At 67.6% G+C, this 57,671-nt stretch carries 52 protein-coding genes (2 of these 52 running past the window's edge); 45 read left to right on the top strand and 7 right to left on the bottom strand.

Going from position 1 to position 57,671, the window contains the following annotated elements; genetic code table 11:
• The 10 genes from JIM94_RS01180 to eccB all read left to right on the top strand — a co-directional run.
• A protein-coding gene (locus JIM94_RS01180) for a L,D-transpeptidase (RefSeq protein ID WP_200253834.1) crosses the window boundary here: on the top strand, positions 1 to 474 show its 3' portion. It extends 246 nt beyond the left edge of the window; the window shows 474 of its 720 coding nt (coding positions 247–720); its start codon lies beyond the left edge, outside the window; the stop codon is at positions 472 to 474.
• A gap of 214 nt (positions 475 to 688) precedes the next feature.
• Positions 689 to 910 carry a translation initiation factor IF-1 gene (gene infA, locus JIM94_RS01175; RefSeq protein WP_075724780.1) on the top strand — a complete coding sequence of 74 codons (222 nt, stop codon included), beginning with the start codon at positions 689 to 691 and terminating at the stop codon, positions 908 to 910.
• 222 nt (positions 911 to 1,132) lie between these two features.
• Positions 1,133 to 1,501 carry a 30S ribosomal protein S13 gene (gene rpsM, locus JIM94_RS01170; RefSeq protein WP_198734920.1) on the top strand — a complete coding sequence of 123 codons (369 nt, stop codon included), beginning with the start codon at positions 1,133 to 1,135 and terminating at the stop codon, positions 1,499 to 1,501.
• Between the two features lie 3 nt (positions 1,502 to 1,504).
• Complete coding sequence (rpsK, locus tag JIM94_RS01165) at positions 1,505 to 1,909, top strand: 30S ribosomal protein S11 (RefSeq protein WP_200253832.1); 405 nt, start codon at positions 1,505 to 1,507, stop codon at positions 1,907 to 1,909.
• Positions 1,910 to 1,932: 23 nt separating this feature from the next.
• Positions 1,933 to 2,538 carry a 30S ribosomal protein S4 gene (gene rpsD, locus JIM94_RS01160; RefSeq protein ID WP_198734918.1) on the top strand — a complete coding sequence of 202 codons (606 nt, stop codon included), beginning with the start codon at positions 1,933 to 1,935 and terminating at the stop codon, positions 2,536 to 2,538.
• A 155-nt stretch (positions 2,539 to 2,693) separates the two neighbouring features.
• Positions 2,694 to 3,710, top strand: coding sequence for a DNA-directed RNA polymerase subunit alpha (locus tag JIM94_RS01155; protein ID WP_200253830.1), 1,017 nt, complete (start codon positions 2,694 to 2,696; stop codon positions 3,708 to 3,710).
• A 95-nt stretch (positions 3,711 to 3,805) separates the two neighbouring features.
• Positions 3,806 to 4,357, top strand: a complete 552-nt coding sequence (gene rplQ, locus JIM94_RS01150; protein WP_200253828.1) for a 50S ribosomal protein L17 — start codon at positions 3,806 to 3,808, stop codon at positions 4,355 to 4,357.
• A 165-nt stretch (positions 4,358 to 4,522) separates the two neighbouring features.
• Positions 4,523 to 5,527, top strand: coding sequence for a tRNA pseudouridine(38-40) synthase TruA (gene truA, locus JIM94_RS01145; RefSeq protein WP_200253826.1), 1,005 nt, complete (start codon positions 4,523 to 4,525; stop codon positions 5,525 to 5,527).
• Positions 5,528 to 5,643: 116 nt separating this feature from the next.
• Positions 5,644 to 8,205 carry a DUF6541 family protein gene (locus JIM94_RS01140; protein ID WP_200253824.1) on the top strand — a complete coding sequence of 854 codons (2,562 nt, stop codon included), beginning with the start codon at positions 5,644 to 5,646 and terminating at the stop codon, positions 8,203 to 8,205.
• Between the two features lie 227 nt (positions 8,206 to 8,432).
• Complete coding sequence (gene eccB / locus JIM94_RS01135; RefSeq protein ID WP_200253822.1) at positions 8,433 to 9,701, top strand: type VII secretion protein EccB; 1,269 nt, start codon at positions 8,433 to 8,435, stop codon at positions 9,699 to 9,701.
• On the opposite strand, the gene JIM94_RS01130 is transcribed toward eccB, so the two are convergent.
• On the bottom strand, positions 9,695 to 10,927 hold the full coding sequence (locus JIM94_RS01130) for a S8 family serine peptidase (RefSeq protein WP_200253820.1): 1,233 nt from the start codon (positions 10,925 to 10,927) through the stop codon (positions 9,695 to 9,697). The two genes, eccB and JIM94_RS01130, sit on opposite strands and share 7 nt — an antisense overlap.
• Entirely contained in the window at positions 10,924 to 12,321 is a 1,398-nt protein-coding gene (gene eccD / locus JIM94_RS01125; protein WP_200253818.1) for a type VII secretion integral membrane protein EccD, read from the bottom strand. The genes JIM94_RS01130 and eccD overlap by 4 nt, the downstream gene beginning before the upstream one ends.
• A 355-nt stretch (positions 12,322 to 12,676) precedes the next feature.
• Between eccD and eccCa the strand changes: the two genes are divergently transcribed.
• The 10 genes from eccCa (at position 12,677) to JIM94_RS01075 (ending at position 23,546) form a co-directional block, all read left to right on the top strand.
• A complete protein-coding gene (gene eccCa, locus JIM94_RS01120) occupies positions 12,677 to 16,366 on the top strand; it encodes a type VII secretion protein EccCa (protein ID WP_248085853.1) in 3,690 nt (1,229 codons plus the stop codon).
• Positions 16,366 to 17,391 carry a type VII secretion-associated protein gene (locus tag JIM94_RS01115; protein WP_200253816.1) on the top strand — a complete coding sequence of 342 codons (1,026 nt, stop codon included), beginning with the start codon at positions 16,366 to 16,368 and terminating at the stop codon, positions 17,389 to 17,391. Before eccCa ends, JIM94_RS01115 begins: the two co-directional genes overlap by 1 nt.
• Before the next feature lie 208 nt (positions 17,392 to 17,599).
• Positions 17,600 to 17,917 (top strand): WXG100 family type VII secretion target, encoded by a 318-nt coding sequence (locus tag JIM94_RS01110; protein WP_200253814.1) that lies wholly within the window; start codon positions 17,600 to 17,602, stop codon positions 17,915 to 17,917.
• 44 nt (positions 17,918 to 17,961) lie between these two features.
• Entirely contained in the window at positions 17,962 to 18,252 is a 291-nt protein-coding gene (locus JIM94_RS01105) for a WXG100 family type VII secretion target (protein WP_200253812.1), read from the top strand.
• Positions 18,253 to 18,972: 720 nt separating this feature from the next.
• A complete protein-coding gene (gene rplM, locus JIM94_RS01100; protein ID WP_200253810.1) occupies positions 18,973 to 19,416 on the top strand; it encodes a 50S ribosomal protein L13 in 444 nt (147 codons plus the stop codon).
• The gene (gene rpsI / locus JIM94_RS01095) at positions 19,413 to 19,958 is read left to right on the top strand and encodes a 30S ribosomal protein S9 (protein WP_200253808.1); all 546 of its coding nucleotides are present in this window, start codon (positions 19,413 to 19,415) and stop codon (positions 19,956 to 19,958) included. The genes rplM and rpsI overlap by 4 nt, the downstream gene beginning before the upstream one ends.
• Positions 19,959 to 20,133: 175 nt before the next feature.
• Entirely contained in the window at positions 20,134 to 21,477 is a 1,344-nt protein-coding gene (glmM, locus tag JIM94_RS01090) for a phosphoglucosamine mutase (protein WP_200253806.1), read from the top strand.
• 271 nt (positions 21,478 to 21,748) lie between these two features.
• Complete coding sequence (locus JIM94_RS01085; protein ID WP_200253804.1) at positions 21,749 to 22,093, top strand: hypothetical protein; 345 nt, start codon at positions 21,749 to 21,751, stop codon at positions 22,091 to 22,093.
• Positions 22,090 to 23,259, top strand: a complete 1,170-nt coding sequence (locus JIM94_RS01080; protein WP_200253801.1) for a hypothetical protein — start codon at positions 22,090 to 22,092, stop codon at positions 23,257 to 23,259. Before JIM94_RS01085 ends, JIM94_RS01080 begins: the two co-directional genes overlap by 4 nt.
• On the top strand, positions 23,256 to 23,546 hold the full coding sequence (locus JIM94_RS01075; RefSeq protein WP_200253799.1) for a hypothetical protein: 291 nt from the start codon (positions 23,256 to 23,258) through the stop codon (positions 23,544 to 23,546). Before JIM94_RS01080 ends, JIM94_RS01075 begins: the two co-directional genes overlap by 4 nt.
• A gap of 16 nt (positions 23,547 to 23,562) precedes the next feature.
• Here JIM94_RS01075 and JIM94_RS01070 read toward each other — a convergent pair whose 3' ends face one another.
• Positions 23,563 to 24,399 carry a dienelactone hydrolase family protein gene (locus JIM94_RS01070; protein ID WP_200253797.1) on the bottom strand — a complete coding sequence of 279 codons (837 nt, stop codon included), beginning with the start codon at positions 24,397 to 24,399 and terminating at the stop codon, positions 23,563 to 23,565.
• Between the two features lie 186 nt (positions 24,400 to 24,585).
• Between JIM94_RS01070 and glmS the strand changes: the two genes are divergently transcribed.
• The 6 genes from glmS to JIM94_RS01040 all read left to right on the top strand — a co-directional run bounded on the left by glmS (position 24,586) and on the right by JIM94_RS01040 (position 32,044).
• Positions 24,586 to 26,451 carry a glutamine--fructose-6-phosphate transaminase (isomerizing) gene (glmS, locus tag JIM94_RS01065; RefSeq protein ID WP_200253795.1) on the top strand — a complete coding sequence of 622 codons (1,866 nt, stop codon included), beginning with the start codon at positions 24,586 to 24,588 and terminating at the stop codon, positions 26,449 to 26,451.
• A 140-nt stretch (positions 26,452 to 26,591) separates the two neighbouring features.
• Positions 26,592 to 27,815, top strand: coding sequence for an MFS transporter (locus JIM94_RS01060; protein WP_200253793.1), 1,224 nt, complete (start codon positions 26,592 to 26,594; stop codon positions 27,813 to 27,815).
• A 49-nt stretch (positions 27,816 to 27,864) separates the two neighbouring features.
• Complete coding sequence (locus tag JIM94_RS01055; protein ID WP_200253791.1) at positions 27,865 to 29,340, top strand: bifunctional ADP-dependent NAD(P)H-hydrate dehydratase/NAD(P)H-hydrate epimerase; 1,476 nt, start codon at positions 27,865 to 27,867, stop codon at positions 29,338 to 29,340.
• An 86-nt stretch (positions 29,341 to 29,426) separates the two neighbouring features.
• Positions 29,427 to 30,539 carry an alanine racemase gene (gene alr / locus JIM94_RS01050; protein ID WP_200253789.1) on the top strand — a complete coding sequence of 371 codons (1,113 nt, stop codon included), beginning with the start codon at positions 29,427 to 29,429 and terminating at the stop codon, positions 30,537 to 30,539.
• A 37-nt stretch (positions 30,540 to 30,576) separates the two neighbouring features.
• The gene (tsaE, locus tag JIM94_RS01045) at positions 30,577 to 31,071 is read left to right on the top strand and encodes a tRNA (adenosine(37)-N6)-threonylcarbamoyltransferase complex ATPase subunit type 1 TsaE (protein WP_200253787.1); all 495 of its coding nucleotides are present in this window, start codon (positions 30,577 to 30,579) and stop codon (positions 31,069 to 31,071) included.
• Between the two features lie 112 nt (positions 31,072 to 31,183).
• Entirely contained in the window at positions 31,184 to 32,044 is an 861-nt protein-coding gene (locus JIM94_RS01040) for a hypothetical protein (RefSeq protein ID WP_200253785.1), read from the top strand.
• A gap of 38 nt (positions 32,045 to 32,082) precedes the next feature.
• Here the strand turns inward: JIM94_RS01040 and JIM94_RS01035 are convergent, their stop codons facing one another.
• Positions 32,083 to 33,021, bottom strand: a complete 939-nt coding sequence (locus JIM94_RS01035; protein ID WP_200253783.1) for a restriction endonuclease — start codon at positions 33,019 to 33,021, stop codon at positions 32,083 to 32,085.
• A 106-nt stretch (positions 33,022 to 33,127) separates the two neighbouring features.
• Between JIM94_RS01035 and tsaB the strand changes: the two genes are divergently transcribed.
• The 15 genes from tsaB to JIM94_RS00960 all read left to right on the top strand — a co-directional run bounded on the left by tsaB (position 33,128) and on the right by JIM94_RS00960 (position 48,343).
• Positions 33,128 to 33,862: a tRNA (adenosine(37)-N6)-threonylcarbamoyltransferase complex dimerization subunit type 1 TsaB gene (gene tsaB, locus JIM94_RS01030; protein ID WP_200253781.1), complete on the top strand. Its 735-nt coding sequence runs from the start codon at positions 33,128 to 33,130 to the stop codon at positions 33,860 to 33,862.
• Entirely contained in the window at positions 33,862 to 34,401 is a 540-nt protein-coding gene (locus tag JIM94_RS01025) for a GNAT family N-acetyltransferase (RefSeq protein ID WP_200253779.1), read from the top strand. Before tsaB ends, JIM94_RS01025 begins: the two co-directional genes overlap by 1 nt.
• Positions 34,402 to 34,478: 77 nt before the next feature.
• Positions 34,479 to 35,513 (top strand): tRNA (adenosine(37)-N6)-threonylcarbamoyltransferase complex transferase subunit TsaD, encoded by a 1,035-nt coding sequence (gene tsaD / locus JIM94_RS01020; protein WP_200253982.1) that lies wholly within the window; start codon positions 34,479 to 34,481, stop codon positions 35,511 to 35,513.
• Between the two features lie 139 nt (positions 35,514 to 35,652).
• On the top strand, positions 35,653 to 36,096 hold the full coding sequence (locus JIM94_RS01015) for an SH3 domain-containing protein (protein ID WP_200253777.1): 444 nt from the start codon (positions 35,653 to 35,655) through the stop codon (positions 36,094 to 36,096).
• A gap of 82 nt (positions 36,097 to 36,178) precedes the next feature.
• Positions 36,179 to 37,714 carry a PKD domain-containing protein gene (locus JIM94_RS01010; RefSeq protein ID WP_200253775.1) on the top strand — a complete coding sequence of 512 codons (1,536 nt, stop codon included), beginning with the start codon at positions 36,179 to 36,181 and terminating at the stop codon, positions 37,712 to 37,714.
• 205 nt (positions 37,715 to 37,919) lie between these two features.
• On the top strand, positions 37,920 to 38,219 hold the full coding sequence (gene groES, locus JIM94_RS01005; protein WP_200253980.1) for a co-chaperone GroES: 300 nt from the start codon (positions 37,920 to 37,922) through the stop codon (positions 38,217 to 38,219).
• Positions 38,220 to 38,231: 12 nt separating this feature from the next.
• The gene (gene groL / locus JIM94_RS01000) at positions 38,232 to 39,848 is read left to right on the top strand and encodes a chaperonin GroEL (RefSeq protein WP_200253772.1); all 1,617 of its coding nucleotides are present in this window, start codon (positions 38,232 to 38,234) and stop codon (positions 39,846 to 39,848) included.
• A 153-nt stretch (positions 39,849 to 40,001) separates the two neighbouring features.
• Positions 40,002 to 41,831 (top strand): HSP90 family protein, encoded by a 1,830-nt coding sequence (locus JIM94_RS00995; protein WP_200253770.1) that lies wholly within the window; start codon positions 40,002 to 40,004, stop codon positions 41,829 to 41,831.
• A 29-nt stretch (positions 41,832 to 41,860) separates the two neighbouring features.
• Positions 41,861 to 44,548, top strand: a complete 2,688-nt coding sequence (locus tag JIM94_RS00990; RefSeq protein WP_200253768.1) for a hypothetical protein — start codon at positions 41,861 to 41,863, stop codon at positions 44,546 to 44,548.
• A gap of 120 nt (positions 44,549 to 44,668) precedes the next feature.
• On the top strand, positions 44,669 to 45,109 hold the full coding sequence (locus JIM94_RS00985; protein WP_200253765.1) for a YbjN domain-containing protein: 441 nt from the start codon (positions 44,669 to 44,671) through the stop codon (positions 45,107 to 45,109).
• Entirely contained in the window at positions 45,109 to 45,579 is a 471-nt protein-coding gene (locus JIM94_RS00980) for a YbjN domain-containing protein (RefSeq protein ID WP_200253763.1), read from the top strand. Before JIM94_RS00985 ends, JIM94_RS00980 begins: the two co-directional genes overlap by 1 nt.
• 71 nt (positions 45,580 to 45,650) lie before the next feature.
• Positions 45,651 to 46,076 (top strand): type III secretion system chaperone family protein, encoded by a 426-nt coding sequence (locus JIM94_RS00975; RefSeq protein ID WP_200253761.1) that lies wholly within the window; start codon positions 45,651 to 45,653, stop codon positions 46,074 to 46,076.
• Positions 46,076 to 46,534 carry a hypothetical protein gene (locus JIM94_RS00970; protein ID WP_200253759.1) on the top strand — a complete coding sequence of 153 codons (459 nt, stop codon included), beginning with the start codon at positions 46,076 to 46,078 and terminating at the stop codon, positions 46,532 to 46,534. Before JIM94_RS00975 ends, JIM94_RS00970 begins: the two co-directional genes overlap by 1 nt.
• A 265-nt stretch (positions 46,535 to 46,799) precedes the next feature.
• Positions 46,800 to 47,396 carry a sigma-70 family RNA polymerase sigma factor gene (locus tag JIM94_RS00965; RefSeq protein ID WP_200253757.1) on the top strand — a complete coding sequence of 199 codons (597 nt, stop codon included), beginning with the start codon at positions 46,800 to 46,802 and terminating at the stop codon, positions 47,394 to 47,396.
• On the top strand, positions 47,393 to 48,343 hold the full coding sequence (locus tag JIM94_RS00960) for a hypothetical protein (protein WP_200253755.1): 951 nt from the start codon (positions 47,393 to 47,395) through the stop codon (positions 48,341 to 48,343). The genes JIM94_RS00965 and JIM94_RS00960 overlap by 4 nt, the downstream gene beginning before the upstream one ends.
• A 103-nt stretch (positions 48,344 to 48,446) precedes the next feature.
• Here JIM94_RS00960 and JIM94_RS00955 read toward each other — a convergent pair whose 3' ends face one another.
• Positions 48,447 to 48,818, bottom strand: a complete 372-nt coding sequence (locus JIM94_RS00955; protein ID WP_200253753.1) for a DUF5319 domain-containing protein — start codon at positions 48,816 to 48,818, stop codon at positions 48,447 to 48,449.
• 243 nt (positions 48,819 to 49,061) lie between these two features.
• On the opposite strand from JIM94_RS00955, the gene guaB reads away from it, so the two are divergent.
• The 3 genes from guaB to guaA all read left to right on the top strand — a co-directional run bounded on the left by guaB (position 49,062) and on the right by guaA (position 53,514).
• Complete coding sequence (gene guaB, locus JIM94_RS00950) at positions 49,062 to 50,588, top strand: IMP dehydrogenase (RefSeq protein WP_200253751.1); 1,527 nt, start codon at positions 49,062 to 49,064, stop codon at positions 50,586 to 50,588.
• 51 nt (positions 50,589 to 50,639) lie between these two features.
• The gene (locus JIM94_RS00945; RefSeq protein ID WP_200253749.1) at positions 50,640 to 51,851 is read left to right on the top strand and encodes a GuaB3 family IMP dehydrogenase-related protein; all 1,212 of its coding nucleotides are present in this window, start codon (positions 50,640 to 50,642) and stop codon (positions 51,849 to 51,851) included.
• A gap of 76 nt (positions 51,852 to 51,927) precedes the next feature.
• Positions 51,928 to 53,514, top strand: a complete 1,587-nt coding sequence (gene guaA, locus JIM94_RS00940) for a glutamine-hydrolyzing GMP synthase (RefSeq protein ID WP_200253747.1) — start codon at positions 51,928 to 51,930, stop codon at positions 53,512 to 53,514.
• An 85-nt stretch (positions 53,515 to 53,599) separates the two neighbouring features.
• Here guaA and JIM94_RS00935 read toward each other — a convergent pair whose 3' ends face one another.
• A complete protein-coding gene (locus JIM94_RS00935) occupies positions 53,600 to 54,049 on the bottom strand; it encodes an excalibur calcium-binding domain-containing protein (protein ID WP_200253745.1) in 450 nt (149 codons plus the stop codon).
• 321 nt (positions 54,050 to 54,370) lie between these two features.
• Between JIM94_RS00935 and JIM94_RS00930 the strand changes: the two genes are divergently transcribed.
• Entirely contained in the window at positions 54,371 to 56,614 is a 2,244-nt protein-coding gene (locus tag JIM94_RS00930; protein WP_200253743.1) for a hypothetical protein, read from the top strand.
• A gap of 9 nt (positions 56,615 to 56,623) precedes the next feature.
• Here the strand turns inward: JIM94_RS00930 and JIM94_RS00925 are convergent, their stop codons facing one another.
• On the bottom strand, positions 56,624 to 57,671 hold the 3' portion of the coding sequence (locus JIM94_RS00925) for a PspC domain-containing protein (protein WP_200253741.1). 284 nt of this gene lie beyond the right edge of the window; the window shows 1,048 of its 1,332 coding nt (coding positions 285–1,332); its start codon lies off the right edge, out of view — the gene reads right to left on this strand; it ends in the stop codon at positions 56,624 to 56,626.

The following is a 57,671-nucleotide window of genomic DNA, read 5'->3' as shown; positions in this document are numbered from 1 at the left end:
GCCGCCACCGACGGTGCCGTGGACCTGTTCTTCCCCGGTCTCATCGCGCAGCGCAGCGCTGAGGAAGCCGCCCGGATGGCCCCGCCGCCGGCACCGGAGCCTGCGCCGGCGCCCGAGTTCGACCGTGGATCCTGCCCCGCGGCCGCCCGTGCCTGCATCGACCTGACGAACCAGCGGACCTGGCTCCAGGACAACGGCAGAGTGACGTATGGTGCGGTTCCGATGTCCTCCGGTGCCGTCGGCTGGGAGACCCCGAAGGGTGTTCACTACGTCAACCGCAAGGTGAAGGATGAGATCTCCCGGGAGTTCAACAACGCCCCGATGCCGTATTCCGTGTACTTCACCCACACGGGCATCGCCTTCCACCAGGGGGACGTGAACCTCTGGTCCCACGGGTGCATCCACCTGAACCACGCCGACGCCGTCACGTTCTTCGATTCCCTCCGCGTCGGTGACATGGTCTACGTCTACTGACCGTCGAGTTCCGCCGGTCGCCGGGCCCGCCCTTTCACGCAGTGCGTGGGGCGGGCCTTTTCGTCACCGGAATTGCGCTCCAGTCCTGCTCCGCGTATTGTCAGACGTTGGTGTGCACCATCATGCGCACCGCTTGTCGGAAGAGGCAATGCAGTCAACTATCTACCGGATGACACCGCACCTTTCAGGGCGGTACCGGAGAAACGTGGAGGATATGGCTAAGAAGGAAGGCGCCATCGAGGTTGAGGGCCGCGTCGTCGAGCCCCTGCCGAACGCGATGTTCCGTGTCGAACTCGACAACGGGCACAAGGTTCTTGCACACATCAGCGGCAAGATGCGCCAGCACTACATCCGTATTCTGCCGGAGGATCGCGTCGTCGTGGCTCTGAGCCCCTACGACCTGACCCGCGGCCGCATCGTCTACCGCTACAAGTAAAGACCATCAGCCTCCACACTCACCGCACGTGTCCCGCGCTGCGCCGGTTCCCCGGAACCGACGTCAAACCGCTCCGTGGCACGTGCATCATGCACCTTCGGCATCGGTGGCCGAAGCCCCGTGTATCCCTGATCCACTTTCCGGCATCCGCCCGGACGAAGCATCAGCAGACGGGGACGGGTGTGGGGAAAACCACCGGACCAACCGGAAGGAAACTGCCATATGGCACGCCTTGCTGGAGTTGACCTCCCGCGCAACAAGCGCATGGAGGTCGCTCTGACCTACATTTACGGCATCGGGCCCGCCCGAGCCAAGAAGCTGCTGGAAGAGACCGGCGTCTCTCCGGACCTGCGCACCGACAACCTCACCGATGAGCAGATCGCCGCTCTCCGTGACGTGATCGAAGCGACCTGGAAGGTCGAGGGTGACCTCCGCCGTCAGGTTCAGGCGGACATCCGCCGCAAGATCGAGATCGGTTGCTACCAGGGTCTCCGTCACCGTCGCGGACTTCCCGTCCGTGGCCAGCGCACCAAGACCAACGCGCGTACGCGTAAGGGTCCGAAGAAGACGATCGCCGGAAAGAAGAAGTAACTCATGCCTCCTAAAGCACGCTCTGGCGCGCGCCGCTCTGGCCGCCGCGTCGTAAAGAAGAACGTGGCGCACGGCGCCGCACACATCAAGTCCACCTTCAACAACACCATCGTGTCCATCACGGACCCCAATGGTGCCGTCATCTCGTGGGCCTCCTCCGGCCACGTGGGCTTCAAGGGATCGCGTAAGTCGACTCCCTTCGCCGCCCAGATGGCTGCCGAAAGCGCCGCCCGCAAGGCGATGGAACACGGCATGAAGAAGGTCGACGTCTACGTCAAGGGCCCGGGCTCGGGCCGCGAAACCGCTATCCGTTCCCTCTCGGCCGCCGGCCTTGAGGTTGGCCAGATCACCGACGTGACGCCGCAGCCCCACAACGGCTGCCGTCCGCCGAAGCGTCGCCGCGTCTAGCAGGGAAAGGAAACAGACACACTATGGCTCGTTATACCGGCCCAGTCACCCGTAAATCCCGCCGTCTCCGCGTCGACCTCGTCGGCGGGGACATGGCGTTCGAGCGCCGCCCGTACCCCCCGGGACAGGCGGGACGCGCACGCATCAAGGAGTCGGAGTACCTGCTCCAGCTCCAGGAGAAGCAGAAGGCCCGCTTCACCTACGGCGTCATGGAGAAGCAGTTCCGCCGCTACTACGCCGAGGCGAACCGTCGCCCCGGCAAGACCGGCGACAACCTGGTCATCCTGCTCGAGTCCCGCCTGGACAACGTGGTCTACCGCGCTGGCCTCGCGCGTACCCGTCGTCAGGCACGCCAGCTGGTCTCCCACGGTCACTTCACCGTGAACAACAAGAAGGTCAACGTTCCGTCCTTCCAGGTCTCGCAGTACGACATCATCGATGTCCGTCCGAAGTCCCGGAAGATGGAGTGGTTCGAGGACGCACAGGATCGCCTCGTCGATTCCGTCGTTCCGGCCTGGCTCCAGGTTGTTCCCGACACCCTGCGCATCCTCGTGCACCAGCTGCCCGAGCGTGCCCAGATCGATGTGCCGCTTCAGGAGCAGCTCATCGTCGAGTTCTACTCGAAGTAAGCCGGTTCATCCCGCGCAACCCGTTCCACCGACCGTCCTCCGACGGTGCGGGGACAACGGGGTCGCGGGAACCGTCTCGTGGATTCGTCCACACCGTCATATCGTCTGCCTACTGACGTCAAATAGCGGGCGTCACAGAAGGAGATCTTCAAGCAATGCTCATCTCAAAGCGTCCGGAGCTCAACGAGGAGTACATCGACTCCTCCCGTTCCCGCTTCACCATTGAACCGCTGGAACCGGGCTTCGGTTACACCCTCGGAAACTCTCTGCGCAGGACCCTGCTGTCGTCCATCCCGGGCGCCGCGGTCACCAGCGTGAAGATCGAGGGCGTTCTCCACGAGTTCACCACGATCTCTGGTGTCAAGGAGGATGTCAGCGACATCATCCTCAACATCAAGGGACTCGTGCTGTCCTCCGACTCGGTCGACCCCGTCGTCATGTACCTCCGCAAGGAAGGTCCCGGCGAGGTCACCGCAGCCGACATCGAGCCGCCGGCGGGCGTGGAGGTCCACAACCCGGAGCTCCACATCGCCACCCTGAATGAGCAGGGCAAGATCGACATCGAACTGGTCGTGGAGCGTGGGCGCGGTTACGTTCCCGCAACCCTGACCGGTGACACCGGAGAGATCGGCCGCATCCCCGTGGACCAGATCTACTCACCGGTGCTCAAGGTCAGCTACAAGGTCGAGGCCACCCGTGTCGCCCAGCGCACGGACTTCGACAAGCTGGTCATCGATGTCGAGACGAAGAACTCCATCACCGCCCGTGACGCTCTCGCGTCGGCAGGCAAGACCCTGGTTGAGCTGTTCGGTCTCGCCCGCGAGCTGAACACCAACGCTGAGGGCATCGATCTCGGCCCCTCCACCCAGGAGACCGAGACGAACGCCAACTACAGCATGGCCATCGAGGACCTGAACTTCTCCGTTCGTTCCTACAACTGCCTGAAGCGTCAGGAGATCCACACCGTCGGTGAACTCGCTGAGTGCACCGAGTCCGATCTCCTCGACATCCGTAACTTCGGTCAGAAGTCGATCAACGAAGTGAAGATCAAGCTGGCCAACCTGGGCCTGACACTGAAGGACGCCCCCGAGGACTTCGATCCCTCCACCATCGAGGGATACGACGCCGAGACCGGTGACTTCATCGACGTCGACGGCGACGATTCCGAGTAAAACCCGGGTAGCACGCCCAGGCGGCCCCGTCGGTCGGATAGACCGGCGGACCACGGCCGCCGCGCTCACACACACGTACACGAGGAGTACCCCCAATGCCCAAGCCCAAGAAGGGCGCCCGTTTCGGCGGTTCGGCGCAGCACCAGAAGAAGATCCTGGCGAATCTCGCTGCCCAGCTGTTCGAGCACGGCGCTATCAAGACCACCGATGCCAAGGCGAAGCTGCTTCGTCCCTACGCAGAGAAGATCATCACCAAGGCCAAGAGCGGCACCGTCGCCGACCGCCGCAACGTCCTGAAGCTCGTCAACCAGAAGGACGTCGTCGCGTACCTGTTCAATGAACTGGCACCGAAGTTCGAGAACCGCGATGGTGGCTACACCCGCATCATCAAGCTCGAGAACCGTAAGGGCGACAACGCCCCGATGAGCCAGATCTCGCTCGTCCTCGAGGAGACCGTCTCCGCGGAGGCCACCCGTGCCGCCCGCGCAGCAGCCTCCAAGAAGGCCGAGGAAGAGGTCGTCGAGGTCGAGGCCGACGAGTCCACCGACGCCCAGGCCGCCGAAGAGGCCGCCGAGGCCGAGCAGGACGAGGCCACCACCCCGGCCGAGGCTGAAGCCGAGCCCGAGAAGGCCGAGGAAGAGAAGTAGTTCCCTTCCCCGGCCGGCCCCAACCCGGGCCGGCCACAACCGAGAACCCACGATCACGGTCCCCGTCAGGGGAACGGTGTCGTGGGTTCCGGCGTTTCACGGGGTGTCCGCGGCCAGTCTCCCGGTATCCGCCCGCGGCGACCCGTGGCGGTAGACTCATCCGCTGTGACCGATCCGACCTCACCCCCCGACCCGACCGAACCGATCCGGCTCCGTCTCGATCTCGCCTATGACGGAACGGACTTCCACGGCTGGGCGCGGCAGAAACCCGCCGGTGGCGTGGAACTGCGGACGGTGCAGGGATCCCTCGAGGACGCGTTGTCCAAGATCCTCCGGTTTCCGGCGAAACTGACCGTGGCCGGGAGAACCGATGCGGGAGTCCACGCCACGGGCCAGGTCGCACACCTGGATGTACCCGCAGCAGCTCTCGGCACCCGCTCCATCGGGGACGATCCCTCGACGCTGGTACGGAGACTCGCGAAACTGCTCCCCCCGGATGTCCGGATACATCGCTGCACCCGCGCCCCGGAGGGATTCGACGCCCGTTTCTCGGCACTCCGCAGGCACTACGTCTACCGGGTGACGACGCACGCCAGGGGAGCGCTCCCGCTCCGTGCGCGGGACACCGCACACTGGCCGCGGAACGTGGACGTCGCGGCGATGCAGGACGCCGCCGAGGTACTCACGGGCCTCAACGACTTCGCGGCGTTCTGCCGTGCCAGAGCCGGGGCGACGACCGTCCGTGATCTTCAGGCGTTCACCTGGCGTGACATCTCCACGCCGGCGGAACCCCAGCTGTACCTCGCGGAGGTCACGGCGGACGCCTTCTGCTGGTCTATGGTCCGGTCGCTGGTCGGTGCCTGCCTGGCGGTCGGCGAGGGACGACGACCCGCGGGATTCACCGGCGGGCTCCTCGCGGAACGAAGTCGATCCCCGCTGGTGCCGGTGGCCCCGGCGAACGGTCTGACCCTCGTGGCCGTCGACTACCCCGACGACGGGGAACTCGCCGAGAGGGCCGAACAGACGCGGGGCGTCCGCGTCCTGGAAGGGGAGGAACACCGTGCGCGCGGGAAGGGATGTCCCGAGGGAAACCCCCACTTCGAGGGGCCGGGTCCCGACGCACAGCACACCGGCGCGCGTCCTGCGGGCGAGGCGGCCGGAGACAGCTAGACTCTGGTGGTTGAACGTCGTTCGGCGGGCGGGCCTGCGCCGCCCGGACCCGGCGGCACGGCAGTCACCCTGAGAGGTGGACACAGAGAGACCGGAAAGGAGAGGTGGGGCACCCCATGGACATGTACCAGGCAGTACTGGTCGCAGTTCTGGTGTTCACCGTGCCGGGCTTCCTCACCTGCCGTGTCTCCGGTGTCCGTGCGCCCTGGGCGGCTGCGGCGTCGATTCCGGCCAGCTTCGGCATCTACGGACTCGCGGCCTGGTTCTACGGGCTGACACCCTACGCCTATGATGCGCGCAGTGTCAGCGTCTTCACCGTGTTCATCATCATGCTCGCGGGATGCTGGAGGCTCGGTGCCCTCGCCGTCACTCGACGGAGGAGGGACCGTGCACGGAGAAGAGCGGCTACGGAGGACCCGGACGGTGCCGATGGATCCGTGACGGTGGAGTCTCCTCCGGAGGAACCGACCGTCGTGGAGGCCGACCGGAACCCGGCGACCGAATCCTCATCTCCCGCCACACCGCCAGCCGCTGCAACCGGTGCCGGGGATTCCGTGGGAGCACCGGTGGCGCCGGCGGACACCCCTGAATCCCGGGAGACCACGGGGGAGGGCGGTACCATACGCCGTACGCCACAGGAGATCCCGGCGGAACCCAGTGTCCGGAGTATGGAGGACACCCGGGAACGGTCCCGGAAACGGGAGGAACGCTGGCTCGCCGGTTCGTTGTTCGACCCTGTGTGGGTCCTCCCCGGCACCGGGGTACTGGTCTCCTTCGTCCTTCTCGTCTCGCGGAGTCTCGGACTGCTCCGGGAGGCGCGTTACGGACTCGAGAACATCTTCCAGGGATGGGACGTGCACTGGCACGCGAGTGTCGTCCGTTTCATCCAGGAGACCGGTGTCGCGTCCCCCACGAGAATGGGGGAACTCCAGAACACCGAATCGCGGGAGCTGCTGTTCTATCCGACGGCGTGGCACGCGGGTGCCGCGCTCGTGCGGGAGCTGACCGGCATGTCCGGGATCGCGGCGATAAACCTGACGTCCGTCGTCCTGCCGGCACTGCTGCTCCCGCTCGCCGCCGCCGTACTCGCCTGGCGTCTCCTGGGGAACCGTGGCCTGACCGCGCAGATCGCCGCCGGTTTCGCCGCGATCATCGTGGCCCCCATGCCCGTCCTCTACTGGGTGGGGTACTACGTCGGGGCGTGGCCCTATCTCGCGGCGGTCGGGATGGCCTTCATCGTCCTCGGACTGTTCATGTCCGTCCCGGCTGCGCCGGTCCGTGCGTTCGCCGCCGCCCTGGTGTTCGTCGGCATGGTGGAGACCCACCCGTCCGCCGCCACGATCGTCATCCTCGTTCTCGGGCTGTGGTGGCTGCTCGACCTGTTGTGGCGGCCGGCGCACCGACCCACGACCCGGCTGGAGCACATCTCGTTCCGGGTCCGGGATCTCGCCGTCCTGGCGGCGACGGGTATCGCGGGGACGTTGATCCTCCTGCCCCAGATCCTCACCGGACTGGGCCAGAGTGAGGAGGTCAAGTCCTTCGTCGCCTACGAGGACCTCACCCGGAGTGAGTCCTGGTGGGTCGCGATCCAGATGCAGACCCGGCACGCGGGTGATTTCGGCGTCAACGAGCCACTGCTCTGGGCGGCCGCGGTCGGTGGGGTGATTCTGATCGGGTGGCGGCGGAACATCTGGGCCCCGTTGTTCTGGTTCGTCAGTGTGGTGGTCACGGTCAACTCCCTGTTCCCCTTCGAGGACACGTGGTGGACCGGTGCGGCGACGCAGATCGGTTCACTGCACTACAACACCCCGCACCGTCTGGTGATGCCCGTGGCGATGTTCACCGCCGCCGCTGCCGCGGTGGCGCTCGCCACCGTCGGGAGGCTGGTCCTGCTCGGCCCGGTTCGGCGCCTCGCGCCAGTATCGGCACCCCTGTGCGTCGTGGTTGCGCTCCTCGGCGGGTTCCTCCTGGTGCAGGAAGCCGAGGACGAGATGCGGGTCGTCCCGGAGTTCGCGATCGGTGCGGCACGGGACGGACGTATGGTCGATTCGACGGACCTGAAGGCGTACCGGTGGTTGGCGGAACAACCGCTGGCGTACGAGGGAACGATCATGAGCAATCCCGCCGACGGTTCGGGTTGGATGTACCCGTACAACGGTCTTCCGAACGTCTTCAGGCACTATCTGTGGCCGACGGTGTCCCCGAACAGTGCGACGAACCGGATGTTCTGGAATCCGAATGAGCTCGGAACCGGAAATCTGGGTCACCCCGACATGGAGAACGAGGTCGACCGGGCGGCACAGATCCTCAACGTCCACTACATCTACGTGTCTCCGCCGAACTTCTGGGCGTTCCAGGAACCGATCCCGGAGATGGAGGTCGAACTCTGGAACACACCGGGGGTCACGCCCGTGTACAAGGATCGCCAGGTCTCGATCTACGCGGTCAACGAGTGGTTCACCGATTCGGAGCTGGACCGTATGCGTGCCCCGGGGAACTCACCCGAGCCACTGCCCCCACTGCCGACCCGCGCTGAGGCCGGTGTTTCGCCGGCCGGTTCCGGTGACGGACTGCGCCCGTACCACCACCGGCCGAGCAGAGCCCTCCGGGGTCCGGTCGAACACTTCGAGTCTGAACTGGAGAAGGAGATGCGGGAGTCGGCCGCCGCGGCCGGGTGACCCGGGGTGTCGGCGGAAAAGTGGGCGTACCGGGATTGCTTCAACTCCGATAGTATGGTGTCCGGAAGGTCGGATACGGGCGCTTTCCCGATTCTGCGGTGATCCGGGGACGGGAAGCGGGGGATCTTCCGGTTCAGCCGGTGACCGCGCGATCAAGGGCGTACGGGCACGGGCCCCGTTCTCCGACGTGTCCCCGTCCGTGATGTCCCCGCCCTTGGAGTCCCCTGATGAACCGGTTCCCGCTTCCGACCACCCGTGCACAGGTCAGCGGCCACAAGTTTCTCGTCCGACGGCTCGAACACGGTCTCGTCACCGGTGACACCCGTCTGATACATGACCCGCTCGGACGTCGCCGCAGGGGGATTCTCTTCGGCGTCGCGGGATGTGTGCTCGCGGGCCTCGCCGCCGGTGCGATGGCGGTTTTCGTCCCCGAACCCGACCCGGGTGATGCCGCGGTCGTCAGGGCTGAATCGGGTGCGCTGTACTCCCGGGTGGACGGGAAGCTCCACCCCGTCGGCAACCTCACCTCCGCCCGCTTGATCGCGGGATCGGCCGTGGAACCCGTCGCGGCGGCTGATTCCGTGCTCTCCGGAATGGAACGTGGTGTACCGGTGGGGATACCCGGAGCTCCGGGGCCCGTCGCGGACGAGGTTCCCGATGGTCTGGTCTGGGGTGTGTGCCAGTCGGCCACGGACATCACGGTCACCGTCGGGCCACCGCCCGCGGAGCCCTCGCCCGGTTCCGGGGTGCTGGCGCGGGTCAACGGGGTCGAACACGTGATCACCGCGGAGGGGAGGACAACCCTTCCCGATCCGTCGACGAGATTCGGCAGGGTGCTGCGGCGACGTCTCGGCATCAGTCCGCACACCCCGACCTGGGACCCCCCACCTGAGATCCTCAACGCGATCCGGGAACTGCCCCGTTACGTACGGCCGCCGAACTCCGGGGTGCTGCTCGGAAACGGCCGGGAATCCTGGCTGCTGCGCCCGGACGGGATACTGCCGGTGACTCCCCTGCAACGGGGGATACTCCTCGACCTCGGGGCCTCGGAGCGTGCGGTTCCGCAGGACGGCCCGGCGGCACGCCCCGATGCGTCCCCGGAGGACATCAGGCTCCCCCGGACGGATCTGGATTGGCTCGATCCCCGGGCGGTCACGGTCTGTGCGGTCGGTGACGTCGGCCGTCTGGGGGTCGTCGACACCTCTACGGAGGAAGCCGGTGCCACCGGAATCTACGTGACGGGCGCGGGGGTGGCGCTGTCCGGTGACTCCGTCGCCACCCGCTATGCGTCGGTTCTCGTCAACGGCATCGGTGTGGACACCGGCCACGGACACTACCTGGTGTCTGACAGTGGCCTCAGGCACCCCGTCGGTGGTGTGGAGGAGCTCGGGGTCATCGGTGTCAGGGAGCCCTCACCCGCCCCCTGGCCGATCATCAGGCTGTTACCCGCCGGCGAGGCACTGACCCGGGACAGGGCGCTCGAACCACGCTACTGATCCACACGTCCGCGAACCCGGCGGCGTCGGGCCCCCGCGTACCTGACGATCAGCGCGACACCGACAACGACCAGCAGAATGGTGACGGTGGACAGTGACCTTTCCCGGATACCGGTGGGGGGCTCGATCGGTGTGGCGACACTGACGGGGTGCGGGATACCCCGGTAGTCCGCGGGGACATGGGTGATCACGGTCGCGGGATCCACCGTGCCGGTCGCAGGATCGACTGCCGCCGCGATCCGGGCACGGATACCTGCGGCTGAATCGGTGGGGTGCAGTTCGATCAGCAGGGCTGCGGTTCCACTGACCACCGGTGCCGCGAAACTCGTCCCCTCGAAGACACCTGTGCCGGACCGCTCCGCGACCCCCACGACGAATCCCGGGCCCCGGGGAGACAGTGCGACGGGAACCCGGCCCGGCGCGGACAGCAGCGGCCCGGGACCGGCGACGGAATAGTCGGCGACGGTGTGCGGTGTGTCGATGGCGGACACCGAAATGACCGTCGGCCTGTGGGCCGGAAGAACGACGCTGCCGGGAGGGCACCGGTCACCCGCATTACCCGCTGCTGCGACGACCACGACCCCGAGTTCCTCGGCCCGCGCGAGGGCGTAATCGAAGGCGTCCGTGTCCACCTTCCCGACGGCCTCAGGGGAAAGACAACTGGTCAGGGACACGTTGATGACACGGGCCCCCTGGTCGAGCGCCAGGTTGACGGCGTCGGTGAGGGAGGCGAGGCTGCCACCCGCCCCGACCGTCTCCGTTGCCCTGCGGGTGCTGGTCTGCCGGATGCTGACGAGGTCGACCCCCGGAGCCACCCCGACGATCCCGTCGTCGGGGGAGGGCCGCGCGGCGAGTATTCCCGCGACGATCGTGCCGTGAGCGTCGCAGTCGTCGAGTGCACCATCGGGCGGTGGAGGGGCATCCGGTCGGTGCTCCCGGAGGACGACGAGATCACCACCGGGGATCACCCGGGGAAGACGTGGGTGCGGTGCTACGCCGGTGTCGATGACCGCGACACGGACACCGGCACCGGTGGCGAACTGGTGCGCCCTCTCCAGGGAATCCGGTGTGTCGTCCGCGCCCGGGACATCCCCCGGTGCCGCGGGGACGGTGGCCGCGCAGCCGGGATCGGGAGGAACCGGAACCGGCGGAGGATCGGCGCCCGCGATGAACTGCGCGGCGTGGAGGAACGCGACGGTTCCGAGGAACACGGTGAGACGCCTCATCCGAGCTCCCTGATCAGCGCGAAGACACCGAGGAGATGCGCGGCGAGGGGGAGTGCCGCCGCCACGGCCAGTGTCTCGAACCGCTCCATCCAGTTGACCGCCACCGGTCGGAATCCGGCGACGGCCGGCCCCCACCACGGCCCGGTGAGGATGACGACGGCCGTCAGGGAACTGACAACCGCCAGTCCCGGTGATTCAGCGTCGATTCCGGCCAGAACCACCCCTCCCGCGGCACACAGTGACCACATCCACAGCGCCCACACAGCCAGCGGGCTACGGTGCCGGAGTGCGTGGAGAACGGTCGCGACGGACGTCGCCAGACACAGAGCGGCCGGGAAACCACCTCCCGACCATCCGACGACGAGGGCGCAGAAACCACCGGCGAGAGCGGTTCCCGCGAGTGACCCGGCGAGCACCGCGCGGGCGCAGGTCGTGCGGTCACCGACCTCCGGGTCGGGGTCCTCCGGCAGCCCGATGTCCTCACCCGCGGGAGGGAGACGTGGAACGGTGAGACCGGCGACCCTGATGGACAGGGAGGGGAGAACCGTCACGGCGATCAACGCGAATCCGATCGTGGCCGCAGCCGCCCCCGCATAGTCCCCGGCGATGGGCAACGTGCAGGCCCCGGCGACGGTGAGGAGGAGACACGCCGTCACGGCTGCGGGGAGCTCCCGCGTCACCGGGCAGCAGAACCGGCAGACGGCCAGAGCGACGAGCCCGGTGAGACACCCACCGATCACGGCGGCGCCCGTGTCCGGGCCCGGCCCGATCCCGGGAACCGGGGCACCGCCCAGTACGCCGGTCGTCACCGCCACGACCGAGGAGATGACGACCCCCGTGACCAGTACCGGGATCGCAGTGTTCCCGCCGTGGCCGTCGGAACCGGATCCGATGCGGGCGGCCACCACGAGACAGAGCAGACCCAGCAGCCCCATGCGGAGCGCCGGGGACAGGAGATCACCTCCGGGTGGAACGCCGACGGCCGCCACCAGGGCGCACGCGACCAGACCCGCCACGGCGGCGGCCGTCCCCAGGCCTGCCGGCGGACGGTGCGGATCTCCGTCGGAGAGGATCTCCGCCGCGTCCCGGAGCACCGGAGCTTCGGGGACCGTTCCCGGGGAGAGCACGAGAACCCCTCCCTGGCGGAGAGCCGTGTGGGTCAGCGGTACCGCGGTCTCCACCGGGACGCCCACAGCGGTGGATGCGACCCAGGGGCCCGGATGGCCGGGGAGTCCGGCGAGATCCAGGATCTCCGGGAGTATCTCGGCGAGGCTGGCCCGGACGGGAAGGACGAGTTCTATCTCCGGGGGTGGGAGACCCGGGGCATCCGGGTGGAGGGCGACGGCGTCCGGAGTGATCCGGACAGTGATTCGGAGAGCGTGGTCAACGGCCACTGGTTCCCCCTTGCGAGGTGGTTGCGGATGGCATGGTGGCCCACCTCCCGGTGTGTCCCGGACAGTGCCGTGACCTTGTCGGGAGGTGAGGTAGAACCTGTGCAACCAAACTAAGGATGTCCTATAATTTCCACCAAGTCCAGCCGGATTTGGGGATCCGGGCATGTTCTATCCGTCGGACACCGTTCCGATGCCGTCTGTCACGTCACCTGGCGCACCATTCGTGTCCGCTGTGATCCGTCGTGCCGGTCGTGGCGCGTGATGCGTCCACCACCCACGGCCGTGTCGGGGTGACGGGTGGAAACCGGTCCCGGTGCCTCGGCGGAGCTGACCCCGGAAAGTCCGAGGAACTGCCGTGCCGCCTCCCCGCAACGACGGAATCGTCCTGCCCCTGAAGCCCGCCGAGCGTGAACCCGCGCCACCACTGCCCGTGGGTGAACTGAACGTCGATCCGGTTCCCCCGGCGGCGAGACCCCGACCCGTTCCACTGCTCCGTCTCCTCATGCCGCTGGTCATGGTGCTGGTGCTCGTCGCGATGGTCGGACTCATGATGATGGGAGGGCGTGGCCTGAACCCGGGGCTGCTTCTCTTCCCGTTGATGATGATGGTGAGCATGTTCGCGATGGTGAATCCGTCCGGCTCAGATGATCCCGACGAACAACGGAGGGTGTATCTCCGTCACCTGTCCGCCGTCACGGAACAGGCCCGGCTGAACGCGACCGGACAGCGGGCCACGGAATTCCACCGGCACCCGGACCCGGGGCAGCTCCACGGTCGTGCCGGATCACCGAGGATGTGGGAACGCGGGGCGACGGACCCCGATGCGTTCGAGATCCGGATCGGGCTGGGCCCGGTACGGTTGTGCACCCCGGTCGTGGTGGCCGACACCGGATCCCCGGAGGACCTTGATCCGGTGTGCATGGTGGCACTGCGACAGATGATGCACACCATCGGTGTCGTGCGCGATGTACCGTTCGCCGTGCATCTGGGGGCGTTTCCCGTGATCGGTGTCCACGGCCCCGGGGCGGAGGGGCTGGTGCGGGCGGTGATCGCCCAGCTCGTGTTCCACCACGGACCTGAAGCTGTGGGGATCAGTTCCACCCTGCCCGGGCACGGGTGGCTGAAATGGCTGCCACATTCCCGGCACCCCCGGGGCGCGGCGTTCCGCGTACTGGTCACGGGACCCGGACACAGGGACGGCGTCACCGTCGGCGGGGAGGTCACCACCATCATCGACATCGACTCCCACCCGGGAACGGAGCTGGGGGAGATCGCCCGCACCGAGGGGCTGCTCCTGTACGTCGACGATTCCGTCTGCGTCGATTCGGGTGCGGGAAGAGAACGCCTCGGGGCCGCGGACACCCTCACCGGGGAGGAACTCACCGCGCTCGCGCGGTCCATCACCGGGTACCGGCGCCCGCAGACCGACACCGTGCAGGAGACGGGGGCGGACCTGCTCTCGATGCTCGGCATCGACGGCGTGTCCGCACTCACCGGGGACAGGCTCTGGAAGAAACCCGGGGGAGATCGTCTGGCGGTCCCCATCGGTGCCGATGACGCGGGGAAACAGGTGGTGCTGGACATCCGTGAGTCGGCCTACGGGGGAGTGGGGCCGCACGGCCTGTGCATCGGTGCGACGGGGTCCGGAAAATCAGAGCTGCTGCGCACGCTCGTCGTCGCTCTTGCGGCGACCCACAGCCCCGATGAGCTCAACCTGGTGCTCGTGGACTTCAAGGGTGGGGCGACGTTCCTCGGTCTGGAGGAACTCCCCCACACGTCGGCGGTCATCACCAACCTGTCCGACGAGGCGCATCTCGTTGAACGTATGCACGACGCGATCTCAGGTGAGATGAACCGGAGGCAGGAGGTCCTTCGCCGTGCCGGTGGTTTCGCCAACGTCACCGATCACAACGTCGCCGCCCGGAGCCGTGATGACCTGGATCCCCTCCCTGCTCTGCTCATCGTCATCGACGAGTTCTCCGAACTGCTCGGACAACACCCGGATTTCGCGGATCTGTTCACGGCGGTGGGGCGTCTCGGTCGGTCACTGCACGTCCATCTCCTCCTCGCCAGTCAACGCCTCGAGGAGGGGCGGCTCCGGGGTCTCGAGTCCCACCTGTCGTACCGGATCGGGTTGAAGACGTTCTCCGCCGCGGAATCGCGCCAGGTTCTGGGTGTGCCCGATGCGCATTTCCTGCCGTCCCGTCCCGGTACGGGGTACCTCAGGACGGGAGCGGAGCAGCTGACACGTTTCCGGGCCGCCTACGTGTCGGCGCCACTCTCGGTGGAGCCGCTCACCGGGCGGTCCTCCGTCGAACGGAGTGTCCCGGTGGTACGGCACTTCGATACGTGGGCGGACGTGGACGGGGATGGGGTCCGGACGCCCACCGTGTCCACCGGCGTGGGGGAGACCGGTCCGACGCTTCTCGACGCCGTGGTGTCCGCCGCCGTCACCGCCGCCGGGAGTCGGGGACTGAAGGCGCACCGTATCTGGCTGCCGCCGTTGCCGATGTCTCTGGGGCTGGGTGAAGTGCACCGCGGCGAGGTCGGGGGGATCATCCGGAGGGCGGGAGGGAAGGGATTCCTGACGTGTGCGGTCGGTGTTGTCGACCGTCCGTTCCTGCAACGTCAGGACCCTCTCACCGTCGACTTCACCGGGGCCGGGGGACACATGGCTATCTGCGGCGGCCCGCAGACGGGTAAATCGACGGCGCTGCGCAGCATCATGCTCGCACTCTCCGTGAGTCACGATTCCTCGGACGTCCGTTTCTACGTTCTCGACTACGGTGGCCGCAGTCTCGGTGATCTGGGGGCGCTGCCGCACGTCGCGGGTTGCGCCGGGCGGGGTGAGCCGGAGAAGACCCGCAGGATCGTCGATGAGGTGATCGGGTTGATCGATGAACCGGGGGCCAGGCACACATTCCTCGTGGTGGACGGATGGCAGTCCGTCATCGAGACATCCGAGGACCTGCGGGACTGCTTCACCCGGATCGCCGCGGAGGGGCCGGGGAGCCGGGTGCACCTCATCGTCGCCACGCAGCGGTGGACCTCCATCCGGCCGGCGATCCGTGATCTGATCGGACACCGGACGGAGCTGAAACTCACCGAGCCCCTGGATTCCCTGATCAACAGGCGTGCCCAGGAGAACCTTCCGGCTCTCCCCGGACGGGGCATCACCGCAGAAGGTGAGCCGATGCTCGTCGCCAATTCCGGGGCACAGGACCTCGCGCACGTCCTCCGTCTGACCCGGGACGCCGGGTTCACCCCGGTACCGCGTCTGCGGGAGCTGCCCCGGGACATCGTGCTCTCCGACCTCAGCTCCGGGGACCACTCCGCCGAGGTCCCCACCGGAATACTCTTCGGGGTGGGTGGACCCCGTCTGGAACCTGTCCCGTGGGATCCGGTCGGGGACGGGCACCTGCTGTGCCTCGGTTCCCGGGGGTCGGGAAAGTCGACACTGGTGGCGACGGTCGCCGCGGGGATCGCGGAACTCGGTCCCGACTCGGCACGGATGGTCGTGCTAGATCCCCGACGTGCGCACCTGGGGACGCTCGATGAATCCATGGTGGCGGTGTACGCCGCAACGGGGGAGTCCATCGCCTCCGCCGTTGCCGACACCTTCACCACCCTCACCGGGCGACTACCCGGTACCGATGTCACCCCGCGCCAGCTCCGGGAGAGGTCGTGGTGGACCGGCCCGGACATTTTCCTGGTCATCGACGACCATGATCTCCTGCCCGACGGTGTGCTGACGACGCTGCGCCCGCTGATCCCGCACTCCCGTGACATCGGACTCCATGTCGTGCTGACCCGGAAAGCGGGTGGTGCCTCCAGGGCGATGTATGACCCGTTCATCTCGGAATTGCGTGACCAGTCCCCCGCCGTACTCCTCCTCGACGCCGACCGCGACGAGGGTTCCCTCTTCGGGATCCGTCCGGTTCCGCAACCCCCGGGCCGGGGTACCTGGATGACGCACGGCAGCGTCCACGGCATCTGCCAGATAGCCCGACCCGGGGCCACACCCGACCGAAAGGCGACACACTGATGCGCATCACCATTCTGGCGGCGGCCACCGTTTTCGAACTGACCACCCCGAGCGGGGAACAGCGGACGGTCTTCCGTGATGATCTGATCCCCGATGACAGTCCCCTGTGGCTCGACGCCGTCGTCGAACAGGCGAGGGAGCTCGTCGGCGGGAGTTGGGAGGGACACCCGGTGACCGTCCTGGCGTCCGACACCGATTCCGCGGATCTGCTCACCGACATACTGCTGACCGACGGTGCGGAGGTTCACTGCGATCCACTCCGGGGTGTGGTGGGCGATGACACGACGGGGTCGGTGGACGGGGTGCGGGGCAGTGGGGAGTTCGCGATCCGTAGGCCACGGTCGGGTCGGCGCCACCGCGCCCGCGCCTCCTTCCGCCCCACGCTCTTCCACGTGGCGATCGTGGGGGTTGTCCTCGGGGTCGTGGGGTTCTCGTGGTGGAGCCTCGGGCCTGCGACCGGTCCCGGGGGAGAGGCGGGGAGCGTCGTCGGTTCCGGTACCGTCCGTTCGTCGCCGCCGCCCACGTCGCCGGCGCCGGTCACCGGGCCGGACCCCGGGACGGCGGTATCACCCGTGCAACGACCGGGGACCGTCGTCCTCGATTCCGGGAACATCAGTGTCGCGACTCCGGCCGGATACATCCTCACCCCCGGGGAGCGGGGTGGCGTCACCGCCACCGGCCCGGACCCCGACCTCCGCATACACCTGGCTGCGGACCCCGCTTTCGGGGCTCCCGCCGCCGCGGTTCTCGAGGAGGTGTCGATGCGGGTCGAGACGGATCCGGAACTGCACCGGACGGACCGGGCGGGGATGCGGCCGGACGCGGACGCAGTGGTCACCTATAGGGAGGATCCGGGAGACGGATCGTTCGTGGACTGGACGACCTGGGTCGAGGGCGATCACCAGATGAGCGTGGGCTGCCACACCCGCATCACTCCGACCGTCGCACAGCGGGCGGTCTGCCGTATGGCGGTGAACAGTGTTGCCCCGCGGAAAGAGGGGATTTCCGAAAAGTTCCCGGAATGACGGAACCGTCCGTCACCCCGATCGGTCTCACCTTAGTGAAAGAGCAGAACGATCCCGCGTGACCGGAACACCGGACGGCGGAACGCTTTTTCCCCGGAGTCCGGAATCCGGGAGGCATGCGGCAGACGTCCAGGACGTGTCCGGTTCTCCGTGAAAAGAGAGCATGCCCCACCCCTCGGGAACAGTCAGACAACCAGAAAGGCCAGAAGTGAGTCAGATATTCCGTACCGAAGCAGCCGTCATGAAGCAAGCGGCCTCCAACGTCGATGCCACGAACGACGACATCCGCAATGAACTCGGCCGGCTCCGGTCAGTGGTCGAGCAGGTCCGTGGATCGTGGGACGGTGCCGCGCAGGTGTCCTTCGATGAGCTCATGGGGCGGTGGAACACCGCCGCCGTCAAACTCCAGGAATCCCTGGGCAGCATCTCGGAGAATCTCCGGAGCAACGCCGGGGCCTTCGAGAACGTCGAGGCGCAGAACGCCGAGGCCCTCCGCAGGACCGGTGCGGCCGGTCTCCAGCTCTAGTACGTCGTCGACCCCCGTAACCACCACACAAAAAGGAAAACAGCATGGACTCCACCATTCGTTACCAGTTCGGCGAGATCGCCTCCGTCGTCGGAGACATTCGTGCGACCTCAGGCCGTATCAGCCAGCAGCTGGAGGAAATCAAGCGTCAGATCCGGCCCATGGTCGAAACCTGGGAAGGTGACTCGGCCGCCGAGTACCGGGCCGCCCAGCAGAAATGGGACAACGCGGCCAATGAACTCAACGTCATCCTCGACACCATCGCCCGCACCGTCGGCGAAGGCAACGACCGGATGAGTGACATCAACCGGCGTGCGGCCGCGAGCTGGAGCTGACGGCGATGTCACCTGAACGGATCCACACCCGCGTGGGAGGTGGTGCTTCACAGACCGTGTCACTGTCCCCGGAACACTGACCTCCGGATCCGGGGGACACCTGTGCAACCACACACCAACCACCGGATCCCCGACACCCTCTACCCCCGTGCGCACGCGCCCACCACAGCCGGTGCCGGTCCCCACCCCTTGATCTGCGACACCGTCTCCGCTGTCGCAGAGGGGACGGCGTCGGCCGACGTTCCGGTGGGTGTCCCCCGCACGGTGGACACATCCGTCCCCGTCTCCCGGCCGATGACCGGTTTGAACCGTTCCACCCCTCCGTCATTCAGCGTCCCCCAGCGCATTGACGGAAGAAACCGTGGAACGTTCGTCCGGTCCGGGGCCGGGACGGCGGGGACGGGCGTGCCCCGTGCCGTGTGTCCGCGGCTTTCCGGGTGCCATGATGTCGACGGCCCACTTCCCGCGTTCGCGTGTGGGCCGTGGCGTGGGGCACCGGATTGGTTTTTTCACCTCCGTCACCTAAGCTGAGATGTCTGTGTGTGGAGTCTCCCGATGACGCCCTGTCACCCATTCGAATCGGTCATGCCGGTCGGATGACGTGAGGGTTGCCGGGAGACAGCGGATCAGTGCGGGTCTCCACCGGCCGCCGTACCTGATCATCCGCACGTTGATTCGTGGCCGGCAGTTTTCGACACAACGCTCTTCAGAGGAGTCATTTTGTCTACTTACCACCCGAGAAGCGGTGACATCACCCGTAAGTGGTATGTCATCGACGCCACCGACGTGGTGCTCGGCCGTCTGGCCACGCACGTCGCCGACCTGCTGCGCGGCAAGGGCAAGCCGCTCTACGCGCCGAACGTCGACTGCGGTGACTACGTCATCGTCATCAACGCCGACAAGGTCCACATCTCGTCCAACAAGCGGGACCGTGAGTTCCGCTACCGCCACTCCGGTTACCCGGGTGGTCTGAAGACCATGACCCTGGGTCGCTCCATGGAGCTGCACCCCGAGCGTGTCGTCTTCGAGGCGATCGAGGGCATGATGCCGCACACCAAGCTCACCCGTGCGTCGGTCAAGAAGCTGCGCGTTTTCGCCGGCTCCGAGCACCCGTACGCTGCCCAGAAGCCCGAGACCTACGAGATCAAGCAGGTGGCCCAGTGACCGAGAACAACACCAACGAGCCCCAGGCCGCCGAGGCCTCCGACATCGCCGCCGCCCAGGCCGCGACCGAGGAGTTCACCACCACCATCGGTGACGCGATCGCACCTGAGGCGACCGACTCCGAGCTGGACGCTCCGGTTGCCCCCGCTGAGCTGGATCACCCGATCCAGACCGTCGGTCGTCGTAAGCGCGCCATCGTGCGTGTCCGCATGACCGCCGGTTCCGGCGAGTTCTTCTGCAACGGTCGTTCCCTCGAGGACTACTTCCCGAACAAGCTGCACCAGCAGCTGATCAAGGCCCCGCTGGTCCTGATCGACCGTGAAGGCCAGTTCGACATCCACGCCAATCTCGGCGGTGGCGGCCCCACCGGCCAGGCCGGTGCTTTCCGCCTGGCCATCGCCCGTGCCCTCATCAGCTACAACCCGGCCGACCGGGATGCGCTGAAGAAGGCAGGCTTCCTCACCCGTGACGCCCGTGCCGTCGAGCGCAAGAAGGCCGGTCTGCACAAGGCCCGTCGCGCTCCGCAGTACTCGAAGCGCTGATCCTTTTCCAGGATCCCCGTCCCGTCCTCGCGCGGGACGGTACGAGCCGTCGTTCCCACTTTCCCGTGGGGGCGGCGGCTCCCGCCGTTTCCGGGGAGGGGCACATGCGGCGGGCACCGCACCGTGGATCACCCCACCGCACTCACCGGGTACACCCGACCGGCATAATGGACACATGACTCGACTCTTCGGAACTGACGGCGTACGTGGACTGGCGAACAAGGCGTTGACCGCGCCCCTGGCTCTCCGCCTGGGAGTCGCTGCCGCCCATGTTCTCACCAAGGAAAACCGCACCTCCAAACGCCGCCCGATGGCAATCATCGGACGAGATCCCCGGGTCTCGGGTGAAATGCTCGCCGCCGCCCTCGCCGCCGGTATGGCCAGCCAGGGCGTCGATGTTCTTCGGGTCGGCGTCCTACCCACGCCGGCGGTGGCGTTCCTCACCGACGACTACGGTGCCGACATGGGCGTCATGATCTCGGCCTCCCACAACCCGATGCCGGACAACGGCATCAAATTCTTCGCCTCCGGTGGGCACAAGCTCGCCGACGAGGTGGAGGACGAGATCGAGGCGGCGATGGCGCGTCTCCCGGAGGGGGGACCGACCGGGCACGGTATCGGGAGGGTCCTGGAGGAGGCCCACGACGCGCAGGAACGCTACCTCCAGCACCTGTCACAGGCCGTGGCGAAGGATCTCTCCGGTATCAGGGTCGTCGTCGACTGCGCCAACGGCGCGGCCCATGAGGTGACGCCGCTCGCGTACGGCGCCGCCGGCGCCGAGGTCATCGCCATCCACGACAAACCCAATTCCTACAACATCAACGACGGCTGCGGATCCACCCACATCGACCAGGTGCAGCAGGCCGTCATCGAGCACGGCGCGGACATCGGGCTCGCCCACGACGGTGACGCCGACCGGTGTCTCGCGGTCGACGCGGAGGGCACCGTCGTCGACGGTGACCAGATCATGGCGATCCTCGCGATCGCCATGAAGGAGAACGGTGAACTGCGCAAGAACACGCTCGTCGCCACGGTGATGAGCAATCTCGGACTCAAACTCGCCATGGAGGAGGCGGGTATCGCGCTGCGCACCACGAAGGTGGGGGACCGTTACGTCCTCGCTGACCTCAACGCCGGGGGTTTCTCCCTCGGGGGTGAACAGTCCGGGCACATCGTGCTCCCGGACCACGGAACCACCGGAGACGGTACCCTCACCGGCCTGGCGCTCATGGCCAGGATGGCTGAGACGGGCAAGACACTGAAGGAACTCGCCGCGGCGATGACCGTGCTGCCCCAGGTCCTCATCAACGTCCCGGTGTCGGACAAGACGGCGATCTCATCCAGCGCCCGGGTCGCGGAGGCGACGGCGACGGCGGAGGCGGAACTCGGTGAGACCGGCCGGGTGCTCCTGCGCCCCTCCGGAACCGAGGAGCTGTACCGTGTCATGGTCGAGGCGGCGGACGCGGAAACCGCCCGGCGGGTGGCGGGTCGCCTGGCGGCGGTCGTCGCGGAGGTCTGATCCGGAGATCCCGCCGCCGCCGTTCCACCCCTGCGACCACCCCCGCGGCATCCTGCCGCCCCGGTGTCGACGCAGGTAGAGGAACTTCCTCAGTCGGGTGTCCGTTCTGCGGTGCGCAGGTGCTGAAAAAGGGTGGAACCTTTTCACCGGCCGTGACGGTCTAAAGACCAAGAATGATGGGATCCAGCTGCATTCCCGCGCCGTTCCGATCCGGTGAGGATCACGGACGAGGGGCGCGCGGGTACCCGGCACAGATGAATGAGGTTCAGACGTGGACAACGGTCACACACCCGGCTCTCCGGCGGCGGATGATTCGGCATCCGTCCTCCGTCTCGATCCCGGTGTCGTCGAGGCCCTGAAGAGGCTCCTGGACGACGTCGAGCAGCGGCAGGCACGGCACGCGGCCATGGTCCCGGAACCTGTCGGCGAGCACCTCGGTACCGGGTTCCGCGACTTCGCGGTGGAACTGGACCGGCAGTTTCTCGACCTGCACGCAGCCACCGCGCACCGGCTGGAGGCAATCCGGGCCACGGTGTCCGCAGCCCTGGTCCAGGTCGATGAGTTCGTCTCCGGTGACCGCACGTTCGGTGATGAACTGAGGGGAATCCTCCGGTGAAGGACACGACCGAGACACGCACGGGTGACGCGGACGCCGGTGTCCGCATGCTGTACAACGCGGTCGAGGACTACCGGGCCGTCGTCACGGAGCTGGAGAAGGCCGCCCGTGCGGCATGGGCGGGCCCGCAGGTGACACCGGAGGAGCTCGCCGACACCGTGGGGACCGTGACGGGATTCAACCCGGGCGCCGTCCTCGACAGGGCGGTCGCGGTCCCCGGTCCGGCTGACCAGCAGGACGTGGGGGAGAACCTCAGGGACGTCGTCGGTCGACTGGGGGAGGACGGGCCCGCACAACTCATCGCGGAGCAGCTCACCGGCGTCGTGGAGGACTACCTGACCTACTGCGCCGAACAGGGGAAGGCGGTCGAGGGGGCCGCGCGTGCGATGTCCGCGAACGCGACCCTGTGCAGGATGTCCGGGGAAGCAGCCGGGGTGACCGTCCGGGCGACGTTGTCCGTGATCAGGGCACAGACGCTCATGATCTACCGTGCACACACCGACGGTGACTGGGACACATTCCGGGATCTCGTCGGGACGGCGGCCACACTCGTCGATGAATGCGCCCACGAGATCTGGGGACTGTGCGTGGACCGTGACGAGACGATGTGTGAGGGGCTCAATCACCTCATGGCGATACAGTCGGCCATCGCGGGCGTCACCCCGCCACAGCTCTCCCCGGCGGCGGAGATCCTGTTCAACCCCGCGCTCTCCCATCCGCCCCCGCAGATCGAACCGGACCCGGAGGTGACGACTCCGGGAGCCGGTGGCGAAGCACCGGTGGCGGCGGGCGTCGACGCGCTCTCGTGCACCGGAATCCTCGGTGCTCTCGGTGTCGGGGTCGCCCTTCTCGGCGCCGACATGATCGCCGATCTCGCGGACGGCTCTCCGGAACCTCTCACCGACACCACCGGAGACACCGTCCCGCAGGAGACACCGCCACCGGCCCCCGACATCACTGACGGAACCGGGAGCGGACACACTGAGCCGGTCGAATCACCGGAGACCGCACCCGAAGGCCCCGCACCGGCCCCCGTGCCCGAACCCGACCGGGTGGAGCCTCGACCGGCCCCGGAAACCGGGCCCCCACCGGAACCCGGCCCCGCCGCCCCGGTACAGGACACCGGTGACCCCGTCGGCACGACACGGAAGGCGGGCCGCTGGTGACCGACGAATTCGACCGGTTCATCGCGGGCTTCGAGCAACGTTCGATGCGACGTCTCGCGGACTTCGAGAAAGCCCTCGAACGTGCGCACAGGTCGGCGAGTGAAGCCGCGGGAAAAGCGGGGAATCAGACACGTGGGTGGCGATCAGCCGCAGTGCACCCCGACACGAGCCGGGACGAAGGGAAGGCCGTCCCCCCAGGCGCCCAGATCAGACGGGATGTGGCTGTTCCCGCTGAACGTCGTCCCCGGACATCCGCCCGGGGCGTCCTGCGCCAGGGATGGAACTGAACCGCTCCGGCCGTCGTCAGGACACGAGTGAATCGGCCTCGTCGGCGAGTTCCTCCCCGGTGTAGGCGGTCACGCCCTTACCCGGGTCCGCCTCCGGATCGGAAAAGGCCGCGAAGTCCTTTTCCCCGCCCAGGCGGTGGAGCAGGAATCCGGTGAGCAGAGCCCGGGCCGCCTCCTGCGCGGAGAACTTCGGCAGACCCACGCCGATGGCGAGATTCGTGCCGATCCGCTCCGGAAAACTGAACTGGGTGCCCTTGTCCACGACGCGGTACACCACGTCATCACACCCCCAGTTCGCCGCGACCTTCGCCGGGCTACCGGCGTCGATGAGGAAGGGACGCCCGGAACCGACGACGAGCCCGGGAACGGTCATCTCCTTCGCCGCCTCAGCACATGAAGGACTCGTCACAGCCGGGTAGAGCGCACCCACGGCGCGGACGGCGGAACGATCGACGGCGGCGAGGATCGCGCAACCCGCCCCCATCCCGTGCCCGGCGACACCGAGCCTGCCGGGCGACACCGTCACCTTCCCGGCGCCAAGCTTCACACCCGCGAGAATCTGAAGACAGGTCTCCATGTCCGCGACGAACCCCCGGTGGTCCGGGAGGACCCCCTTCTCCGTCCCCGGTGCAGCCACAGCGATACCCCAACTCGCGAGGTGCCTGAGGGTGCGGTGGTACCTGTCCACCCCCGTCATCCAGTCATGCCCGAACACGATCCCGGGGATGCCGTCACCCTCCGCAGGGGTGTACAGCTTGCCGGGGATCCCGGCGACATCGAGGTCGCCGACCATCACCCGGTGTGGGCCGCGCCGGGACAGCTTGGACATTTGCTTCTTCAGTTTCTGAGCCACGCCCCCAGGATAGTTCACGGTCGTGCATCACCACACTCACCACGGACACGGAAAGATCCCGGACGGACACCGTCGGACCCCTGCGGCCCGGTCCCCGGGGAACGACGTCCGCCGTCCCCGACGGGTCTGCGTCCCGTTGAGCGTGGGTGAGCGGGCGGATCCCCGGCTTCCACTACTGTGGTCGGTATGTGTGGAATCGTTGGATATGTAGGTAAACAGCAGGGCCTCGACATCGCCCTGGAAGCGCTGCGTCGGATGGAGTACCGCGGATACGATTCCTCGGGCATCGCGATCGTCGGTGACGACGGTGGAATCCAGTCCGTCAAGCGGGCCGGACAGCTCGCGAACCTGGTGGACAAGATCTCCGAGACCGGGCGCGACCACCTGGTCGGGCACACCGCCATCGGGCACACCAGATGGGCCACCCACGGCCGTCCCACCGACGAGAACGCACACCCGCACGTCTCCTTCGACGGGAAGGTCGCGATCGTCCACAACGGCATCATCGAGAACTTCGCGCCGCTCCGCGAGCAGCTCGAACGCGACGGCGTCGAGATGAAGTCGGTCACCGACTCCGAGGTCGCCGCGCACCTGCTCGCCCGCGCCTACAACGACGGTGAGACCGCCGGTGATTTCCGCGCGAGCGCCCTGTCCGTGCTCAACCGCCTCGAGGGCGCGTTCACGCTGCTGTTCACCCACGCCGATCACCCCGGCGAGATCATCGCCGCACGCCGCTCCACGCCACTGATCGTCGGCGTCGGCGAGGGCGAGACCTTCCTCGGCTCAGACGTCGCCGCCTTCATCGAATTCACCCGCGAGGCGGTGGAACTCGGCCAGGACACCGTCGTCGTCATCAACGCCGACGGTTACGAACTGCTCAACTTCGACGGCACCCCCGCAGAGGGCCGCCCGTTCACCATCGACTGGGATCTCGCCGCAGCGGAGAAGGGCGGCTACGACTCCTTCATGATCAAGGAGATCCACGAGCAGCCCGCCGCCGTACGCGACACCCTCGCCGGACACTTCGTCGACGGGCGTATCCGCCTCGACGAGGACGGACTCACCGACGACGACCTCCGCAACCTGGACAAGGTGTACGTCGTCGCCTGCGGTTCGGCCTACCACTCCGGTCTGCTCGCCAAGTACGCCATCGAGCACTGGGTCCGCATCCCCGTCGAGATCGAGGTCGCCAGCGAGTTCCGCTACCGCGACCCGATCCTGGACAAGCGGACGCTCGTCATCGCCGTCTCCCAGTCCGGGGAGACCGCCGACACCCTCGAGGCGGTGCGCCACGCCAAGGCGCAGGGCGCGAAGGTCCTCGCCGTCTGCAACACCAACGGTGCGCAGATCCCCCGCGAATCCGACGCCGTGCTCTACACCCACGCCGGCCCCGAGATCGGTGTCGCCTCCACCAAGGCGTTCCTCGCGCAGGTCGCCGCGAACTACATCGTGGGCCTCGCGCTCGCGCAGGCGCGCGGCACGAAGTACCCCGACGAGATCGCCGACATCTGGGAGGACCTCGAGGCCATCCCCGCGAAGATCGAGAAGCTGCTCGACTGCGCCGATGACGTCGCCCAGATCGCCGACACCCTCGGCGCGATCCGCACCATGCTGTTCCTCGGCCGCGGCGTCGGATTCCCCATCGCCCTCGAGGGGGCGCTGAAGCTCAAGGAGCTGGCGTACATCCACGCGGAAGGGTTCCCCGCCGGTGAACTCAAGCACGGCCCGATCGCGCTCATCGAGGAGGACCTGCCAGTGGTCGTCGTCGTGCCCAGCCCGAACGGAGTGAAGGTCCTGCACTCCAAGATCGTGTCCAACATCCAGGAGATCCGCGCCCGCGGAGCGAAGACCATCGTCATCGCCGAAGAGGGGGACACCTCCGTCGAACCGTTCGCGAACTGGCTGATCCGCATCCCCGAGTCCTCGTCGATCATGCAGCCGCTCCTCGCGACCGTGCCACTCCAGTTCCTCGCAGCCGACATCGCCCGCCACTGCGGCAACGATGACATCGACAAGCCCCGGAACCTCGCCAAGTCCGTGACGGTGGAGTAGTCTCCCCCTTCGTCACCGGTTGACGCCACGGTCCCACACACCGGCGTCACGACGCGCCCCGCGCCCACCTCGTGGTCGCGGGGCGCACTCGCGCGCGGCACCGCAACCGAGGAAAACACCGAGGAAAGGAATCGACAACGTTGTCCGACACCGCCGACCGCACCCCCTGGGCGGGCATCGTCATGCTGGGCCTGGGAATCTTCGTCATGACCACGATGGAGGAACTGCCCATCGGTGTCCTGACCCTCGTCGCCGACGACCTCGACACCTCCCACGGCACGATCGGCCTCGGCGTCACCATCCCCGGAATCCTCGCGGGCGTCGTCGCGATCTTCGCCCCGAAGCTCGTCGGACGCACCGACAGGAGGTTCATCCTCGCCGGTGCCCTGGCCGCGAACGCCGTCTCGGGCGTGCTCTCGGCACTCTCACCCACCGCCGGATTCTTCCTGGCCTCCCGCATCCTCGTCGGAGTCGCGCTCGGCATGTTCTGGGCGCTCCTCGGAGCGACGGTCGTCCGCGTCGCGGCGGAGGAGGACGCCCCGAAGGCCCTCACGGTCGCTTTCTCCGGAGCGGCGGCCGCCATCGTCCTCGGGGTGCCGCTGGCGACCTGGCTGGGGGAGCGGACCTCCTGGGAGGAGGCGTTTATCGTCGTGGCGGGAGCCGCCCTCCTCGTGGCGGTCGGCCTGATCCTGCTCGTCCCCGCGGCCACGACCACCACGGCGGTCAGCCTGGGCGACATCGCGGCGACCGCCCGCCTGCGTGGGGTCCAGTTCGGTGTGGCCTACACGCTCATCCTCGTCACCGCGCACTTCACCGCCTACACCTACGCCTCACCGCTCCTGCAGGACCTCGGCGGGGTACCCGTCACCGGGATCAGCACCCAACTATTCATCTTCGGTATCGCCGGGCTCACCGGCAACTTCCTCGCGGGTCCGCTGATGAAACGTTCCCTCGACGCCACCGTCGTGATCATCCCCGCCGGAGTCGTCGCCGCACTACTCGCGTTCGCCCTGTTCGTCGGTTCGCCGCTGTCCGCCGGCCTGGTCATGCTCGCCTGGGGGCTGTTCGGTGGCGCGATCTCCGTGGTCTCCCAGGCGTGGGTGCTCCGCGCCGCCGGAGACAACGCCGAGGCCGGATCCGGCCTCAACTCCGGGGCCTTCAACATCGGCATCGCATCGGGGGCGTTCATCGGTGGACAGGCGGGCGAACACCCCCTGCCCTTGTTTACCGGCGGCACCTCCGGCGGGAGTGAGACGATCCTGTTCGTCGCCGGAGCCGGTGTCGCCGCAGCCTGCGCACTCGCCGTCACCGGGGCGCGCGTCACACGGAAGCGGCGACGGGCTCGGGTGCGCCAGGTGGGGTAGACAGTCCTACCATGGTTTTCATCGCCGCCACCTTCCAGGAGATGAAACCATGATCCCCGTCCACACCCCGGACACCGTCCGCGCCGCCGAGAAACCTCTCCTGACGAAACTCGGTGGGGGTCTCATGCGCCGTGCCGCGCACGCTCTGGCGGTGGACTGCGACCGAATCCTGCGCGGACGTCGGAACCCGGGCCCCGCAGGCGCGAAGGTTCTGGTCCTCGCCGGCTCCGGGGGAAACGGCGGCGACGCGCTGTTCGCCGCAGCCGAGCTCGCCCGTCGCGGTGCGGGTGTCACCGTGTGGCCCGTCGGCTCGACACTGCACGGGGAGGCGTCCGCATTTCTCGGACCCCGCGCCCGCTGGCGTGAACCCGGGGAACAACCTGTCGGAGACGTCCGGGATGCCGACCTCATCATTGACGGCATCGTCGGAATCGGGGCATCCGGTGGTCTGCGGGGCCACGGTGCGGACGCGGCCCGGATGATCCGCGGCTGCGACACCGGAGACACGGGCACCTGTCCGGCCGTCGTCGCCGTCGACATCCCCAGCGGTGTCGACCCGATGACCGGGCACGCCCACGACGACCATCTCCCCGCCACCCACACCGTCACCTTCGGTGCGCTGAAACCCGTGCACGTGTTCGGCGCGGAACACTGCGGAACCGTCACGTGCCACGGCCTCGGGATCGACCGGGAACTGGAGAACCACATCCCGTACGCCCGACTCGTCGAACGTGGGGACCTGGCCGCCTGGCCGAGGCCCGGTCGCACCTCGGACAAGTACACCGGGGGAGTGGTGGGCATCCACGCGGGATCCGGTAGATATCCAGGGGCGGCGGTGCTAGCCACCGCCGGGGCCCTGCGCGCCACCTCCCCGATGGTCCGCTTCGCCGGGAGCTGCCACGGCGCGGTGACCACCGCCCACCCCGAGGTCATCGGTACCGCCACGACCGGTGAGGCGGGTCGGGTCCAGGCGTGGGCCGTCGGTCCCGGAACCGGGACAGGGGATGACGAGGCCGGTATCCTCGCGGATCTCCTCGCCACCGACCTGCCGGTGCTTCTCGACGCCGACGCGCTCACCCTCGTCTCCTCCCGCACGGACCTCGCCGACGCCGTCACCGACCGCGGACACCGGGGCGCATTCACCGTGCTCACCCCGCACGACCGCGAGTTCGGGCGCCTCGCCGGTACCACCCCGGGACCCGACCGGATCGCCGCCACCCGAGCGCTGGCGGAGAAACTGAACTGCTGCGTCCTGCTCAAGGGGCGGGTCACCGTCATCGCCACCACCGACGAGTGTCTCCTCGTCGACGCCGGCTGCTCCTGGGCCGCCACGCCCGGCTCCGGGGACGTCCTCACCGGGATCACCGGTGCCGCCATCGCCCACCGCCCCGATCCCGGGATGGTGGCGCTCGCGGCGAAGATACACGCGGAGGCGGCCCTGGCCTGCGGTGGACCCGTCCCATCAGGTGACATCGCCGAGGCCGTCCGGGGTGTCGTCCGCAAGGCCGTGAACCCCGACCGGTGACAGGCGACGGTGGGGACGGGCGGGCGTCGACGAGCGGGGAGACGCCAACGGGAACCCCGACCGCCCGCGTGGCACAATGGACCACCATGGAACTGCTCACCGCACGCATCGATCTGGCCGCCATCGCGCACAACACCCGGCTGATCAAGCGACGTGCCGGTGACTCGCAGCTGATGGCCGTCGTCAAGGCGGACGGCTACAACCACGGCGCCCCGCGTGTCGCCGCGGTCATGGCCGACAACGGCGCCGACCAGTTCGGGGTCGCGACCCTCGCGGAGGCCCACGCACTACGGGCCGGCGGGATCACCGCCCCGGTGCTGTCCTGGATATGGACACCCGGGCAGGACATCGCCGCCGCGATCCGCGACAACATCGACCTCGGGGTGAGCTCCCCGGAACACGCGCACGCCGTCATCGACGCCGCCAGATCCCTCGGGACCACCGCGCGGGTCACCGTCAAAGCCGACACCGGACTCCACCGCTCCGGGGTGCCCGCCTGCGACTGGGGTGCGGTGTTCGGCATGCTGGCCGACGCCTCCGACGCCGTCGAGGTCACCGGGGTGTTCTCCCACCTGGCGTGCGCCGACGAACCCGCCAACCCGGAGAACTCCGCCCAGGCCACCAGACTCCACGACGCCATCCGGGCCGCGAGGGACGCCGGGCTCAACCCGACCGTCAACCACCTGTCGAACTCACCCGCCGTGCTCACCGGAGGTGACCTCGGATTCGACATGGTCCGGCCCGGGCTCGCCCTCTACGGACTCGACCCCGTCGCCGGCGGGGACGGTGATCTCCGGCCCGCTATGACACTCGCCGCGACCGTCACCGTCGTCAAACCCGTCGCCGCAGGCGAAGGCGTCTCCTACGGGCACACCTGGCGCGCCGGGCACGAGGGCACGCTCGCCGTCGTGTCCATGGGCTACGCCGACGGTCTGGCCCGTGCGCTCGCCGGGAAGATCGAGGTCACCATCGACGGCCACCGCTACCCGCAGGTCGGCGTCGTGTGCATGGACCAGATAGTCATCGATCTCGGTTCGAATCCGTGTGGGGTGAACCCGGGTGATGAGGCGTTGATCTTCGGGCCCGGTACCTCGGGCGAGATGACGACCTACGAGGTCGCCGACGCGCTGGAGACCATCCCCTACGAGATCATCTGCCGCCCGCACGGGCGCGTGGTCCGTGGGTACGTGGGGCAGTGACCGTGTCCGTCAGGCAGCACACAGTGGGAGAACACCGATGAAGTCCACGTTCCCGACCTCCGGAACCACGCGGCTGGAGACCGCCGCCGACACCCGCGCTTTCGCGGCGGAACTCGGCGCAGCACTCGAAGCGGGGGACGTGGTGATTCTCGACGGTCCGCTCGGCGCGGGCAAGACCACCTTCACCCAGGGCCTGGCGGAGGGGATGAGGGTGAAGGGCCGGGTCACGTCCCCGACGTTCGTCATCGCCCGCGTGCACCGCTCCCTCACCGGAGGTCCCGACCTCATCCACGTCGACGCCTACCGGTTGTTCGGGGAGGACCCCGACGCCGAGGTCGATGCCCTCGGGGCTCTCGACTCCCTCGATCTGGACACCGAACTCGACGACGCCGTCATCGTCGCCGAATGGGGCGGGGGACTGGTGGAACAACTCGCCGACACCTGGCTCGAGGTCACCTTCGACCGGGAGACCGCGGTGCGGGAGGACCCGGAGTCGGAGGCGCGGATCCTCAGTTGGCGGTTGCGGAAATAGGCCTTGCCCCGTGAACGTGACGGGGGAGCACGCCTGAAGGCGGGCGTAGATTCGTGGGAGAATGACGCGAACCCCCTGTCCGGGCGCCCGGATGACACACTGAGGAGCAACCGTGAGTGTTGTGCACGATCTGCCGACCCCTTCATTCCAGATTCCTGTCATCGGGGGAGTGGCCGCATTCGATCCGGTGACCCTGTGTACCGCCGCCCGTGGACTCTCTGAAATAGGTCTGCACGTCCACCTTCCGGCGGAACTGAGCCGTGGAATTCCCGCTGATCTCGCGGCGCTCGCGGTGATCACCTTCAGCCCTCCGGAGGGTTTCCCGGTGTCGGTGACCGCGACCATCGACACGGGGAGACTGACATGGGATCTGTCTGAACCCGCTGACCCCTGGGATTTCACCGACTACCGGGATGCGGAGCGCTACGGCGTGGACATCGGGGACCACAGCGTCGTCGAGGTCGACGGGACCCCGGTGGTCAGCGTGTCCATGCGGCTGCCCTCGGGTGCCCCGGTGAACGTCTGGTTCGCGGAATGCCCCGGTGAAGCGGAGAACATCGACGCCTTCGGTCTGCTGCATCATGTCGATCACCTGATGTCCGAGTTTTCCTGCGGCAGAGGGAAGATGTTCGACCGGGTCGTCGTTCCGGCGCTGGACTTCACCTACGCGACGGAAGCCGGTGGTGCCCGTGTCGAGGAATGGGAAGAAACGACCGTGTTGCAGCGCTTCGCGGCCGCACTGAACGAGGACGGGGCACGCGTCATAGCGGAGACAACAATATGCACCGGAGCTCCCCCGAACATTGATGAGCTCCCGTCCGAGTACGTCTTCGGAGCGGAGGGGCCGATCCTCACGTGGTTCACGCAACCGGGCAATCCCGTGCCCTTCTCCATCATCTGGAGCAGTTCAGACGGCTGGTCGGACCCCGGTGAGGAGATCGACCTCGACAGCGTGGAACTCGCGGGGTCCTGAGTATTCCGTGCGGAGGCAGGCCAGGTATCGGCGCATACTCAGACGAGTCCTTCATCGAAGAAGTCCGCATCGACCTCGTACAGCGTCAACTGCTTCGCCCTCTGCACGGCCACCCCGTAGTGAAGCATCAGTGATGTCAAGCGAAAACCGTCGATGAGAATGATCTTCCCGTGGAAATTGTCGTCTGCCAACCGCTGCGCACCTGATGTGAACCGTGACGTGGTGATGAACACGCCACGTTCCGTACCTTTCTCCGCGAGCGCCCCGTAGAATTGCTGTATGGCTGGGCGTTGGATGACGTTGTCATCGGCATATCGTTTCGCCTGGATGTAGACACTGCTCAAACCGAGCGCATCCTGGCGGATGATTCCGTCAATTCCCCCGTCACCGGAGCGTCCGACATGCTGTTTTTCTCCGTGCGCTCCGCCGTACCCCATGGCCCACAACAGGTCGACGACCGCTCTCTCGAAGAACTCGGGTGATGATTCCTGCAGGGCTCTGCGAAGATCGGTCTCAACCTTCGCGTTGAACTCTTCGACACCTGCCTCGATCGTCTCCACGAGATTGTCACTCTCGGGTGCTTCTTGACCCTTGATTTTGGATCTGTAGCTGCGCTTTCGCTCAGCGACCTCCTCCTGGTAAGCCGCCCACTTTGGCCACTCGAACATATCTGATTCGGAGTATGCGGCCAGGTTTCGTTTGTCGACCGTCCGTCCATCATCTGAGATCGTGTAGTGCCCCCTCTTGGGACGAACGATGAGGCCGCCCTGCGTCAGAGCCGACAGTGCCCAGTTGATCCGGTTCATATACCTGTGTTGTCCAGAGTTGAGGCGTTCCGCACGGATCGATTCGCTGAGCTGCATGCGGTCAGCCACCTCATCGTGAATCTGTTTCGTTGAACGCTCAATTCCGTCGTTGAGAACCCTGAGAACCACTGGGCGAAACTGGTCGATGGTGGGGGTGTCATCGGTACTCATGTTGTGGTCCTTCTCTTCACGGCATAATCCGGTGCTGCTGATGCTGAGGTTAACCGTCCTCCCCGGCACCTCCGGCCGGCACCGGGCATCCACTACAGTGTCCCCCGTGCACATCCTCGTCATCGACACGTCCACGCCGACCATCGTCACCGGTATCGTCGCCGCCTCCGGTGGGTCGGTCGACGAAACCAACACCCCGACCGTCCGCTCCGTCGTCGAGCGCATCCTCCCGGACTGCCGCCAGCACGGTGAGCGTCTGACGCCGTCGATCCTGGAGTGTCTCGATGAGGCCGGTGTGAAGACCGCGGATCTCGACGCGGTGGTCGTCGGGTGCGGGCCGGGGCCGTTCACCGGCCTGCGGGTGGGGATGGCGACCGCGATCGCCTTCGGGGAGGCGCTCGGTATCCCGGTGCACGGTGTGTGCTCGCTGGATTCCATCGCGATCCAGCTTGCGGAACAGGAGCCCGCGCAGTCCCGGCTTCTCGTCGCCACCGATGCGCGCCGGCGGGAGGTCTACTGGGCCAGCTACGAGTGCACCGACACCGGTGCGGGACCGGTCCGGGTAGGGGGGCCGGCGGTGAACAAGCCAGCCGACGTCGCTGAACTCGTCGGCGTCGTCGGTTCGCTCAGCGTCCCGGCCAGTCTGGCGGAGAAGCTCCGCGTCGACACACTCGCCGAGGTGCCTGCGTTCGACCTCTCGCCGTCGCCGGTGTCGCTCGTCCGTGCGGCCGATCTGGCCCGGGAACCGGAGCCCATCGTCCCGCTCTACCTGCGACGCCCGGACGCGGTGCCGCCGAAACCGAAACCGATCAGTCCGGCCGTGCCGGACGTGGAACTGTGATGGGTTCCGTCGTCATCCGGCGCCTCGCGCCTATCGACGCGCAGCGGTGTGCCGATCTTGAGCGGATCCTCTTCCCCGGGGATGATCCGTGGAGTGCCGCGGCGTTCCGGTCGGAGACGGCCAACCCTTTCTGTCTCTGCCTCGCGGCGGTGGAGACCGGTGGCGCGGATCAGTCCGCTGGTGCGGGTGCCACGGTCGAGGGGGCGGACGGCCTCGTGGGGTACGCGATCCTCGCCATGGCCGGGCCCCCTGATGACCCCGAGTTCGAGGTGCACACCATCGGTGTGGACCCCGCACACCAGCGTCGCGGTATCGGCCGTCAGCTGCTGGAGGCCATGCTCGCCGCCGCCGATGAACGCTCCGGCCCGGTGTTCCTGGAGGTGCGGTGCGACAATGAACCGGCCATCACCCTGTACGAGCGGTACGGTTTCGTCCGCCTGGGCGTGCGCCGCAACTACTATCAGCCGTCGGGTGCGGACGCGTACACCATGCGTCGCGATCCCGCATCAGCGCGGACGGACACCGAGGACAACCTGTGAGGACACGACCTGTGAACACGTCGACCATCCCGGAACCGGCACAGAACGGTGACGACACGATCCGCCGCACCATCGTCATGGGCGTCGAGAGTTCCTGCGACGAGACGGGCGTCGGCATCGTGCGCGTCACCCACGGTCCCGGGGTGACACCCGAACTGGAGATCCTCGCGGACGTCGTCGCCTCGTCGATGGATCAGCACGCCCGTTTCGGCGGCGTCGTGCCCGAGATCGCGTCGCGTGCGCACCTGGAGTCGATCGGCCCGGTCACCCGGGAGGCACTCCGGCAGGCGGGCGTCGACCGCCCGGATGCCGTGGCGTGCACCATCGGTCCCGGCCTCGCCGGTGCGCTGCTCGTGGGCGCGAGCGCGGCGAAGGCCTTCGCGGCGGCGTGGGGGGTGCCGTTCTACGCGGTGAACCACCTCGGCGGGCATGTCGCGGTGGCGACGCTCGACGGCCGGGACCTGCCGCACTCGGTGGCGCTGCTGGTCTCCGGCGGTCACACGCAGCTGCTCGAGGTCGACGGCGTCGGGCTGCCGACGCGGGAGCTGGGGTCCACCCTGGACGACGCCGCGGGCGAGGCCTACGACAAGGTCGCGCGTCTGCTCCGGCTCGGATATCCGGGCGGCCCGGTCATCGACCGCCTGGCGGGGCGGGGGAACCCGAGGGCGGTGGACTTCCCGCGCGGCATGATGCGCCGCGATGATTCCCGCCACGACTTCTCCTTCTCCGGGTTGAAGACGGCGGTGGCCCGCCACGTCGAGGCCGCCGAGCGCGAGGGGCGGGTCATCGACGTGCCGGACGTGTGCGCGTCCTTCCAGGAGGCCGTGGTCGACGTCCTCACCCGGAAGGCGGTCCGCGCGTGCGGGGACGTCGGGGCGAAGGTGCTGCTCCTCGGTGGGGGAGTGGCCGCGAACTCCCGGCTGCGGGAACTGGCGGAGGAACGCTGCCGTGCCGCCGGTGTCGAGCTGCGGGTCCCGGAACTCAGACTCTGCACGGACAACGGCGTGATGATCGCCGCACTCGCCGCCCACCGGATCGCGGCAGGTGCCGGGCCGAGTGACCTGGCGGCCGGGACGGACCCCGGGCTCGACGTCGAGATCCCCCAGGTGTAACCCCGGGAAACAGTCGGGTACGGGTCGGTGAATTGTCGGGGAAGAAGCCCTGACATCGGTGTCCGGGTGGTGTGGGGCGGGATACCGTTGCCTCGTTGAACTTTGCCCGTCCCGACGAAATCCCTGGAGTATCCCCCGCATGAGCATCGGTTACCTGGTCTACCCCGATCTGACCAGCCGCACCCTCACCTTCGAGATCGACGAGGCGGCCCGCTTCCTCGGCGACCTGGAGAACGACCGCGTCTACGTCGCCTTCCAGGACGACGGTGAGACCCTGGCGGCGCTGTACTCGGCGGGTGCGAAGGCGAGTGGCGCAGAGCCGAACCCGGTGGCGTCGATGGCCCGGAACAAGGCCGCGACGGGCAACGCGCACTTCCTCACCGACCCGACGTCGGCGATCTGTGGACCGGTGATCTTCATCGGTGCGGACGGCGCGGACGTCACGGAGAAGGACATCGCCAAGGTCGACCGCGGTATTCAGGCGGTGCGCAACTACCGGGACGATGAGCCCGACGAGTACGCCCTGTGGCGGGGGTCGGTCCTCGCTATCGCCCGCCGGGAGAACGACGCCGACGTTTCCTAGTTTTCAGCATGGGTGCTGTGCGCCCGGTGCCCTGACGGTTAGGATTGCGCGGACAACCAACAGACAGTCGTCAGGAGTTCCAGTGGTCCGCAGCAGAATCATCCGTACCGTATTCGTGCTCGGGCTGGCCGGGGTGCTGGCCGGCTCCGCGGGTGTCGTCGCGGCACAGGGCGCGATCCGTTCCGCGACGGAGCCCGTGGTTCCGTACTGTCCGGAAGCGATGGTGCTGACGGCGAGGGGCTCCGGGTCGGAGTTCAGTGGGCCCCGGAACTACCCCGGGGCCGCCGGCCCGTCGACGGGATGGGAGGGGGAGGGGATCGCCCGGTTGCTTGAGCGGGCAGATCTCCACGGATTCACCGTTCGTGCGCTGGATCCGGAGGAGTATCCGGCCGTCGAGGCGTGGCGTCTCGACGAGATCATGGGATCCATTGAGCGGGGACGACGGTCCGCCGTGCGCCGGGTGGCCGACATGCAGGCGGCCGGGTGCCAGCCGGTGGTGATCCCCGTCGGCTATTCACAGGGGGCGATGGCGCTCAACGGGGCCGAGTGGGCACTCGCAGCCGGTGCTTACCTGCCGGGTGTGTTGTACCTGGGTAATCCGCTGAGGGACGGGAGCGTCCCGCGTAACACGGGGAGTGCGCCCCCGGTACCCGGTCGGGCCTTTCTGCCGGAGTGGCCCTGGGGAGTCGCACCGGCGTTGAATGCTCCGGGACAGACGGGCATCGACTACTGCTACCGGAACGACGTGTTCTGTGACCCGGGTGGAACCTCGGTGGACATCCACACCAGCTACTTCACCGGTATTCCCGGTGAGCGGAACCGGGACCGGGAGGTGGCTGAGGCGTTGTCCGGCTGGACGTCAGCGGCGAGGGGCCGGATTGACCGGGGCGGGCGGGTGCCGGTGACACGCCCGGTCGATGAGATCCTGGTGCTCGACACCACGGACCCCGGGGTGACCGGGGCGCTGGCACGGGACGCCTCCCGGATCATGGGTGCCGTCACCGGCGTCAACCCCGTCTCACGGGTCGGTGTGGCGGTGCTGCGTGAGGGGGAGGCCCGGTGGCTGCTCCCGCCGACGGGTGATCCGGCAGCTCTCGCGGCGGCGCTGGTGGACCCCGGGGGAATGTCCGTGGGTGATGTCCTCCCCGCTCCGGAGTCCGGTGAGCGGTCCGTGTTCAACAGGATCACGGTGACGGACACGGAGGTGGGTACGGATCAGGGCTCCGCCGGTCATGCCGGGGGACGGGATGTCGTCGCCGCCGTTCTCTCCGCGATCGACGCTCAGCTGCTCGCACCGAATGCCGTCCTCGACGTTCCGGCCGTCTGGTTCACGGATCAGCCCGCCGGGGCGACGGGCATGCTGTCCCGGGTGTTCGTCGATGGTCCGGTCCGGCAGCGGCTGGATTTCGGCGACGGTACCGTCGTTGATCCCGCGGTGGACGGGTACGTGGAGCACGTGTGGCGGAGGCCCGGTACCTACCGGGTGACACTGACGGTGACCGATTCCCTCGGTCGGACCGGTGTGGACCGGAGACGGGTGCGGGTCTACTCCGGGGATGTCGCGGCGGAGCTGGACGGGGCCCTGCGGGGCCTGTCCGCGTGGTCGGGGAGTGCGTGACCGGGACTGTGGTGGAGGGTCGGTCCGGGAAGGCCCGGGACCGGCCTCGGGGTGGCACACCGCGCGGTTGAGTGCTGGCACTCGCGAGGGTAGAGTGCCAGTAGGTTGTTTGACACACAGTTGTTCACCCGCGACGACGGCTGTGCTGGGCAAGCTCAACCGGCACAATCACATTCAACTTCCCGAGCACATGGAGGAATTCATCGTGGCGAACGTCAACATCAAGCCGCTGGAGGACAAGATCCTCGTCCAGATCAACGAGGCTGAGACCACCACCGCTTCCGGCCTGGTCATCCCGGACTCCGCCAAGGAGAAGCCGCAGGAGGCGACCGTCGTGGCCGTCGGTCCGGGCCGCTTCGACGAGAAGGGTGACCGTATCCCGCTGGACGTCAACGAGGGTGACACCGTCATCTTCTCCAAGTACGGCGGCACCGAGATCAAGTACGCGGGCGAGGAGTACCTCATTCTCTCCGCCCGTGACATTCTCGCCGTCGTGACCAAGTAAGAGGGTTTTTCCATGGCTAAACTGATCGCATTCAACGAGGAGGCCCGCAAGGGTATCCAGGCCGGTGTGGACACCCTGGCCGACGCGGTCAAGGTCACCCTCGGCCCGCGCGGCCGTAACGTCGTGCTGGACAAGCCCTTCGGTGGCCCGACCGTGACCAATGACGGTGTGACCATCGCCCGTGAGATCGACGTCGAGGAGCCCTTCGAGAATCTCGGCGTCCAGCTGGTGAAGTCCGTCGCCGTGAAGACGAACGACATCGCCGGTGACGGCACCACCACCGCCACGCTGCTCGCCCAGGCACTCATCAACGAGGGCCTGCGCAACGTCGCGGCCGGCGCGAACCCGATCGAGCTGAACCGCGGTATCGCCGCCGGTGCCGAGCGCACCGTCGAACTGCTGCTGGAACGCGCCAACGAGGTCGCCTCCGCATCGGACATCGCCAACGTCGCGACCGTGAGCTCGCGTGACCCGGAGGTCGGCGAGATGGTCGCCGGCGCGATGGAGAAGGTCGGCAAGGACGGTGTCGTCACCGTCGAGGAGTCCCAGTCGATGGACACCACCCTCGACATCACCGAGGGCATCTCCTTCGAGAAGGGGTTCCTGTCCCCGTACTTCATCACCGACATCGACGCGCAGCAGGCGATCCTCGATGACGCACTGATCCTCCTGGTGCGCAACAAGATCTCCTCCCTGCCGGACTTCCTCCCCCTGCTGGAGAAGATCGTCGACTCCGGCAAGCAGGTCCTCATCGTCGCCGAGGACATCGAGGGCGAGCCGCTGCAGATGCTGGTGGTCAACTCGATCCGCAAGACGCTGAAGATCGTCGCCGTGAAGTCCCCGTACTTCGGTGACCGTCGCAAGGCGTTCATGGATGATCTCGCCGTCGTCACCGACGCCACGATCGTCGACCCGGAGGTCGGCATCAACCTCTCCGAGATCGACCTCGACGCACTCGGCTCCGCACGTCGCATCACCGTCACGAAGGACTCCACCGTCATCGTCGACGGCGCGGGCAGTGCGGAGGCGGTCGAGAACCGTCGCGGCCAGATCCGCCGCGAGATCGAGTCCACGGACTCCTCGTGGGACCGGGAGAAGGCCCAGGAACGTCTGGCCAAGCTGTCCGGCGGCATCGCCGTCATCAAGGTCGGTGCCGCGACCGAGACCGAGGTCAGTGAGCGCAAGCTCCGTGTCGAGGACGCCATCAACGCAGCCCGTGCGGCCGCCCAGGAGGGTGTCATCGCCGGTGGCGGTTCCGCACTCGTGCAGATCGCCCACGAGCTCAAGACATACGCCGGGGAGTTCGAGGGTGACGCCAAGGTCGGTGTCCTCGCCCTGTCGCGTGCACTGGTCAAGCCGGCGTTCTGGATCGCCGAGAACGCAGGCGTCGACGGTTCCGTCGTCGTGTCCCGCACCGCCGAACTGCCGAACGGGGAAGGTTTCAACGCCGCCACCCTGGAATACGGCAACCTCATCGACGCGGGCATCATCGACCCCGTGAAGGTGACCCACTCCGCGGTGGTCAACGCCACCTCCGTCGCCCGCATGGTGCTCACCACCGAGGCGTCGATCGTGGAGAAGCCCGCCGAGGAGGAGGACTCCCACGCCGGTGGACACCACCATCACTAGGCTGAACGCCTGACACCGGCACAGACCCGGTCCCACCACACCGAACGCCCGACGTCCGGTGGTAGGAGGGGCCGGGTCTGCTCCATTTTCACGGGGAAACCGTATTCTTGGTGCAGTCCCCGGAGACCGTCCGAGAAAGGCACCGAACGATCCATGACCCAGCCCGACGGCGCACGCGCTGAGAGCCACAACTTCCAGGTCGATCTCGGCGGTATCGTCGAGATCCTCAGCCGGAACCTCTACTCCGGCCCCCAGGTCTTCGTCCGGGAACTCCTGCAGAACGGCGTCGACGCGATCACCGCGCACCGCGCGATCGACCCGGACTGCCCCGCCGAGATCCGTGTCATCACCGACGGCACCACGATCACCGTCACCGACACGGGCATCGGCCTGACCCCGCAGCAGGCCGAGGGGCTTCTCGCCACCATCGGGGCGTCGTCGAAACGCGACGAATGGGGAATGTCCCGCAGCGACTTCATCGGGCAGTTCGGTATCGGACTGCTGTCCTGCTTCATGATCTCCCCGCGGATCACCGTCCACAGTCGCTCCGCCACGACCCCCGGGCAACCGGTGTGCTGGCGGGGCTCCAACGATGGAACCTGGTCCGCGAGCGTGGTCACCGACGGTGAACTCCCGGCCGAGCTCACCGGCCCCGGTACCACGGTGACCCTCGAGGTGATGCCGGGGGAGCGGCACGCGGAACACGAGGTGCTGCGCCGCCGGATCCTGTCCTACGGCAGCCACCTCCCGGTGACGGTGACACTCGCCCGGAGGGGAGCCGAACCGGAGTGCCTCAGCGAGGCGGTCGCGCCCTGGGAGATGGACCGGGACGCGGCGGCCCGCTGGTGTGACGAGGAGTTCGGCTTCACCCCCTTCGACCAGGTTCCACTCGATGTTCCCGTCGCCGGTCTCCGCGGGATCGCGTTCATCTCCGCGCGTGCCGGGCACCCGGGCCAGGAGCAGCACCACCGCGTGTACCTGCGCCGGATGCTGCTGTCCGAGCGCGCCTACGACGTCGTGCCTGAGTGGGCGTACTTCGTCCGTGTCGTCGCCGATGCGGAACACCTCAAGCCCACGGCATCCCGTGAGGGATTGTTCGACGATGAACTGCTGGAGGAGACCCGACAGGGCATCGGTGCCGCGATCCGGAACTGGATGAACAACCTCGCCGAGCGGGAGCCCGCCCGGTTCCGCGAGTTCCTCGCCCTCCACCTCACGGGCCTGAAGGCCCTGGCCGTGACCGACGAGGAGACCCGCGCACTGGTGGCCTCCAGCGTCCCGTTCTCCACCTCACTCGGGATGCTCACGCTCGACGAGATCCTCGGGAAACACGGGCGGATCGCCTACACGACGACCGACGACCGGTTCCGTGCCCTGCGCCCGGTGGCGGAGGCCAACGGACTGTGCATCGTCAACGCCGGTTTCTCCTACGACGAGGAGGTCATCGGGCAGATCAGACTCGACCGCCCGGAAGCGGACATCGCGGAACTCGACCCCCGGGACGTCCTCGGTGTCCTCGAGAACGTCGACCTCGGTACAGAGGCGGCACTGATCCCCCTCGTGGACGCGGCCGAACTCGCCCTCGAGGGACAGAAGCTGAACATCGTCGTGCGGAAGTTCCTCCCCGCCACGATGGCGGTCCTGTTCCTGCCCAACCCGGATGCGGCGGGTCGGGCACTCGAGGAACGGCAACGCCGTACGGAGGGGCTGTTCGCGGGTCTGGTCGATTTCATGCACCCGGAGAAGGCCGACGACCACGCACCCCAGCTGATCCTGAACGCCAACGCCGGAATCATCCACCAGCTCGCCGGCGCGGCCGCCGGAGGCGGTAGCCCGGTGATCGTGGAATCGGCGGTCAGGGGCTTCTACGTGCAGGCCCTGCTCAGCGGCAGGCACCGCATGGACGCCCAGGTGCGGGCCTGGTCCTCCAACCTCTTCACCGCACTGATCAGTGCGTCCCTCGATGACGGCGACGCCACATGAACCACGTACCCGACGACCAGGAGCACCCCATGACCGAGCCCGACAACCGGCACGACGAACTCCGCCTCCTCATGCACCGTGCCGACAGCACACCGTGGGGGAGCACCTGCAGTGAACTCTGGGCGGAGGCCGCCCAGCTCGCCGTCGACACCGACCGGCTGGAGGAGGCCCTGATCTGCCACGCGGAGCTCTGCACCGCCTACTGCATGGACGGGCGGAACTACCGCTGCATCGCGCCCTTCTCCTACGTCGAGGAGATGCGTTCGAACCGTCCCGACCTGTTCAGCCCCGCCCTGCACCACAAGCACGCCTGGAACCTCAAGTACGTGCTCTCCGCGGTGGCGAACAACCCGGAGGTGCCCGTCGCGCAGTACCGCTCGCTGCTCGATCTGATGACCGACTACTACCGGGAGCTGGGGGATCCCGGACGTGCCGTGGCGATGCGCCGCCTGGGGTTCCTCCGGAACACCGGTGGGGACGGGATCGAGGACACCTACGCCGAGTGGCTGGATCTCCCCGACTCCGAGCTCGCCGACTGCGCCGGCTGCGGTCCCGAACAGCGGGTCGAGTACCACGCCAGCCGAGGCGAGTGGGAGACGGCCCGGGAGATCGGCGAGGCGGCGCTCCGCGACATGGAGAACAGCTGTTCGTCGCAACCCGAGGGCCTGCTCACCGAGATGCTCGAACCCTGGTTGCGGACGGGACAGGACACCAGGGCATGGTCCGCCCACGTCCGCGGATACCGGCGTTACCGCCGCGACCCGGCCGATCTCGCCCAGCACGCGGACCACCTCCGTTACCTCGCACTGTCCGGCGCCGCGGGCAGACCGGAACGTCTCGAGCGGGCCGAGGCCATCCTCATCCGTCACCTGCCCTGGTGGGAACGTGCCGAGGACCACAGGGACCTGCTGAATCTCGCCGCAGCCGCGGTCGTGCTCCTCGACCGGATCCCCGGGGCCACGGACCGCACACTGGATGCCACGCTGCCCGGTGAAAACCTGCCGTGGGTGACCGGCATCGAGACGCTCACCCGCCCGACCCTCGCCGAGGCGCGTGCCTGGTTCCTCACCCTCGCCACGACGATCGCCGAACAGTTCGACGCCCGCCCGGGTATGGAGCACGCGGTGCACGTCGCGTCGCTGCAGCGGCTCATCGACCCGGAACCCGTCTCCCCGCTGCCCGGGCCGGTGGAGGGTGCCGTCGCCGACGTGTCCGGCATGTTCACCCCCGACGAGGCCGACTACCAGGTCATCACCTCCCCCGGGGCGTCCACCGGGCCGGTCACGGGGACCACGACGACCCCGGACGAGGGGGAGGACGAACCACCGGTGGTCCCCATCGACGTCACCGGCTGGTGGCGCGGCGACGATCTCGCTGAGGCACTCGCCGCGAACGCCGCGGTGGGACACGAGATCGAGACCGTCCACTGGCACCATGCGGTCCACCTCCTGATCGACCACCCGGGACTGCGCACCAGCCCGGAGGCCGCCGGGGTCCCCGATGAGCTGCGGGACGCGTGGCAGCGTGCCGTCGGCGACGCGGAATGGTTCCTCGGCGTCGACCTCGACGCCGAGACCGGGGAACTCCCCGGCACGACCGGAGACCCCGCGTACCGGTTGATCGAGGAGGCTGCGGCGGCCTTCCGTTCGGGGCAGATCATGGAGGCCTGCCAGGCGGCGGACACCGCGATGCGGACCGGGTCGGCGGAACCCGTCGGTGTACGACTGACCGCGCTGCTCTTCCTCGCCCGGGGTGCCCGTGACGCCGGTTACCTCGACGAGGGCATCGACTGCGCCCGACAGATGCTCAATCTCTGTGCCGCGGCCGAATTGCCCGGATTGACCTTCATCGCGGCACAGACGCTCGCGGAACTCCTGATTTCCGCGCACCGGTACCACGAGGCCGCCGAGGTCCTCGAGACGGCGCTGATGAAGATCTCCGGCTACCCCGGTTCGCGGGCTGAGCTGGATCTGCGCCATGCGCTGGTCCGGGTGTCCGCGAAACTCGAGTTCCACGACGAGGCGGGGGAGGAGCTGCTCAAGATCGCCGGACACATGGACACGAGGGGTGACCGGGAACGGCAGTTGGGGGCCCTGCAACAGGCTGCCGTCGCGTTCGACCACGCCGGGGAAGCCCGTCGCGCGGTATCGACCTGGCACCGGATCATCGAGGTGTCCCGTGCCATGTGGCGGGACGCGGCCGATCGTCTGGCGGCGGGGGACGGTGCGGACGGGCAAACGAAGGAGAAGGTGGACAAGTACCGCGAGGCCTACGCGCTGGCTCTCTACAAGTGCTGTGCCGCAGCGGTGAATCAGCCGGGATACGTCGGTGACGCCGACATGGCCGTGGTCGATGACCTCCTCGACACCCTGCGCGCCCTGGTCAACGATCCCGGGCACCCGGGGCCGAAGACCCCTGAGTGGCGGGAGGCCGACTGGCTGGTCGACAGGGCGTACATGTACCTCTACGCGATGCGGTTTTCCGCAGCGGTGGACTACGCCACCGCGGCGGCGTCAGGGTTCGAACAGCTCGATGAGCCCGTGGACCGGGCGCGTGCCCTGATGATGGCGTCCGACGCCCGGTTCTACGGTGACGAGCCGGAGGCCGCCGTGGAGATCGCGCGTGAGGCACTCGGGGTCCTGTCCGGGAAGCGGTTCATCGGGCACCCCGTACGACGTGCGGCCGAACAGCGGATCCGGGAAGTGGGGGACAACTGATTCGATCCCCGTATGGCGAGAATAGGTTCATAAAACTACAGTGGGTCGTGCACTCCAGCACACCTCGGACGGTGCAGCCGTGGCCGGGGACGGCCCCCGACATGAAGGGATACACCGAACATGGCGTTACCAAAGGTCACCCACTCCCGGGTGGAGAGTTTCCTCACCGGTGAGGGGCTCAACTTCGGCAGGGACGACGATGACGACATCGTCGTCGGTTTCGACGGTCTCACGTTCTTCATCACCGTCCAGGAGGATCTACTGCGGGTCGCGGGCTGGTGGCACGCGGAGCTGTCCGACGATGACGCGGTCGGACGGGCGCTCGCCGCAGCCAATGCCCTGAACCAGGATCTCGTGGCACCGAAGACGGTCATCGGGGGTACACAGCCGAGCATCATCTTCGAGAACGCCCTGAAGACGACCTCGGGGCGCACGGACGAACAACTCGGAGAGTTCATCGTCATGTCCCTCCGGACGAGTTTCATGGCGGGGGAGCGCCTCGCGGCGGATCTGCCCGACCTCGCACCCGCAGTTGAGGAATCCAAGGAGGATGAGAACTGATGGCCTGGTTCAAATCGAAGACAGCCGCCGAAAACCCCACCCCGGTCACCCCGGAACGTATCGAGGCGGCACTGATCCGCCAGGAGATCACGGCGGACCGGGCCGATGACGGTGCCCCGCGGTTCTACTGCATCATCAACGGCTTCCCGGTCATCGTCGACGCCTCCTTCGACTTCGCGGTGGTGTTCAGCGCCTCGACCTTCGAGCGACTGCCGGTGGCACGGGAGGAGGAGGTTCTCGGCTGGGCGAAGATGGTCAACGCCGGAACCCACTTCGTGACCACCGTGAAGAACGTCGATGACGACGGCGTCTACGCCGCGGCGGACGGGACGCTCTTCACCGGAGGCGGACTCACGGATGAACAGCTCGACGAACAGATGGAGCTGATGCTCGTGGGCACCCTCAGCACCATGGGGAACTTCTGCCAGGAGTTCGATCTCGAACCCGGCACCCCGGGAGAGGACAACTGACCCCACGGTCGACCCTCCCCGATACCTGCGGGCCGTAGGCCCGCGCAGACAAGTGAAAGGAAGTACAGCGCATGGCTTTACCCAGGGTCACCGATGCCCGGGTGGAGAACTATCTCACCGGCAAGGGTCTCAGCTTCTCCAGGGACAACGACAACGACATCGTCGTCGGCTACGAGGAGATCTTCTTCTTCTTCACCATCGGGGAGGATCTGCTCCGGATCGCCGGCTGGCGGCGTGGAAAGCTGAGTCACGATGAAGGGCGCGCAGCGGCCGCCGCCAACGTCCTCAACACGGAAATGGTGATGCCGAGAACGGTTATCTCGGGCGACGGCAACAACATCGTCTTCGAGAATGTGGTCGATACCGCCGTCGGGCTCACGGATGAACAGCTCGGCACCTTCATCGACGTCGCGTTCGAGGTCAGTTTCCGCGCGGCCGACAGAATTGACGAAGAATTTCCCGGCCTCGTGCAGCCGGTGGAAGAAGGAGGCAACTGATGGCCTGGTTCAAGTTTGGTTCGAAGAAGGTGGCGGACGAACCCACGCCGGTCACCCCGCAACGCCTGGAGGAGTCCCTGGCCAGGCAGAACCTAGCGGTGTCGAAGCTGCAGGGCGAATTGCCCGTCTACTACTGCTTCTTCAACGACATTCCGGTCATGTTCATCCTCGCGTCCGACGCCTTCGCCGTCGTCAGCGCCGAGATGCGACCCCGCCTGCCCGTCGACCGGGAGGATGATGTTCTCGGGTGGACGACGGCATTCAACTCCGGGAACCACCTCATCACCGCACTGAAGAAACGTGACGCCGACGGAATCCACATCAAGGCCGAGGGCGGGATCTTCATCAAGGCCGGTCTCACGGACGCGCAGCTGGACAAGCAGCTCGATCTGATGCTCAAGGGTGTGCTGCCCACCATCGACAGATTCTGCACGGAGTTCGGGCTCACCGCCGGGTAGGGGGTCGACGGCCCGGGGGACGGTTCACCACCGGGACCGTGTGCGGCGGTTCGGGAGGTCCGCTTCGGAGGGGTGTTCAACGCTGGTCGGGGGCGACGCCCCGGGCTTCCGGTGTTCCGGGGTGAGCCGGGATCCGGGTCGCCTGTCGTCGGTTCCGCTCCTCATGCGGGGGACAGGTGATCTAGACTGTCGGAATAGTGAACCCTTGTAGCGCTTCAGAAACTCCCGCCTGAGGCCCGCTGGTCGGGGTTGACGGTGTCCAGGAATGTCGGAAGATGCAGAGGTCCACAGCGTGAATGATGCAGAGCGCGAACTGGCGGCACTCGTGCCGTTGGCGGCCGGCGGGGACCGGTCCGCGCTCCAGCGGATCATGGAGATCGTGCATCCGATGGTGCTGCGTTACGCCCGTGCCCGGATCGGTGGTGGCAGGCACCCCACTCCGGAGGATGTCGCCCAGGAGATCTGTCTGGCTGTCGCCAACTCCGTGTCGAACTACGTCGACCGGGGGCGGCCGTTCATGGCGTTCGTCTACGGTATCGCCTCGAACAAGGTCGCGGACGCTCACCGCTCCCTGTCGAGGGACCTGTCGAATCCCACCGATGATGTTCCGGACTACGTGCGTGACGGGGATACCCCGGAGGACTATGCGCTGGTCAGCGATGGTAGTAACAGAGTGCGTTCACTTCTCGATTCATTGAGTGACAAGGCTCGCGAAATCATCACCCTCCGGGTGTTCGTGGGACTGTCTGCGGAGGAAACCGCGCGAATCGTGGGAAGTACCCCCGGAGCAGTCAGAGTGGCCCAGCACAGGGCGCTCGCGGCATTGCGTAAGAAGCTTAATGAGCAGGAGCACCAGGCATGAGTGACCGCCGACCCGAGGACGCAGGCGTGAGTGGGGGACAGGACGACAATCTGTTCCGCACCGATGCCTTCCTTGACGACCTCGCCAACGGCGTTGACCCCTCCCGGGGGGACGACGGACTCGCCGGGCTGCTGCTCGGTCTGAAGGCGGACGTCGATGCGCCGATGCCCCCTGCGCCGTCGCTCACTGGTCCGGGACTGTCCGTCACCGCCCCGGCGACGACGCAGTTCACCCCCGTCTCCGCCCCGGTGGTGGAGGAGATCCCCGCCGCCGGTCGTGGCGGTCAGGTGGTCGGTCTCGCGGACAGGCGCAGGCTCGTACCCGGTTTCGTCCACGGCATGATCGGCGCGGCCGCCGCGACACTCGTCATCGCCGGTGGTGGTACAGCCGTCTACAACGCGGGCCCCGACAGCGCCCTGTGGGGTGCGCACACCGCGATGTTCGGTGAGCACGCCTCGGTCGTGGAACTCGCGAGCACACTGGAGGAAGCGGACAACCGCAACGCCAACGGAGATGTCGCCGGGGCACTGGAACTGCTGGAACAGGCCAAACTCATGGCCAAGGAACTCAACGCGCGCAAAGCGACCAGGGTGGACGCCGACAGGCATCCCCCGGCCCCCCGGACGGTGACCGTCACGGTCACGCCGGCGCCACCGGCCCCGCCGGAACCGGACACGGTCACCGTGACCTCCACCGTCGAGGTTCCCCCACCCACCCCGAGCAGCACCCTTCCCCCGACCACACCCGGGTCCCCGACGGGCATCCCGTCGGAGACCGCCCCGACCACGTCTCCGCTGCCGGTTCCGGACGGAAGCGGGGATCCTACGGCACCGGGTGAGGATGACGGCGTCGATGACGGTGGTACCGCAGACAACGTGAGTGCTCCGGTGGGCACGGGAACCACGGGGTCACCGACGACCAGCGCCGAGACGGTCCCCGATCGGTGATCCGGTGGTCCCGCCGGCACACGGGACGACGAAACCCCGGTATCCCTTTCGCGGGATCCGGGGTTTTCACCGTACCGGGGCCTCCTCGGCCGCGCCGGGCCGGTCAGTGTGCCTCCATGCCGTCGAGGAAACCGAGGCAGTAGTCCCAGGGGACGTACGCCGCGGGGTCGGGGCGTGCGGACGGTTCGTGCACGGGGGAGAGTTCACCGGCGAGAGTGGCGCGCATGTTCGCGGCCATGATGTCCCAGTCGTAGTAGTGCTGTTCGTCGCAGTCCTCGCACATGAAGAAGACCCCGAGAACACCACGGGGTTCCAACGCTCGGCGGAACTCGCCGACGAGTTCGAGATCCTCGCGGACACGCTCACGGTCCTCGTCGGTGAGCGGAGGCAGGGGTTCGTCCGCCTCGAGGAACGATGCGGGGTCGTTCGGATCGCCCGCGAACGGGTCCGGCGGCATCATAGAATCAAAGTTCACACAGGCCACCCTAAGGGTGCGGCACGTAAACGGCAACCAAAGACAGGCGAAACGAACTCCCGGTCGGTGGCCCCCGTGACCGCCCCGCGCGCTACTGTTGTAGGTCATGGCACCTCGCCAACCCGGTGCGGCCCGGGAGTGTCTCCGGGCCGGACCGTGAGAGCGGGCAGCGGAAGCTGATCCGGGGAGGGGAACCTGTGCCGACCCAGCCTCACCACCACCCGAGAAAAAGGATGATCCACCTTGACTGACAACCGCGTCTCCACCGGGGGCGACGACCCGAACAAGGTCGCGCTCGTTGGACTCACCTTCGACGATGTCCTGCTGATCCCGGATTCCTCCGATGTGATCCCGAGCGAGGTGAACACCTCCTCGCAGCTCACGCGGAACATCCGGTTGAACATCCCGTTGATCTCGGCCGCCATGGACACGGTGACGGAAGCGCGCATGGCCATCGCGATGGCGCGACAGGGCGGTATGGGTGTGCTGCACCGGAACCTGTCCGTGGAGGATCAGGCGCAGCAGGTGGAGATGGTGAAGCGTTCCGAGTCCGGAATGGTCACCGATCCGGTCACCTGCACCCCCGACATGACGATCGGCGAGGTGGACGCACTGTGCGCCCGTTACCGTATCTCCGGTCTCCCCGTGGTGGACGGGGACCGCAGGCTCGTGGGTATCTGCACGAACCGGGACATGCGTTTCGAGCACGACTACTCCCGGAAGGTCGCCGAGGTCATGACGGCGATGCCGCTGGTCGTGGCGCAGGAGGGGGTCGCGAAGGAGGACGCCCTCCAGCTGCTCAGCGCCAACAAGGTGGAGAAGCTCCCCATCGTCGATGATGCTGGGCGTCTGGTCGGGCTGATCACGGTGAAGGACTTCGTGAAGACGGAGAAGTACCCGGACTCCTCCAAGGACGCGTCCGGCCGTCTGCTCGTGGGGGCGGGTATCGGCACCGGTGAGGATTCCTGGGGGCGGGCCGCGGCACTCGTCGACGCGGGCGTCGACGTGCTGGTCGTGGACACCGCGCACGCCCACAACCGTGGGGTGCTGGAGATGGTGTCCCGGGTGAAGAGGGAGTTCGGGCACAAGGTCGACGTGATCGGCGGAAACCTGGCCACCCGTGCCGCCGCGCAGGCCATGATCGACGCCGGTGCGGACGCCATCAAGGTCGGCATCGGCCCCGGTTCCATCTGCACGACCCGTGTCGTCGCGGGTGTCGGTGCACCGCAGATCACGGCGATCATGGAGGCCGCCGTCCCCGCGAAGGCCGCCGGTGTCCCGATCATCGCCGACGGCGGCATGCAGTTCTCCGGTGACATCGCCAAGGCACTGACCGCCGGTGCCTCCACGGTGATGCTCGGTTCCCTGCTCGCCGGAACCTCGGAGGCACCGGGGGAGACCGTTGTCGTCAACGGCAAGCAGTACAAGATGTACCGTGGCATGGGTTCACTCGGAGCGATGCAGGGACGTGGCCTGAGCGGCGAGAAGCGTTCCTTCTCCAAGGACCGTTACTTCCAGGCGGACGTCAGGAGCGAGGAGAAGCTCGTCCCCGAGGGCATCGAGGGACGTGTTCCCTTCCGTGGTTCGATTGACGCGATCACCCACCAGCTCGTCGGTGGACTCCGTGCCGCGATGGGGTACACGGGTTCCGCCTCCATCGAGGATCTCCAGCGCGCCCGCTTCGTCCAGATCACCGCAGCGGGACTGCGCGAGTCCCACCCGCACGACATCCAGATGACAGTCGAAGCCCCCAACTACTACCAGCGCTGACCCCGGCCACCCCGGCCCCGGTCGGGGCACGATCCAAGGAGCACCACCATCATGCGTGACATCGTCGAAATCGGAATCGGGCGCGAGGCCCGCCGCAGCTACCGGCTGTCCGACATCCAGATCATCCCCTCCCGGCGCACCCGGTCCTCGAAGGACGTCGACACCAGCTGGCACATCGACGCCTACACCTTCGACAACCCCTTCATCTCCCATCCGACCGATGCTCTGGCGACCCCGGAGTTCATCATCGAGATGGGTCGGCAGGGCGGTCTCGGTGTCATCAACGCCGAAGGCCTGTGGGGCAGGCAGCGGGATCTCGGGGGCGCCGTCGGTCGCGTCCGTGAGGCCATCAACGCGGAGCTGTCCGGGCCGGAGTTCTACGGCTCCGAGGCGACCCGGGTCCTCCAGGAACTGCACGCCGCCCCCATCGACGAGGAACTGCTCACCGCCCGTATCGCGGAGGTCCGGGCCTCCGGCACGACCGTCGCTGTCCGGGTCACCCCGCAGCACGCCCGGGAGCTCGCCCCCGTGGTCATCGGGGCCGGTGCTGAACTGCTGTTCATCCAGGGCACCATGATCTCCGCGGAGCATGTCGCGACCGGCGGGGAACCCCTGAACCTCAAGGAGTTCATCGGTTCCCTCGATGTTCCCGTCATCGCGGGTGGCGTCGCGGACTACACCACGGCCCTCCACCTCATGCGGACCGGTGCGGCGGGTGTCATCGTCGGTGGCGGGGCGAACACCAATGACGTTGCACTGGGGATCGGGTGTCCGATGGCCACGGCCATCGCCGATGCCGCGGCCGCCCGACGTGACTACCTCGACGAGACCGGTGGCCGTTACGTGCACATCATCGCGGACGGGGAGATCGAGTCCTCGGGTGACGCGGTGACGGCGATGGCCTGCGGTGCGGACGGAGTCATCCTGGGGCATCCGCTGGCGAAGGCGCGCGAGGCCGCGGCGCAGGGTGCCTACTGGTCACACTCCGCGGCTCACCCGCGTTTCCCGCGCGGCACGGTGGAACCGGCGTGGACGGACGTCGCCTTCTCCGCGGATCTGCTGGGGAGCGGGGACGGTGACACCGTCGACACCGTGGGGAACACCCCCACCCTGGAGACGGTGCTCCACGGCCCGTCCACCGATCCGCACGGGATGCTCAACTACGTCGGCGGACTGCGCAGGGCTATGGCCAAGTGTGGTTACACCGACCTCAAGAGCTTCCAGAAGGTGCAGCTCAGCGTGGCCGGCGGCGTGGGTTTCTGATTTTCGTGACGCCCCGTGCCCGGGGCATGTCGTTCCGGGCACGGGGTCGGTGTGCGGGTGCGGTAAAGTACGTTCCGTGACTGACTCAAAGCAAGCTACCGCAACGAATCACCGCCCGGTGCTCGTCGTCGATTTCGGCGCGCAGTACGCGCAGCTGATCGCCCGCCGGATCCGCGAGGCGCGGATCTATTCGGAGGTCGTCCCGCACACCGCGACGGTCGAGGAGATCCGGGCGAAGAACCCCGCCGCGCTGGTGCTCTCCGGTGGTCCTTCCTCCGTCTACGAGGACGGCGCGCCGGAACTCCGTCCGGAGCTGCTGGATCTGGGCGTCCCGGTGTTCGGTATCTGCTACGGCTTCCAGGCCATGACGCACGCTCTCGGGGGGACCGTCGCCAACACCGGTGACCGGGAGTACGGGCGTACCGATCTCAGCGTCAGCGGCGGAACCCTGCACGAGGGGCTCGAGACGACGCACAAGGTGTGGATGAGCCACGGTGACGCCGTGCACGCCGCACCGGAGGGTTTCACCGTCACCGCGTCCTCCGCGGGTGCACCGGTCGCGGCCTTCGAGTGTGCGGAACGGTCCATGGCCGGTGTCCAGTACCACCCCGAGGTCCTGCATTCCCCGCACGGGCAGGAGGTGCTCACCCGGTTCCTCACGGAGATCGCCGGGCTCGAGCAGAACTGGACCGCCGCGAACATCGCCGATGAACTCGTCGAGGCCGTCCGCGCGCAGATCGGCCCCGAGGGGCGTGCGATCTGCGGTCTGTCCGGCGGCGTTGACTCCGCCGTCGCAGCGGCCCTGGTGCAGCGCGCCATCGGTGACCGGTTGACCTGCGTGTTCGTGGATCACGGTCTGTTGCGTGCCGGTGAGCGTGAGCAGGTCGAGCGGGACTTCGTCGCCGCGACCGGTGCGAAGCTGGTCACCGTCCATGAACAGGACGCCTTCCTGGCGAAGCTCGCCGGTGTCACCGAACCGGAGGCGAAGCGTAAGGCCATCGGTGCGGAGTTCATCCGTTCCTTCGAACGTGCCGTCGCCGGTGTCCTCGAATCCGCACCCGAGGGTTCCTCGGTGGACTTCCTGGTGCAGGGGACCCTCTACCCGGACGTCGTCGAGTCCGGTGGCGGTTCCGGTACCGCGAACATCAAGAGCCACCACAACGTCGGTGGCCTGCCCGACGACGTCGAGTTCGAGCTCGTCGAGCCGCTCCGTCTGCTGTTCAAGGATGAGGTCCGTGCGGTCGGGCGTCAGCTCGGCCTGCCACAGGAGATCGTCGGCAGGCAGCCGTTCCCCGGGCCGGGGCTGGGTATCCGCATCATCGGTGAGGTCACCGCCGAGCGGCTGGAGACGCTGCGCGCCGCGGACCTCATCGCCCGTACCGAGCTCACCGCCGCGGGGCTGGACGAGGAGATCTGGCAGTGCCCCGTGGTGCTGCTCGCTGACGTCCGTTCCGTCGGTGTCCAGGGTGACGGCCGTACCTACGGGCATCCGATCGTGCTGCGCCCGGTGTCCTCCGAGGATGCGATGACCGCCGACTGGACCCGTATCCCCTACGACGTCCTGGAGCGCATCTCCACGCGCATCACCAACGAGGTCGCCGACGTCAACCGCGTCGTGCTCGACTGCACCTCGAAGCCTCCGGGAACGATCGAGTGGGAGTAGCCTCCACTCACTTTCCGTCGATGAAGGCCCCGCACCTCAGGTGCGGGGCCTTCATCTTTTCTCTGCCGGGTCGCCCCCGTCGGGGTCACTCGCAGGCGACACCGTCTCCGTCCCTGTCGAGTTTCCGGCTGTATCCGGGGCTGCCCGCGTAGAGGGGTGCGGCACCTGCGGCGCGCGCCTCCCGGCAGTTCGAGAAGTTTCGGGAGGGGGCCGGTGCCGCCGGTGCCGGTGCGAGGAACCCCTGCATCTGGGTCCCGGGTTCCGGTTCCGGTGCGGGGGCCGCTTCCGGTGTCTGTGTGATGATTGTCTCCTCGGTGATCGTCACGGTCTCCGTTGTCGTCTCCGTTGTCGTCTCCGTTGTCGTGGCGGTGGTGGTCGCGGTCTCCGTGGTGGTCGAGGTCGTGGTCTCGGTGACCGTCGCCCCGCTCTCCGGAGTTTCCCCGGTGTCCCCGCAGGCGGTGAGCAGGGCCATCGACAGGATCAATCCCAGTGCCGCGAGGCCGGTGGTGGGGGCTGATGCGGGCTGGTGCGGCATGGTTTTCCTCGCTTCTCGGCGGATGGGGGCGCTGTGGTGGCCCCGGTGACAATCGGCTAATGGTCTTAGCTGTCACTGTATTCGTCGCTCTCCGGGCTGCTGCCGTTTTGCGGTGGAACAACACATTCGGGGGAGGCACCGTCACTTTTCCCCGGGGTTGTCCGGGAGACGGGGGACCTGTCCGGTGGGCGTGGAAACCACGGGGACGTGATGTTCCCGCTGGGTTACTGTGGAGGGAGATCGCCACCGTCCGAGGTGGTCGGACCTGAACCCCGTGGAACCCGGGAACGGTGCCGCGGGTCGATAACCGTCGAAGAATAGGTGGCAGTCAACGTGGACAGGAATCCCGCACGTATCGTCCTCCCCGGTGTGATCAGTGCTCTGATCGCGGTCGTCGTGATGATCTTCATGCTCCTGGTGGTCGAAGGTGGCTCGATCGCCACCGCGATGCGGCTGGGGTATTCCGGGCCGACGCTCCAGGCGACGGCCGCCGGTGCCGGTGACCTCGATCCGGAGGAGCAGGTGGAGCTGCAGCGGGAGATCGCCGATCTGGCGGATTCCCGGGGCATGTCGGTGCTGGCCGCCTCCAGCGGCGGTACCGGGGCGTTCGCGGTGCACGATCCGGACGGTCGCTTCCACGTCGCGGGCGTGGATGAGCTGGATGCGGAACTGGGAAAGGACCGCACCCTGATCTCCACCGCCCTGCCGGAGACCCCGGGGGAGTCGGCGCGCACACCGATGCTGTCGGCGTCGCAGGAGCGGAGATTCCTCCGTGAGGTGGTGTTCAGCACGCCACTGGCTCACCCGATCGCGGGGACATTCCCCGCCGGTGCCCTGGTGGGCAAGACCCCGGTCGTGGCGCTGCAGGGCTTCGAGGTTCCGGGCCCCCGGGACACATGGCTGTTCGCCGGTGACGGGGCACCCGAGCTCGCCGGCGCCGTCGGGGATGTTCTCCGGTCCGCCGGTCTCGATGACGTGGAGACGACCGTGGCGCTGCCCCGGTCCGGCAGTGACTTCGCCGGTTCCACATTCGGGAAGTTCAGTGTCGCGACAATGCTGCTCCTGCTCGCCGTGGGCGTCGCTCTCAGTGTGACTCAGCTACGTCGTGTCGACGGCCGGTCAGGGCTGATCCGGTTCGCTTCCGTGCTCGCCGCCGGTGCCGGTTCCGGGGTGCTCGCGGTGTGGCTGGTGTACCTCGTCAGGCTCAGTGCGACGACGCTCGTCGGTTTCGGGACGGTGTTCACCGTCGGGCTGCTGTCTCTGCTGTTGTGTGCCGTGATCTGGGCGGTGATCATCGGGGCCGTCCTGATCATTCCCGCGAAGATCTCCCTCGGCGACCTCGGGAAGGGGAGAGCTGTGGTGGGCCGGAGGGGCGGTCTGCCCGGGGACCTGGCGTCTGTTCCGGGATGGGCGGTGCTCTGTGTCGTCGGTGGTCTCGTCCTCGGTATGGCGCTCACCTTCGCGACAGCGCGCAGTGGCGGGGAGATGCGGGAGCTGGGGGTCGCGGCGAATGAACCGGACGGGCCCGTCAGCGTGCTGCGGACGTCCGACGTGGATCCCGAATTCCAGGCCCGGATGGAGGAGATTTCGAAGGCGTTCGAGGTACGTCCCGATCTGCTGGTGCTCGCCGGGGAGATGGAGGAGAATCCGGGTCTCACCGCGCAGATCCCCGTCGACGATGACAGGGTCCTGCTCATCGTCGGGCTGCCGGAGTCGATCCCGGCCACCGGCCAGCTCCGCCAGGGGGTCGCCGTGGTGTGGGGGGACACGGAGACCGTCACCGATTCCGGTGTCACCGATGGCCTCACCGTCATCCGGGAGGGGAACGATCCTGCGGCGGTGTCGATGCTGGACGGCACCGGTGCACCGAACCGTCCGGACAACCGGCCCATCGTGGCCCTCACCCCGCGGGACTTCTCGGTTCTCGCCCCCGATCTGCTCCCGGGGACACGCGAACTCGCCGAATCCGTCACGTGCCTCTGCGAACCGGATGAACTCATCGGGGCGGCGGTTGTCCTCACCGGCCTGGTGGGGGATCAGGAATCGGGTGATCGTGTCTACCCCATCGCGCGTGACGGTGTGTACACCGATGTCCAGAGGTCCTCGGCCACGGCGGCCCTGTTGACCGCGCTGCTGTTCGCGGTGGCCCTCTCCGTGTTCTACCTGCTGACGCTCACCGCCGGTGCCCGGATGTGGGAACGCCGTCGTGCCGACTACGCGGCGGACCGGGATGCGGGGGTCAGTGGTTTCGTGCTGCACCTGCGTCGTCAGGCGTTCACCGCCGTGCTCATCACGGTTCCCGTCGCCGCCGGTTTCCTGGTGGCCTACCGGCAGATCGCGGGCGGTGATCCCGCCCCCACGCTGTACGGTGCGCAGCTCGCGGGGGTGTGGATCGCTGTGCTCGTCGCCCATCTGCTGGTCGGATCCCCGGGATTCACGCGGGTCGGGGAGCTGCTCCGCACGGAGGACGGTGACCCGGATGCCGGCCGCGTGGACCGGGACCGTGGCACCTGGTCCGACGGCCTGCGGGAACGGTTCCGGGCCGTCCTCCGCGGGCGGGGGTGAACCCGCGGTTCACCCGGCGTGGACCACGACCTTGCCCACGCCGTTCGTGATGTCGAGGGTGAGTCGTTCGCCCTCGGCGCCGGTGTTGTAGTCCCCCGGTGTGCACACCAACCTGCCGACGCCGTTCGAGCAGTTCACCGTGACCGGTACATCGGTCGGCAACCACACGACGGTCTTGCCCACACCGTTGGACACGTTCACCTCCCGGCTCTCGGTCAGCGGCCGCAGTCCGCGCAGATCCAGTTCGGTCTTCCCGATGCCGTTGTCCACCCTGGCCGGCAGGTCATCCCCCGAGACGGGGGCGAGGACCGACGGCCCGGACGTCGTGTCCCCGGCGCCGATGCTGATCTCCGTGACGGAGTCGTCGGCGACGGCCCCCGCGAATATCAACGCTGCGGAGGCGCCGATGCCGATGAACAGTGCGGGGGCCCGGATTTTTCCCCGGTTCAGGATGCCGACACCCGTCCCGAGTCCGCCGACGAGCAGCGCTGAGGTGGATGCCCAGAGCCAGAACGGCACACTCAGCGGGGAGAACGCGGAGATGACCGCGAGGGCGATGAGGCCGATCCCGCCGAGAGCTCCGGTGACGAGCGCCAGAGTGCCGAGGGCGGTGGCCCAGGGTGCCCGGGGCGTGGACGCGGCCGGTTCCCGTGCGGGGCCCGGTTCCGGGAGATCCCACAGGGCGGGTGCCGTGCCGAGCGGATCCCAGCTCGGGGGAGTGGTCTCCGCGCCGGGGACGGTGTAGCCGTTGACCGGTTTCAGGTGTGCCAGTGACGGATTCGGGGAGATGCGCCGTTCCTCCCCGGTCGTGGACTCACCTGCGGTCGACTCGCGTGAGGGGACGGCCGCCGGGTCCGCGATCAGCCCCACGGGTGGCTCCGGAGTCCGTGAATGGAGCAACCACCAGAGGACACCGGCCAGGAGCAGTGTCACGAACAGGGACTTCGAGAACACGTCGGAGAATCCGAGGATGCCGCTGAACACCAGTAGCGCGAAGATCAGGAGGTACCCGGTGGTCCTTTCCCCGGAGAGCCCGCGGGTGGTCTTCTTCTGGACC

The sequence above is a fragment of the Corynebacterium pygosceleis genome, assembly GCF_016595275.2.
In the GTDB taxonomy this organism is placed as follows: domain Bacteria; phylum Actinomycetota; class Actinomycetes; order Mycobacteriales; family Mycobacteriaceae; genus Corynebacterium; species Corynebacterium pygosceleis.
The sequence above is the reverse complement of the archived record's forward strand: the minus strand, read 5'-3'. Positions and strand labels throughout refer to the sequence as shown.

Bases quoted from the DNA above. Each gene is read 5' to 3' on its own strand.
- infA (WP_075724780.1), top strand. From the start codon at position 689: ATGGCTAAGAAGGAAGGCGCCATCGAGGTTGAGGGCCGCGTCGTCGAG.
- rpsM (WP_198734920.1), top strand. From the start codon at position 1,133: ATGGCACGCCTTGCTGGAGTTGACCTCCCGCGCAACAAGCGCATGGAG.
- rpsK (WP_200253832.1), top strand. From the start codon at position 1,505: ATGCCTCCTAAAGCACGCTCTGGCGCGCGCCGCTCTGGCCGCCGCGTC.
- rpsD (WP_198734918.1), top strand. From the start codon at position 1,933: ATGGCTCGTTATACCGGCCCAGTCACCCGTAAATCCCGCCGTCTCCGC.
- JIM94_RS01155 (WP_200253830.1), top strand. From the start codon at position 2,694: ATGCTCATCTCAAAGCGTCCGGAGCTCAACGAGGAGTACATCGACTCC.
- rplQ (WP_200253828.1), top strand. From the start codon at position 3,806: ATGCCCAAGCCCAAGAAGGGCGCCCGTTTCGGCGGTTCGGCGCAGCAC.
- JIM94_RS01140 (WP_200253824.1), top strand. From the start codon at position 5,644: ATGGACATGTACCAGGCAGTACTGGTCGCAGTTCTGGTGTTCACCGTG.
- eccB (WP_200253822.1), top strand. From the start codon at position 8,433: ATGAACCGGTTCCCGCTTCCGACCACCCGTGCACAGGTCAGCGGCCAC.
- JIM94_RS01130 (WP_200253820.1), bottom strand. From the start codon at position 10,927: ATGAGGCGTCTCACCGTGTTCCTCGGAACCGTCGCGTTCCTCCACGCC.
- JIM94_RS01115 (WP_200253816.1), top strand. From the start codon at position 16,366: ATGCGCATCACCATTCTGGCGGCGGCCACCGTTTTCGAACTGACCACC.
- JIM94_RS01105 (WP_200253812.1), top strand. From the start codon at position 17,962: ATGGACTCCACCATTCGTTACCAGTTCGGCGAGATCGCCTCCGTCGTC.
- glmM (WP_200253806.1), top strand. From the start codon at position 20,134: ATGACTCGACTCTTCGGAACTGACGGCGTACGTGGACTGGCGAACAAG.
- glmS (WP_200253795.1), top strand. From the start codon at position 24,586: ATGTGTGGAATCGTTGGATATGTAGGTAAACAGCAGGGCCTCGACATC.
- JIM94_RS01055 (WP_200253791.1), top strand. From the start codon at position 27,865: ATGATCCCCGTCCACACCCCGGACACCGTCCGCGCCGCCGAGAAACCT.
- alr (WP_200253789.1), top strand. From the start codon at position 29,427: ATGGAACTGCTCACCGCACGCATCGATCTGGCCGCCATCGCGCACAAC.
- tsaE (WP_200253787.1), top strand. From the start codon at position 30,577: ATGAAGTCCACGTTCCCGACCTCCGGAACCACGCGGCTGGAGACCGCC.
- JIM94_RS01035 (WP_200253783.1), bottom strand. From the start codon at position 33,021: ATGAGTACCGATGACACCCCCACCATCGACCAGTTTCGCCCAGTGGTT.
- JIM94_RS01025 (WP_200253779.1), top strand. From the start codon at position 33,862: ATGGGTTCCGTCGTCATCCGGCGCCTCGCGCCTATCGACGCGCAGCGG.
- tsaD (WP_200253982.1), top strand. From the start codon at position 34,479: ATGGGCGTCGAGAGTTCCTGCGACGAGACGGGCGTCGGCATCGTGCGC.
- JIM94_RS01015 (WP_200253777.1), top strand. From the start codon at position 35,653: ATGAGCATCGGTTACCTGGTCTACCCCGATCTGACCAGCCGCACCCTC.
- groL (WP_200253772.1), top strand. From the start codon at position 38,232: ATGGCTAAACTGATCGCATTCAACGAGGAGGCCCGCAAGGGTATCCAG.
- JIM94_RS00995 (WP_200253770.1), top strand. From the start codon at position 40,002: ATGACCCAGCCCGACGGCGCACGCGCTGAGAGCCACAACTTCCAGGTC.
- JIM94_RS00990 (WP_200253768.1), top strand. From the start codon at position 41,861: ATGACCGAGCCCGACAACCGGCACGACGAACTCCGCCTCCTCATGCAC.
- JIM94_RS00985 (WP_200253765.1), top strand. From the start codon at position 44,669: ATGGCGTTACCAAAGGTCACCCACTCCCGGGTGGAGAGTTTCCTCACC.
- JIM94_RS00980 (WP_200253763.1), top strand. From the start codon at position 45,109: ATGGCCTGGTTCAAATCGAAGACAGCCGCCGAAAACCCCACCCCGGTC.
- JIM94_RS00975 (WP_200253761.1), top strand. From the start codon at position 45,651: ATGGCTTTACCCAGGGTCACCGATGCCCGGGTGGAGAACTATCTCACC.
- JIM94_RS00970 (WP_200253759.1), top strand. From the start codon at position 46,076: ATGGCCTGGTTCAAGTTTGGTTCGAAGAAGGTGGCGGACGAACCCACG.
- JIM94_RS00965 (WP_200253757.1), top strand. From the start codon at position 46,800: ATGTCGGAAGATGCAGAGGTCCACAGCGTGAATGATGCAGAGCGCGAA.
- JIM94_RS00960 (WP_200253755.1), top strand. From the start codon at position 47,393: ATGAGTGACCGCCGACCCGAGGACGCAGGCGTGAGTGGGGGACAGGAC.
- JIM94_RS00945 (WP_200253749.1), top strand. From the start codon at position 50,640: ATGCGTGACATCGTCGAAATCGGAATCGGGCGCGAGGCCCGCCGCAGC.
- JIM94_RS00935 (WP_200253745.1), bottom strand. From the start codon at position 54,049: ATGCCGCACCAGCCCGCATCAGCCCCCACCACCGGCCTCGCGGCACTG.